Origin of the sequence: Microbacterium sp. SL75 (genome assembly GCF_026625865.1) — a bacterium.
Taxonomy (GTDB): domain Bacteria; phylum Actinomycetota; class Actinomycetes; order Actinomycetales; family Microbacteriaceae; genus Microbacterium.
In genome coordinates this window covers 1,930,471-1,987,421 of the sequence record NZ_CP113067.1, presented here as the reverse complement: position 1 = coordinate 1,987,421, position 56,951 = coordinate 1,930,471, and the positions used below count along the sequence as shown (strand labels likewise).

General features: G+C 69.9%; 51 protein-coding genes (2 of these 51 only partly in view). 22 read left to right on the top strand and 29 right to left on the bottom strand.

All coding sequences use genetic code 11. The features are described from left to right. Positions 1-1,264 carry the 3' portion of an FAD-binding oxidoreductase gene (locus OVA17_RS09330; protein ID WP_267786282.1) on the top strand. The gene continues 101 nt to the left of window position 1, outside the view, so the window shows 1,264 of its 1,365 coding nt (coding positions 102-1,365); its start codon lies off the left edge, out of view; its stop codon occupies positions 1,262-1,264. A 107-nt stretch (positions 1,265-1,371) separates the two neighbouring features. After that, positions 1,372-2,772, top strand: a complete 1,401-nt coding sequence (locus tag OVA17_RS09325; RefSeq protein WP_267786281.1) for a L,D-transpeptidase family protein — start codon at positions 1,372-1,374, stop codon at positions 2,770-2,772. A 181-nt stretch (positions 2,773-2,953) separates the two neighbouring features. Here OVA17_RS09325 and OVA17_RS09320 read toward each other — a convergent pair whose 3' ends face one another. Together OVA17_RS09320 and OVA17_RS09315 are read right to left on the bottom strand one after the other, a co-directional pair. After that, complete coding sequence (locus OVA17_RS09320) at positions 2,954-5,173, bottom strand: NADP-dependent isocitrate dehydrogenase (protein ID WP_267786280.1); 2,220 nt, start codon at positions 5,171-5,173, stop codon at positions 2,954-2,956. Between the two features lie 115 nt (positions 5,174-5,288). After that, positions 5,289-5,831, bottom strand: a complete 543-nt coding sequence (locus OVA17_RS09315; protein ID WP_267786279.1) for a hypothetical protein — start codon at positions 5,829-5,831, stop codon at positions 5,289-5,291. 106 nt (positions 5,832-5,937) lie between these two features. On the opposite strand from OVA17_RS09315, the gene OVA17_RS09310 reads away from it, so the two are divergent. Continuing rightward, positions 5,938-6,390 carry a GNAT family N-acetyltransferase gene (locus OVA17_RS09310; RefSeq protein WP_210072204.1) on the top strand — a complete coding sequence of 151 codons (453 nt, stop codon included), beginning with the start codon at positions 5,938-5,940 and terminating at the stop codon, positions 6,388-6,390. 238 nt (positions 6,391-6,628) lie between these two features. Here the strand turns inward: OVA17_RS09310 and OVA17_RS09305 are convergent, their stop codons facing one another. The 4 genes from OVA17_RS09305 to OVA17_RS09290 all read right to left on the bottom strand — a co-directional run bounded on the left by OVA17_RS09305 (position 6,629) and on the right by OVA17_RS09290 (position 12,697). Beyond that, positions 6,629-8,446 carry an ABC transporter ATP-binding protein gene (locus tag OVA17_RS09305; RefSeq protein ID WP_267786278.1) on the bottom strand — a complete coding sequence of 606 codons (1,818 nt, stop codon included), beginning with the start codon at positions 8,444-8,446 and terminating at the stop codon, positions 6,629-6,631. Beyond that, on the bottom strand, positions 8,443-10,299 hold the full coding sequence (locus OVA17_RS09300; RefSeq protein ID WP_267786277.1) for an ABC transporter ATP-binding protein: 1,857 nt from the start codon (positions 10,297-10,299) through the stop codon (positions 8,443-8,445). The genes OVA17_RS09305 and OVA17_RS09300 overlap by 4 nt, the downstream gene beginning before the upstream one ends. Before the next feature lie 296 nt (positions 10,300-10,595). Next, entirely contained in the window at positions 10,596-11,093 is a 498-nt protein-coding gene (locus OVA17_RS09295; protein ID WP_267786276.1) for a methylated-DNA--[protein]-cysteine S-methyltransferase, read from the bottom strand. After that, on the bottom strand, positions 11,090-12,697 hold the full coding sequence (locus OVA17_RS09290) for an AlkA N-terminal domain-containing protein (RefSeq protein WP_267786275.1): 1,608 nt from the start codon (positions 12,695-12,697) through the stop codon (positions 11,090-11,092). The genes OVA17_RS09295 and OVA17_RS09290 overlap by 4 nt, the downstream gene beginning before the upstream one ends. Before the next feature lie 144 nt (positions 12,698-12,841). On the opposite strand from OVA17_RS09290, the gene OVA17_RS09285 reads away from it, so the two are divergent. Continuing rightward, positions 12,842-14,269, top strand: coding sequence for a dihydrolipoyl dehydrogenase family protein (locus tag OVA17_RS09285; RefSeq protein ID WP_267786274.1), 1,428 nt, complete (start codon positions 12,842-12,844; stop codon positions 14,267-14,269). A 185-nt stretch (positions 14,270-14,454) separates the two neighbouring features. Beyond that, positions 14,455-14,976 carry a DUF1697 domain-containing protein gene (locus OVA17_RS09280; RefSeq protein ID WP_267786273.1) on the top strand — a complete coding sequence of 174 codons (522 nt, stop codon included), beginning with the start codon at positions 14,455-14,457 and terminating at the stop codon, positions 14,974-14,976. Positions 14,977-15,340: 364 nt separating this feature from the next. Here OVA17_RS09280 and purH read toward each other — a convergent pair whose 3' ends face one another. From purH to OVA17_RS09235, 9 genes are all read right to left on the bottom strand, one after another. Beyond that, entirely contained in the window at positions 15,341-16,951 is a 1,611-nt protein-coding gene (gene purH / locus OVA17_RS09275) for a bifunctional phosphoribosylaminoimidazolecarboxamide formyltransferase/IMP cyclohydrolase (protein WP_210072211.1), read from the bottom strand. 65 nt (positions 16,952-17,016) lie between these two features. Next, a complete protein-coding gene (purN, locus tag OVA17_RS09270) occupies positions 17,017-17,616 on the bottom strand; it encodes a phosphoribosylglycinamide formyltransferase (RefSeq protein WP_267786271.1) in 600 nt (199 codons plus the stop codon). Between the two features lie 141 nt (positions 17,617-17,757). Next, positions 17,758-19,359 carry a DUF6350 family protein gene (locus tag OVA17_RS09265; protein ID WP_267786270.1) on the bottom strand — a complete coding sequence of 534 codons (1,602 nt, stop codon included), beginning with the start codon at positions 19,357-19,359 and terminating at the stop codon, positions 17,758-17,760. A 40-nt stretch (positions 19,360-19,399) separates the two neighbouring features. Then, on the bottom strand, positions 19,400-20,212 hold the full coding sequence (locus tag OVA17_RS09260) for a sirohydrochlorin chelatase (protein ID WP_267786268.1): 813 nt from the start codon (positions 20,210-20,212) through the stop codon (positions 19,400-19,402). After that, the gene (locus OVA17_RS09255; protein ID WP_267786266.1) at positions 20,209-21,348 is read right to left on the bottom strand and encodes a uroporphyrinogen-III synthase; all 1,140 of its coding nucleotides are present in this window, start codon (positions 21,346-21,348) and stop codon (positions 20,209-20,211) included. Before OVA17_RS09255 ends, OVA17_RS09260 begins: the two co-directional genes overlap by 4 nt. Then, positions 21,345-22,631, bottom strand: coding sequence for a uroporphyrinogen-III C-methyltransferase (gene cobA / locus OVA17_RS09250; RefSeq protein WP_267786265.1), 1,287 nt, complete (start codon positions 22,629-22,631; stop codon positions 21,345-21,347). Before cobA ends, OVA17_RS09255 begins: the two co-directional genes overlap by 4 nt. Further along, complete coding sequence (nirD, locus tag OVA17_RS09245) at positions 22,628-23,044, bottom strand: nitrite reductase small subunit NirD (protein ID WP_267786264.1); 417 nt, start codon at positions 23,042-23,044, stop codon at positions 22,628-22,630. The genes cobA and nirD overlap by 4 nt, the downstream gene beginning before the upstream one ends. Beyond that, positions 23,041-25,620, bottom strand: coding sequence for a nitrite reductase large subunit NirB (nirB, locus tag OVA17_RS09240; RefSeq protein ID WP_267786263.1), 2,580 nt, complete (start codon positions 25,618-25,620; stop codon positions 23,041-23,043). The genes nirD and nirB overlap by 4 nt, the downstream gene beginning before the upstream one ends. Positions 25,621-25,958: 338 nt before the next feature. Continuing rightward, positions 25,959-26,396, bottom strand: a complete 438-nt coding sequence (locus OVA17_RS09235) for a nitroreductase family deazaflavin-dependent oxidoreductase (protein WP_251504785.1) — start codon at positions 26,394-26,396, stop codon at positions 25,959-25,961. A gap of 66 nt (positions 26,397-26,462) precedes the next feature. Here OVA17_RS09235 and OVA17_RS09230 point away from each other — a divergent pair, with 66 nt between their 5' ends. Next, on the top strand, positions 26,463-27,914 hold the full coding sequence (locus OVA17_RS09230; protein ID WP_267786262.1) for an NCS2 family permease: 1,452 nt from the start codon (positions 26,463-26,465) through the stop codon (positions 27,912-27,914). A gap of 433 nt (positions 27,915-28,347) precedes the next feature. On the opposite strand, the gene sucD is transcribed toward OVA17_RS09230, so the two are convergent. Together sucD and sucC are read right to left on the bottom strand one after the other, a co-directional pair. Further along, the gene (gene sucD / locus OVA17_RS09225) at positions 28,348-29,250 is read right to left on the bottom strand and encodes a succinate--CoA ligase subunit alpha (protein ID WP_056226628.1); all 903 of its coding nucleotides are present in this window, start codon (positions 29,248-29,250) and stop codon (positions 28,348-28,350) included. A gap of 17 nt (positions 29,251-29,267) precedes the next feature. Next, a complete protein-coding gene (sucC, locus tag OVA17_RS09220; protein ID WP_210072220.1) occupies positions 29,268-30,431 on the bottom strand; it encodes an ADP-forming succinate--CoA ligase subunit beta in 1,164 nt (387 codons plus the stop codon). 176 nt (positions 30,432-30,607) lie between these two features. On the opposite strand from sucC, the gene OVA17_RS09215 reads away from it, so the two are divergent. After that, positions 30,608-31,015, top strand: a complete 408-nt coding sequence (locus OVA17_RS09215) for a RidA family protein (RefSeq protein ID WP_267786260.1) — start codon at positions 30,608-30,610, stop codon at positions 31,013-31,015. Between the two features lie 9 nt (positions 31,016-31,024). Here the strand turns inward: OVA17_RS09215 and OVA17_RS09210 are convergent, their stop codons facing one another. The 5 genes from OVA17_RS09210 to OVA17_RS09190 all read right to left on the bottom strand — a co-directional run bounded on the left by OVA17_RS09210 (position 31,025) and on the right by OVA17_RS09190 (position 34,351). Next, entirely contained in the window at positions 31,025-31,432 is a 408-nt protein-coding gene (locus OVA17_RS09210) for an ASCH domain-containing protein (RefSeq protein WP_267786259.1), read from the bottom strand. After that, positions 31,429-31,944 carry a GNAT family N-acetyltransferase gene (locus OVA17_RS09205; protein WP_267786258.1) on the bottom strand — a complete coding sequence of 172 codons (516 nt, stop codon included), beginning with the start codon at positions 31,942-31,944 and terminating at the stop codon, positions 31,429-31,431. The genes OVA17_RS09210 and OVA17_RS09205 overlap by 4 nt, the downstream gene beginning before the upstream one ends. Positions 31,945-32,214: 270 nt before the next feature. Continuing rightward, complete coding sequence (locus OVA17_RS09200; protein WP_267786257.1) at positions 32,215-32,817, bottom strand: response regulator transcription factor; 603 nt, start codon at positions 32,815-32,817, stop codon at positions 32,215-32,217. Then, the gene (locus tag OVA17_RS09195; RefSeq protein ID WP_267786255.1) at positions 32,814-33,995 is read right to left on the bottom strand and encodes a sensor histidine kinase; all 1,182 of its coding nucleotides are present in this window, start codon (positions 33,993-33,995) and stop codon (positions 32,814-32,816) included. Before OVA17_RS09195 ends, OVA17_RS09200 begins: the two co-directional genes overlap by 4 nt. Before the next feature lie 74 nt (positions 33,996-34,069). Further along, positions 34,070-34,351: a hypothetical protein gene (locus OVA17_RS09190; protein WP_267786253.1), complete on the bottom strand. Its 282-nt coding sequence runs from the start codon at positions 34,349-34,351 to the stop codon at positions 34,070-34,072. Positions 34,352-34,559: 208 nt separating this feature from the next. On the opposite strand from OVA17_RS09190, the gene OVA17_RS09185 reads away from it, so the two are divergent. The 5 genes from OVA17_RS09185 to OVA17_RS09165 all read left to right on the top strand — a co-directional run bounded on the left by OVA17_RS09185 (position 34,560) and on the right by OVA17_RS09165 (position 37,118). Then, the gene (locus tag OVA17_RS09185; protein WP_267786252.1) at positions 34,560-35,060 is read left to right on the top strand and encodes a small multidrug efflux protein; all 501 of its coding nucleotides are present in this window, start codon (positions 34,560-34,562) and stop codon (positions 35,058-35,060) included. Positions 35,061-35,220: 160 nt separating this feature from the next. Then, on the top strand, positions 35,221-35,706 hold the full coding sequence (locus OVA17_RS09180; RefSeq protein ID WP_267786250.1) for a hypothetical protein: 486 nt from the start codon (positions 35,221-35,223) through the stop codon (positions 35,704-35,706). A gap of 129 nt (positions 35,707-35,835) precedes the next feature. Beyond that, the gene (locus OVA17_RS09175) at positions 35,836-36,192 is read left to right on the top strand and encodes a hypothetical protein (RefSeq protein WP_267786248.1); all 357 of its coding nucleotides are present in this window, start codon (positions 35,836-35,838) and stop codon (positions 36,190-36,192) included. Next, complete coding sequence (locus tag OVA17_RS09170; protein ID WP_267786247.1) at positions 36,189-36,431, top strand: DUF1653 domain-containing protein; 243 nt, start codon at positions 36,189-36,191, stop codon at positions 36,429-36,431. The genes OVA17_RS09175 and OVA17_RS09170 overlap by 4 nt, the downstream gene beginning before the upstream one ends. 84 nt (positions 36,432-36,515) lie before the next feature. Continuing rightward, complete coding sequence (locus tag OVA17_RS09165) at positions 36,516-37,118, top strand: hypothetical protein (protein ID WP_267786246.1); 603 nt, start codon at positions 36,516-36,518, stop codon at positions 37,116-37,118. Positions 37,119-37,161: 43 nt separating this feature from the next. Here OVA17_RS09165 and OVA17_RS09160 read toward each other — a convergent pair whose 3' ends face one another. After that, entirely contained in the window at positions 37,162-37,524 is a 363-nt protein-coding gene (locus tag OVA17_RS09160) for a VOC family protein (RefSeq protein ID WP_267786245.1), read from the bottom strand. 173 nt (positions 37,525-37,697) lie between these two features. Here OVA17_RS09160 and OVA17_RS09155 point away from each other — a divergent pair, with 173 nt between their 5' ends. Then, positions 37,698-38,099, top strand: a complete 402-nt coding sequence (locus OVA17_RS09155; protein ID WP_260979682.1) for an aldehyde dehydrogenase — start codon at positions 37,698-37,700, stop codon at positions 38,097-38,099. Between the two features lie 14 nt (positions 38,100-38,113). On the opposite strand, the gene OVA17_RS09150 is transcribed toward OVA17_RS09155, so the two are convergent. Together OVA17_RS09150 and OVA17_RS09145 are read right to left on the bottom strand one after the other, a co-directional pair. After that, on the bottom strand, positions 38,114-38,371 hold the full coding sequence (locus tag OVA17_RS09150) for a nuclease (RefSeq protein ID WP_267786241.1): 258 nt from the start codon (positions 38,369-38,371) through the stop codon (positions 38,114-38,116). 165 nt (positions 38,372-38,536) lie between these two features. Next, complete coding sequence (locus tag OVA17_RS09145) at positions 38,537-39,451, bottom strand: LysR family transcriptional regulator (RefSeq protein ID WP_267786239.1); 915 nt, start codon at positions 39,449-39,451, stop codon at positions 38,537-38,539. Between the two features lie 72 nt (positions 39,452-39,523). Between OVA17_RS09145 and OVA17_RS09140 the strand changes: the two genes are divergently transcribed. After that, entirely contained in the window at positions 39,524-40,429 is a 906-nt protein-coding gene (locus OVA17_RS09140) for a DMT family transporter (RefSeq protein ID WP_267786237.1), read from the top strand. Positions 40,430-40,440: 11 nt separating this feature from the next. On the opposite strand, the gene OVA17_RS09135 is transcribed toward OVA17_RS09140, so the two are convergent. After that, positions 40,441-40,905 carry a MarR family winged helix-turn-helix transcriptional regulator gene (locus OVA17_RS09135; RefSeq protein WP_267786235.1) on the bottom strand — a complete coding sequence of 155 codons (465 nt, stop codon included), beginning with the start codon at positions 40,903-40,905 and terminating at the stop codon, positions 40,441-40,443. Between the two features lie 45 nt (positions 40,906-40,950). Here OVA17_RS09135 and OVA17_RS09130 point away from each other — a divergent pair, with 45 nt between their 5' ends. Next, positions 40,951-42,198 (top strand): multidrug effflux MFS transporter, encoded by a 1,248-nt coding sequence (locus tag OVA17_RS09130; protein ID WP_267786234.1) that lies wholly within the window; start codon positions 40,951-40,953, stop codon positions 42,196-42,198. 150 nt (positions 42,199-42,348) lie between these two features. Here OVA17_RS09130 and OVA17_RS09125 read toward each other — a convergent pair whose 3' ends face one another. Continuing rightward, positions 42,349-42,534, bottom strand: a complete 186-nt coding sequence (locus tag OVA17_RS09125) for a hypothetical protein (RefSeq protein ID WP_267786233.1) — start codon at positions 42,532-42,534, stop codon at positions 42,349-42,351. A gap of 256 nt (positions 42,535-42,790) precedes the next feature. On the opposite strand from OVA17_RS09125, the gene OVA17_RS09120 reads away from it, so the two are divergent. The 5 genes from OVA17_RS09120 (at position 42,791) to OVA17_RS09100 (ending at position 51,189) form a co-directional block, all read left to right on the top strand. Then, positions 42,791-44,644: a hypothetical protein gene (locus OVA17_RS09120; protein ID WP_267786232.1), complete on the top strand. Its 1,854-nt coding sequence runs from the start codon at positions 42,791-42,793 to the stop codon at positions 44,642-44,644. A 281-nt stretch (positions 44,645-44,925) separates the two neighbouring features. Then, positions 44,926-46,335 (top strand): MFS transporter, encoded by a 1,410-nt coding sequence (locus OVA17_RS09115; protein ID WP_267786230.1) that lies wholly within the window; start codon positions 44,926-44,928, stop codon positions 46,333-46,335. Further along, positions 46,335-48,614 carry a molybdopterin oxidoreductase family protein gene (locus tag OVA17_RS09110; RefSeq protein ID WP_267786229.1) on the top strand — a complete coding sequence of 760 codons (2,280 nt, stop codon included), beginning with the start codon at positions 46,335-46,337 and terminating at the stop codon, positions 48,612-48,614. Before OVA17_RS09115 ends, OVA17_RS09110 begins: the two co-directional genes overlap by 1 nt. Next, positions 48,607-50,172: an FAD-dependent oxidoreductase gene (locus OVA17_RS09105; protein WP_267786228.1), complete on the top strand. Its 1,566-nt coding sequence runs from the start codon at positions 48,607-48,609 to the stop codon at positions 50,170-50,172. Before OVA17_RS09110 ends, OVA17_RS09105 begins: the two co-directional genes overlap by 8 nt. A 384-nt stretch (positions 50,173-50,556) precedes the next feature. Beyond that, positions 50,557-51,189: a LysE family translocator gene (locus tag OVA17_RS09100; protein ID WP_267786227.1), complete on the top strand. Its 633-nt coding sequence runs from the start codon at positions 50,557-50,559 to the stop codon at positions 51,187-51,189. A gap of 257 nt (positions 51,190-51,446) precedes the next feature. On the opposite strand, the gene OVA17_RS09095 is transcribed toward OVA17_RS09100, so the two are convergent. Continuing rightward, positions 51,447-52,922, bottom strand: coding sequence for an FAD-dependent oxidoreductase (locus tag OVA17_RS09095; protein ID WP_267786226.1), 1,476 nt, complete (start codon positions 52,920-52,922; stop codon positions 51,447-51,449). Between the two features lie 122 nt (positions 52,923-53,044). On the opposite strand from OVA17_RS09095, the gene OVA17_RS09090 reads away from it, so the two are divergent. Both OVA17_RS09090 and OVA17_RS09085 read left to right on the top strand, forming a co-directional pair. Continuing rightward, the gene (locus tag OVA17_RS09090) at positions 53,045-53,713 is read left to right on the top strand and encodes a TetR/AcrR family transcriptional regulator (protein ID WP_267786225.1); all 669 of its coding nucleotides are present in this window, start codon (positions 53,045-53,047) and stop codon (positions 53,711-53,713) included. Between the two features lie 406 nt (positions 53,714-54,119). After that, positions 54,120-55,361: an acyl-CoA dehydrogenase family protein gene (locus OVA17_RS09085; protein ID WP_267786224.1), complete on the top strand. Its 1,242-nt coding sequence runs from the start codon at positions 54,120-54,122 to the stop codon at positions 55,359-55,361. Between the two features lie 40 nt (positions 55,362-55,401). On the opposite strand, the gene OVA17_RS09080 is transcribed toward OVA17_RS09085, so the two are convergent. Then, positions 55,402-56,951, bottom strand: partial view of a sensor histidine kinase gene (locus OVA17_RS09080; RefSeq protein ID WP_267786223.1) — the 3' portion only. It continues 130 nt past the right edge of the window; the window shows 1,550 of its 1,680 coding nt (coding positions 131-1,680); its start codon lies off the right edge, out of view — the gene reads right to left on this strand; its stop codon occupies positions 55,402-55,404.

Here is a 56,951-nt window from a genome sequence, read left to right as displayed (position 1 = left end):
CGCGGCCGAGGGCCTCCCGCTCGCCGTCGTGCACGCGGCATCCGTCGCCGATGTCCAGGCGGTGATGCGGATCGCCACCGCCACCCGCACCCCCGTCGTCCCCCGCGGAGCCGGCACCGGACTCGCGGGCGGAGCGAACACCGGCGGCGGCGAGATCAGCCTCTCGGTGCGCGGAATGGACCGTGTGCTCGAGGTCCGCCCCGACGACCTCCTGGCCGTGGTCGAACCCGGCATCCTGAACGCCGAGCTCAACACGCGACTGGAACCGCACGGCGTGTGGTGGGCACCCGATCCGGCGAGCCGCGAGATCTCGACCGTCGGCGGCAACATCGCCACCGGCGCCGGCGGACTCCTGTGCGCCAAGTACGGCGTCGTGCGCGATGCGGTGCTCGGCGTCGACGTCGTCCTCGCCGACGGACGCCTCATGCGTTTCGGTCACCGCAGCGTCAAGGGCGTGACCGGCCTCGACCTCACCTCGCTCGTCATCGGCTCGGAGGGGACCCTCGGGGTCGTCGTGGGCGCCACTCTCAAGCTCCGCCGCCTCGTCGAGGGCGAACGCGTCACTCTCACCGCGCTGTTCGACGGTGTCCGCGCCGCCGCCGTCGCGTCCGCCGCGGTCACGGCCTCGGGAGTGCAGCCCGCGATCATGGAGTTGATGGATGCCACCAGCCTCGCCGCCGCGCATCGCCTGCTGTCCCTGCCCGCTCCTCCCGAGGGCGCCGCGCAGCTGACCATCCAGACCGACGGCCCGGTCGCCGCCGACGAGGCGGCCGAGATCGCCGAGGTTCTCCGCGAGGCGGGCGGCGCCGTCGCCGTGGCGGCGGACGCCGCCGAGGGCGAGGCGCTCCTGGCCGTCCGCCGCGCCATGCACCCCGCGATGGAGACGCTCGGCACCACCCTCATCGAAGACGTTTCGGTGCCGCGCAGCGCTCTGCCCGACATGTTCGACGAGATCGCGCGGATCGAACGGCAGTTCGGTCTGGTCATTCCCGCGGTCGCGCACGCCGGCGACGGCAACCTGCACCCGAACTTCGTGTTCGAGGGTCCCGAGGTGCCGCCGGTGGTCTGGGAGGCGGCCGAGGAACTGTTCCGCGCCGCACTCGCGCTCGGCGGAACCCTCACCGGCGAGCACGGGATCGGCGTGCTGAAGCGTCGCTGGTTGATCGACGAGCTCGGCGACGACCAGTGGGCCCTGCAGCGCGACATCGCGCGAGTGTTCGACCCGCTCGGCATCCTGAACCCGGGGAAGGTCTTCAGCGTCTGACCTCCGCCTGGTGCGCAGGCGACGTGATCAGACCGTGATATTGCTCAAGGCGTATCCGCAAGATCCGCTCGTAGCATAAGAAGACTGACTATCGGGGGGTTTGACTCATGACCGACGGCGCACCTGGCACCGACGGCGCAACCTACGCCTGGGCACCGCCCGAGCCGACGAAGCGCAAGAACCGTTCCGGCCTGTGGATCGGCATCCCCGCCGGTGCAACGGCCGTGGCTCTCATCGCCGCCTCCCTCGTGCTGATCGCGCCGGGTGCCTCGGTCGCGGGTGTGCAGATCGGTGGTCTCACCGCCGGTGCCGCGGCCCAGGCCATCTCGAACCGCCTCGCCGAGACCACGGTCACCGTCGACTCCCCCGCCGGCGCCGTCACCGTCACCGGTGCCGACCTCGGCGCGACCGTCGACGCGGCGGCCCTCGCCGACAAGGCCTTCTCCGACAACCCGATGTGGAAGCCCGCTTCGTGGTTCCCCGAGGGCACCGGGGTGCAGGTGCAGGTGAATGCCGACCAAGCCGCGACCGCACTGAAGAACCGCGCGCCCGGCACCTACCGCGCCCCCGTCGACGCGACCATCGCGTACGACGCCGGCTCGCAGGCGTACGTGACCACTCCCGCCGAAGCGGGAGAGGGCATCGACGTCGCCGCCGTGATCTCGGCGCTGCAGTCGGCTTTCGACGCCGGCCAGCCCGCCACCACCGTCGACGCCACCCTCGTCCCCGTCGATGCCCCCGTATCGACCGACGAGGCGAACGCCGCCGTGGCCACGCTCAACGGCATCCTCGACTCGGCCGGCTTCTACGTCGGCGAAGAGCGCACCGTCCCCGTCGACCGCGCGACCGCCGCATCGTGGCTCACCGTCACCCCCGACGGCAAGGGCGACTTCGCCATCTCGGCCGACGCCGCCGCGATCCAGTCCGCCGTCGCCGGCCTGCCCGGTGCGGTCGACCGCGCCCCCGTCAACGCCGACGTGATCGTCGACACCGGCGGAGAGGTCATCAAGGCGCTCACCGAGGGCCAGACCGGTCGCACGCTCGGCGACACCAGCGGTGTGGCCGCGGCCTTCGCGAAGCAGCTCGCCGAGGGCAACGGGCGTTACGCCCTCCCCGTCACCGAGACGGCCTTCGACACCACCAAGACCGAGCGCCGGATCGACGTCAACCTGAGCACGCAGACCACGACGCTCTGGCAGAACGGCCAGGTGTACCGCACGTACACGATCTCGTCGGGCGCGGGCGACCACGCCACCCACACCGGTAACTTCCGCATCGGCTGGAAGACCGCGATGCAGGACATGGGCTGCGTTCCCGGCTACGACTACTGCACCAAGGACGTCCCCTGGGTGGCCTACTTCAACGGTGACGAGGGCTTCCACGGCACCTACTGGCACAACAACTTCGGGACACCGATGAGCCACGGCTGCATCAACATGACGATCCCGCAGGCCAAGGAGCTGTACGACTGGGCCTACCGCGGTACCGAGGTCTCGGTCCACTACTGAGCCCGGGTCTTCGAGGGGGTGGATGCCATCGGCATCCGCCCCCTCTTCCGTTTCCGTGGCCCTTGCCGGCGTCTCGCGGAGCGTGGGCAACCGTGAAGTGCTGTTCGGGCTCTCGTCCGGTCTCCTCCGTAAACGCGAAAGGGGCGGATGCCATCGGCATCCGCCCCTTTCGGGTTCCGGCTCAGCGCAGGGCGTCGACCACCGCGTTCAGCGTGGCCGAGGGGCGCATGACCTTCTCGACGAGCTCCGTGTTCGGGCGGTAGTACCCGCCGATCTCGGCGTGGTGCCCCTGGACGGCGTTCAGCTCGGCGACGATCGTCTCCTCCGAGGCTTCCAGCTTCTCGGCGACCGGGGCGAACACCTCGGCGAGGGCGGCGTCCGTCGACTGCTTCGCCAGCTCCTGCGCCCAGTACAGGGCGAGGTAGAAGTGGCTTCCGCGGTTGTCGATCGTGCCGAGGGCACGGCCGGGCGACTTGTCGTTCTCGAGGAACGTGCCGGTCGCCGCGTCCAGCGTCTGCGCGAGCACGCGCGCGCGCTCGTTGCCCGTCGTGTCGGCGAGGTGCTCGAGCGAGGCCGCGAGTGCGAAGAACTCGCCCAGCGAGTCCCAGCGGAGGTAGTCCTCTTCCACGAGCTGCTGCACGTGCTTCGGGGCCGAACCGCCCGCACCGGTCTCGAACAGGCCGCCGCCCGCGAGCAGGGGGACGATCGAGAGCATCTTGGCGCTCGTACCCACCTCGAGGATCGGGAACAGGTCGGTCAGGTAGTCGCGCAGCACGTTGCCGGTGACCGAGATCGTGTCCTCGCCGCGGCGGATGCGCTCGAGCGAGTACGTCGTGGCCGCAGCGGGGGCGAGGATCTCGATCGTGAGGCCCTCGGTGTCGTGGTCGGCGAGGTACTCGTTGACCTTGGCGATGAGGTTGCGGTCGTGCGCGCGGGTCTCGTCGAGCCAGAACACGGCCGGAACCCCGGTCGCGCGCGCGCGGGTGACGGCGAGCTTCACCCAGTCGCGGACCGCGACGTCTTTGGTCTGGGTCGCGCGCCAGATGTCACCGGTGTTCACCTCGTGCTCGAGCAGCACGTCGCCGTTCGAGGCGACGACCTGCACGCGACCGGGCGCGGGGATCTCGAACGTCTTGTCGTGGCTGCCGTACTCCTCGGCGGCCTGCGCCATCAGACCGACGTTCGGCACCGAGCCGATCGTGGCGGGGTCGAGCGGACCGTTCGCAATGACGTCCTCGATGGTGGCCTGATACACACCGGCGTACGAGGAGTCGGGGATGACGGCCAGAGTGTCGTCCTCTCCCCCGTCGGCGCCCCACAGCTTGCCGCCATTGCGGATCAGCGCCGGCATGGAGGCGTCGACGATCACGTCGCTCGGCACGTGCAGGTTGGTGATGCCCTTGTCGCTGTTGACGTACGACAGGCGGGGGCCGGATGCCAGCGCATCGCGGATCTCGGAGGCGATGGCGTCGCCGCCCTCGACGTTCGACAGACCCGAGAGGATCGAGCCGAGACCGTCATTGGGGGTGAGGCCCGCGGCGGCGAGAGCATCACCGTGGCGGTCGAACACGTCGGCGAAGAACGCCTTGACGACGTGACCGAAGATGATCGGGTCGCTGACCTTCATCATCGTGGCCTTGAGGTGCACGGAATAGAGCACGTCGTCGGACTTCGCTTCGGCCAACGTGTCGGCGAGGAAAGCGTCGAGCGCCGCGGCCGAGAGGAAGGTGGCATCCACGATCTCGCCCTGGAGGACCTTCAGGCCCTCTTTGAGCGTCTTGGTGGCGCCGTCGGCCGCCACGTGCTGGATCGTGAGCACGTCGTCGTCGGCGAGGACGACCGACTTCTCGTTCGAGCGGAAGTCGTCGTGACCGAGGGTCGCGACGCGGGTCTTCGAGCCCTCGGCGAACGCCTTGTTGCGGTGCGGGTGCTTCTTCGCGTAGTTCTTCACCGCGAGCGGCGCGCGACGGTCGCTGTTGCCCTCGCGCAGCACGGGGTTCACGGCGGATCCCTTGATGCGGTCGTAGCGGGCGCGCACGTCCCTGTCTTCGACGCTCGACGCCTCGTCCGGGTAGTCCGGGATGTCGTAGCCCTGCGACTGGAGCTCGGCGATGGCCGCCTTCAGCTGCGGGATGGATGCCGAGATGTTGGGCAGCTTGATGATGTTCGCCTCGGGGAGCGTCGCGAGACCGCCCAGCTCGGCCAGCGCGTCGCCGACCTGCTGCTCGGGGGTGAGGCGCTGCGGGAAGGCCGCGAGGATGCGGCCGGCGAGCGAGATGTCGCGGGTCTCGACGTCGACACCCGCCTGCTTCGTGACGGCCTGCACGATGGGCAGGAACGACGCGGTGGCAAGTGCCGGCGCCTCGTCGGTGTACGTGTAGATGATGGTGGAATCGGGCACGTCAGATCTCTCCGTAGAGGCGGCCAGGGTTGTGTTTCAGCCTATCGCACGTGGGCAAAGTCTCTTGATATCGAGATAGTTCACGGATGATCCCCACCCCGCGGGAAGCCGCATCTCAGGCGCGGATGCCGTGTTCTCGAGCGGTCTTCGGGTGCGCCAGGGTGTCACGGGTGAGATCCGCAACGCGCATCCATCCGGGCCCGTCGACGCGGATACCGCCGGCGACGAGGGCGTCGATCGCGGCGTCCACTTCCCGCGAGATCTCGTCGGAGAGCTGGCTGCCGACCACCATCGAGACGATGATGCGCCACCGCCGGCCCTCGGGCCGCGACGTGACGACAACCACCGCCTTCAGCGAGAGGGGCCCGATGCGCGAGACGAACAACGACAGCCCGGTGTTGTCGAGGAGCGCCTCGCTCACCACGTCGCCGCGTTCCCACACGTCGAGACTCTCGCCCGTCTGCGCGGTCTTCGCCGCGCTCGCGCGTTCGGGAGCCGGATGCAGGTGCGCGCGTCGCAGCGCCTCTCGGATCGCGGCGACGGCGGCATCTTGCGCCTCCTGCGGCACATGGACGACGCACGCGCGAGCGATCTTCCATCGACCGGTCGGCCCCTCTTCGGCGCGAGGCGGGCGGTCGGGCGGGGATGCGGCAGGCATCGCCCCAGCGTAGAAGGCGGGCGCAGCGAGGGGACAGGAGGCTCCCTCGACGCATGCGGGGGCATGAGCTCTTGGGGGCGCGGTGGCGGCGCGCTAGCCTGGGCCCATGGCTGACCTGCGTCTCGTCGAACTGTCCGCCGCCACGATCGTGGCGGTGAACACCCTCTCGCTCAAGCCCGGGCAGGAGCAGTTCCTCGCTCCGGTCAGCTACGGCATCGCCGCGACCGTCAGCAACCCGCAGACCTCGTGGCAGCGCGTCGTGCTCGACGCCGACGAGGTCGTGGGCTTCGTCAGCGCCAACTTCGACCCCGAAGCACCCGAGGAGCACTTCCGCTCCGTGCTGTGGCGCATCAACGTCGACGCCGACGAGCAGGGCCGCGGCGTCGGCAGCTTCGCCATCGCCGCCGTGCTCGAAGAGGCCCGCGGTCGCGGAATGGATCACGTCGACGTCATCTACGAGCCCGGTGTCGGCGGACCCGAGGCCTTCTTCCAGCGCGTGGGCTTCGAGCCCGTCGGCGAGACGGAGTACGGCGAGATCGTCGCCCGCGTGAACGTCTGACGGCGGTCGCACCCGCTTTCGTGCGCGGCGCCACCCTTGCCGCGCGAGCGACCCCGGTGGTGGCACGCAGAACCGGAGAATCGCACCGCGATCGGATCGGCGGGGACGCGGCATCCGATGTCGGCGCGGTTCTCCGCTCACGGTCAGCACGTCTGAATCGCCGGCTCAGCCGACGGAACAGACGGCAGAAGCACCGGATGCCACGCCCCCGAGGGAACGTGGCATCCGGTGTGCGGAGTCAGACCAGAGACTCCCGCCATGCCGCGTGAAGCTGGGCGAACTTGCCCGTGCCGGCGATGAGGGCGTCGGGAGTGTCGTCCTCGATGATGCGGCCGTGCTCCATGACCAGGACGCGGTCGGCGATCGCCACCGTGGACAGGCGGTGGGCGATGATGATGGCCGTGCGGTCAGCGAGAAGCGTCTGCAGGGCGTTCTGGATCTGACGCTCGCTGGGGATGTCGAGCGAGGCGGTGGCCTCGTCGAGGATCAGCACGGCCGGGTCGGCGAGGAACGCGCGCGCGAACGAGATCAGCTGACGCTGACCCGCCGAGACGCGGCCACCGCGCTTGTTCACGTCGGTGTCATAACCGTCGGGCAGCTTCGAGATGAAGGCGTCGGCGCCCACAGCGCGGGCGGCGGCGCGGATCTCGTCCATCGTGGCGTCGGGCTTGCCGAGCGCGATGTTGTCAGCGACCGTCCCGCTGAACAGGTACGCCTCCTGTGTGACCATCACGATCGCTCGGCGGAGATCCTTCGGGTGCAGGCGACGCAGGTCGACGTCATCGAGGGTCACCGAACCCTTCGTCGGGTCGTAGAAGCGCGAGATGAGCTTGGCGAGCGTCGTCTTGCCGGCGCCGGTGGTCCCGACCAGGGCGATCGTCTGCCCCGCGGGGATGTCGAGCGTGAACTCCGGCAGGATGACGCGGCCCTCGGTGTAACCGAAGGTGACCTCGTCGAAGCGGACGTGCCCGCGGGCACTCCACAGGTCTACGGGGTCGATCGGGTCGGGAACCGTCGGCTCCTCCTCGAGTACGCCCGACACCTTCTCGAGCGCAGCCGTGGCGGATTGATAGGAGTTCAGGAAGAACGCGACCTCCTGCAGCGGCGAGAAGAAGTTGCGCACGTAGAGGACCGCCGCCGTGAGGACACCGATCTCGAGCGGCCCCGCGATCACTCGTCCACCGCCCCACAGCAGCACGACCGCCACCGAGACCGCCGCCACCGCCATGATGCCCGGCTCGAACGTTCCGAAGAGTCTGATGGAGCGCATGTTGACGTCGCGATAGTCGGCCGCGAGCTTGCCGAACTCCTGGTCGTTGCGGGGTTCTTTTCGGAACGCCTTGACGGCGCGGATGCCGGTCATGGACTCGACGAACTTCACGATCACCTGCGCGCTGATGACGCGCGACTCACGGTAGATGACCTGCGAGCGCGAGTAGAACCACCGCATGAGCAGGTACATCGGGATGCCCATGACGGTCAGGATCAGGCCCGACTGCCAGTCGATGAGGAACAGAGCGCCGAGGGTGAAAAGTCCGTAGAGGACACCCGAGACGAGCTCGTTCAGACCGCCGTCGAGCAGCTCGCGGATGGTGTCGAGATCGCTCGTCTGACGCGAGATGATGCGGCCCGACGTGTACGACTCGTGGAACTCGAGGCTGAGCTTCTGCGTGTGCAGGAAGATGCGCTTGCGGAGGTCGAGCATGACGGCCTGCGTCAGACGCGCAGCGACGACGACGTACCACCCGATCAGGACGGCGCCGCCGATCCCCGCGAGCAGGTACACGCCGACGACGCCGATGGTCGGCATCCAATCCGATCGCTCGATGACGGCCGGCAGGGCGTTGTCGATGCCGAACGCGATGAGGGCGGGACCGGCGACGCGGAGCGCCGTCGATACGACGAGCACGGCGCCGGCGAGGACGAGCTGCCAGCGCAGGGGCGAGACGAGCGAACCGAGAAGGCGCAGCGAACGCTGGCGGATGGAGCGGCTCTCGTCGCGCGTGTAGTCGGAGCGGTCCTCGCCGCTGGTCCCGGAGACGGTGGCGGTGCTCATCGGGTCGCCTCCTTTCCGGCGAAGGAATCATCGTCGATGACGGGGATCGCCCCCGTTCGCGCTTCGCGCTCAGCCTCTTCGAGGCTCGAGATCACGTAGCGGTAGTGGTCGCTCTGCCGGAGCAGGTCGGAGTGCGTGCCGACTGCGGTGATACGCCCCTCCTCCAGAAGGGCGACGCGGTCGGCGAGGGTGACCGTCGAGGGCCGGTGGGCCACGATCAGGGCGGTCGTCTCGCTGAGCACCTCGCGAAGGGCATCCTCGACGAGCGCCTCGGTGTCGACGTCGAGCGCCGAGAGAGGGTCGTCGAGAACGAGCACGGCCGGGCGGGCGGCGACGGCACGCGCAAGGGCGAGACGCTGACGCTGGCCACCGGAGAGGCTGAGCCCTTCCTCCCCGATGACGGTGTCGAGGCCGTCGGGCAGATCGTACACGAAGTGGGCCTGGGCCACCTGCAGCGCCTCGCGCAGGATCTCTTCGGCCTCGTCGGACCCGGGCGTGAGGTCCTCCCTACCAAGCAGCACGTTGTCGCGCACGGTCTGCGAGAACAGCGTGGCGTCTTCGAATGCCATGCCCACGTGCCGGCGCAGCTCCGCGAGGGTGAGATCGCGCACATCGACACCGTCGATCAGCACGCGACCGCCGGTGACGTCGTAGAGGCGGCCGGGAAGCGTCGTGAGCGTGGTCTTGCCCGAGCCGGTCAGACCGACGAGGGCCATGGTCTCGCCCGGGTGCAGCACCAGGTCGACGCCGTCGAGCAGGTCGCGCTCGGCGTCCGCGGCATCCTGGTAACGGAAGTGGGCGCTCTCGAACGCCAGCTCTCCGCGAGGCTGCGCGATGGTGCGCGGGTTCTCAGGGTCGACGATCGTGTTCTGCTCGTCGAACACCTCGAAGATGCGATCGGTCGCCGTCCGCGCGTCGAGCAGGAAAGAGAAGAGAAAGCCGATCGATTCCATCGGCCAGCGCAGCACGGTCGCCATCGCGAAGAACGCGACGAGTTCGGGCACCTGCAGCTGCCCCAGCTGGGTCAGCACGATTCCGGCGCCCAGGCAGACCGCGAAGGCGATGTCGGGAAGCAGCACAAGCCAGAACCAGATCCACCCGACCGCGCGGGCCTTGTCGATCTCGGTCTCGCGCAGCGACTCTGCCTGACGGGTGAACTTCTTCAGGGCATGTGCGCCGCGGCCGAAGGCCTTGAGGACGCGGATGCCGTGAACGCTCTCTTCCACGGAGGTGGCAAGGTCGCCCGCCTGGTCCTGGCTCTGCCGCGTGAGCGCGCCATAGCGCTTCTCGAACCGGAACCCGACGTAGATCACCGGGGCGGAGGTGACGAGGAAGAGCGCGCCGAGCACCCAGTGCCAGCGGAACAGCAGTACGGCGCCGATGGCGATCGTGAGCATGTTGACGACGAGCAGGATGACGCCGAAGGCCAGCCAACGACGGAGCATGCTGATGTCCTGCATCATGCGCGAGAGCAGCTGGCCGGACTGCCACCGGTCGTGGAAGGCGACCGGCAGGCGCTGCAGGCGCGAGTAGAACGACTGGCGCAGGTCGTACTCGACCTTGGTTGCGGGCGCGAGGACGAACCAGCGCCGCAGCCACACCATCGCGGCTTCGGCGAGGCCGAGACCGAGCACGGCGAGGGAACCCCACACCAGGGCGGTGGGGTCGAGGGAGGCGATGGGGCCGGCGACGATCTGCTCGAGCACCAGGGGGATGGCGAGCGCCAGAAGGCTGGCGATGAGCGCGGTGACGGCACCGGCGATGAGGCGCGGGAGTACCGGGCGCGCGATGGGCAGAAGCCGCGCGAGCGCGCGCGGCGTCGAAAGACGGGGCGGATGAGCGGAGGGAGTCATGATCCTCGTGGGGTCGAAGCGGGCGCCGGGATCGGGCGCAGAAAGGGGTGCCGGAGGCGCGACGAAAATCGTCAGTCGGGGCGAAGCGGTGCGTCGAAACGCGAACGCGGAGCCCTAGAGGCGTCGGCCGGGTCGTGAGACGGCGGAGGGCGCGACGACGGCCGGGGCGACGAAGGCGTCGGTCTGGTCCATGGCATCCTCCTTGTTCGATGAAGCTTCCGCGGGGGGACGGCAGCCCTCCAGAATATGTCTGAGAGAACGCTGGAAGCAAGAGTCTCTTCCCCAATTCCCGCCGGTCAGGTCGCCGATTCGCGCGACAGCAGACTCTGCTTCACTCGCGTTCCCCATGCGAAACCCCCCATGGATCCATCCGCGCGCAGGACGCGATGACAGGGAACGAAGAGCGCTACCGCGTTCCGCGCGCAGATGGACGCGGCCGCCCGCACAGCCGTCGGAGACCCGAGCGCTGTGGCGAAGCCCGTGTAGGTGAGGGGCGTCCCGGGGGTGATGGCGCGCAGCGCCTCCCACCCGGCCAGTTGCAGGCGCGTCCCCCGCTGAGAGACGACGACGGAGTCGATCGCACCGATATCGCCCGCGTAGTACGCACGAACAGCATCAGCGGCCGTCGTCGTGCCCCGACGGACGTCGGCTGGACGCTGATCCGGTCGGAGCCGCGCGAGAACGGCGTCGGTGTCATCGGTCCACCCCGACACGATCACCCGGTCGACCTCATCGGCAAGGATCGCGAACGCACCGTCGGGGGTATCGACGAACTGGAGGGTGGCGGCGGTCATGCGGGGTTCTCGCTCTCTGTGACGGAATCGGGTGAGGGGGTCAGGACGACGTCGGCGCGCATGCCCGAGGCTCGCCGACGGGTGGGGGACGCCGCGACTGCGGCCGCCGTCTCGGCCGGTGCGCGCCAGGACTGGGTCACCGGAGCGGCATACCAGTAGTGCGCCATCGCGTAGCTGCGCCAGGGCGCAGATCGCTCCGACCACGCGGTGAAGCCCGCCGGATCGGAGGGGAGCCCGAGGGCTGCCGCACCGGCGCGGGCCGCGACGTCGCCGGGAAGCAGGACATCGGGATCGCCGAGCACGCGCATGCGCACGTAATCGGCTGTCCACGGGCCGATCCCTCGCATCGCCAGCAGCCGCTCGCGCTGCTCCGCGCCGTCGTCGCCGGCGCCGAGCTCGAGGCGGCCGTCGGCCAGCGCTGCCGCCGCCTCGACGATGGCCCGCATGCGCGCCGCGGGCCCGCGAAGGACCTCGAGCCCGTGCTCGGCGATCACCGCCGGCGTGGGGAAGAGAGCGAGCGGCCTCGGGCCGATGGCGGTGGGTTCGCCGAGTTCGGCCGTCAGCCGGCCCTGCATGGTCCGGGCCGACGCCACGCTGATCTGCTGCCCGATCATGGCCCGCAACAGCATCTCGTGGGCGTCGACCGCACCGGGAACCCGCACACCGGGGATCGCCGCCACGGCGGGGGCGAGCTCGGGATGCCGGGCGAGAGCCTCGTCGATCGCGAGGGGGTCGGCGTCGAGGTCGAACAGTCGGCGAACGCGGGCGATGAGCGTGCCGAGGTCGGCCAAGGCCGACAACCGCGCGCGCAACCGGAGCCGACCGTCGTCGGCGAGGCGCACCTCGAACCACGCCGGGCCGCCCGGGAGGCGAGCGACACGCGCGAACGAGCGGTCGCCGCCCTCCTCGACGCCCGGAATCGCATGAGCCCTCATCCACCCGAAAAGGCCGACGGTGTCGATCGGCCCTCGCACCGGCAGGGCGAGGTCGATCTCGCCCGCCGCGGCCTCGACACCCGAGGTGTGGGAGCGTCGCGCACGGAGATCGCGCGGCGGCATCCCGAACACCTCGCCGATGGTCTCGGTGAACTGACGGATGCTCGAGAACCCGGAGGAGAACGCCACGTCGGCCGAGGGGAGGTCGGTCCCCACCAGCAGCGCCCGTGCGGTGTGCGCGCGCTGCGCGCGGGCGAGCGCGAGAGGCCCGGCCCCGAGCTCGGCGGTGAGGAGCCGGGTGAGGTGCCGCGACGAATAGCCGAGGCGCCGCGCGAGCCCCGGAACCCCCTCGCGGTCGACGACGCCGTCGGCGATGAGGCGCATGGCCCGCGCGGCCACGTCCTGGCGGACGTCCCACAGGGGAGAGCCGGGAGCGGCCTCGGGCAGACACCTCTTGCAGGCGCGATAGCCCGCCTCGTGCGCCGCGGCGGAGGTGGCGTAGAAGGTGACGTTCTCTTCCTTCGGCGTGCGCGCAGGACAGCTCGGACGGCAGTAGATGCGCGTCGAACGCACCGCCGTGACGAACTGCCCGTCGAAGCGGCGGTCGCGCGACTGGATCACGCGATAGCGCTCGGCGAAGCCCGCGGGCTCGGAGACGGAAGTGGTCATGGCATCCACCCTGCCATCGACCTCCGACATCGACTGGCGGAAATCGGACACGGCCGTGCGGGCCGGCTCGACCGTCCCCTCCCGGTCGTCGGGCCTGGGCGCAACCCCCGTGCGATGTCGGAGGTCGTGGGTAGCGTGAGGAACATGAGCGAACGCGAATACGACCTCATCGTCATCGGCGCCGGCCCCGTCGGCGAGAACGTGGCCGACCGTGCCGTGCAGGCCGGTCTCACCGCCGCCATCGTCGAATCCGAGCTCGTCGGCGGCGAGTGCTCGTACTGGGCGTGCATGCCCTCGAAGGCTCTTCTGCGCAGCGCCGCAGCCCTGCGCGCCGCCCGCGACGTCGACGGCGCGAAGCAGGCCGTCACCGGCGACCTCGATGTCGACGCGGTGCTCCGCCGTCGCGACACCATGACCAGCGACTACAACGACTCCGGTCAGGTCGAGTGGCTGCAGGGCGCGGGCATCGACCTCGTGCGCGGCCACGGCCGCCTGACCGGCGAGAAGCGCGTACGCGTCACCGCCGAAGACGGCGCGACGACCGACCTCCTCGCCCGGCATGCGGTCGCCGTCTGCACCGGCTCCGCTGCACTCCTCCCCGATATCCCGGGTCTCGCCGACATCGCGCCGTGGACCAGCCGCGAGGCCACCGCCGTGCAGCGAGTCCCCGGTTCTCTCGCGATCATCGGCGGCGGCGTCGTGGGCGCCGAAATGGCGACCGCGTTCCAGAGCCTCGGCACCACCGTCACCCTCATCGCCCGCTCGGGCCTTCTCGGGGGCAACGAGCCGTTCGCCGGCGAGCTCGTCGCATCCTCGCTCCGCGACCGCGGCGTCACGATCAAAGAGGGAGCGGATGCCACGTCCGCCCGCCGCGACGACGACGGGCGCGCGGTGCTCGAGCTGTCCGACGGCACCACCGTCACCGCCGACGAGGTTCTCGTCGCCGTCGGTCGTACTCCGCGCACCGGCGATCTCGGTCTGGATGCCGTGGGCCTCGACGCCGACACCTGGCTCGACGTCGACGACACCCTCCTCGTCCGCGGTTTCGACTGGCTCTACGCCGTAGGCGACGTCAACCACCGCGCCCTGCTCACCCATCAGGGCAAGTACCAGGCCCGGGCTGCGGGCGACGTGATCGCCGCTCGGGCGAAAGGCGACGAGGTCGACGACGCTCCCTGGGGCGCGCACGTCGCCACCGCCGACCACGACGCGGTCCCCCAGGTGACGTTCACCGACCCCGAGGTGGCATCCGTCGGTCTCACCGCACAGAAAGCGGAGCAGAAGGGCCTGAACGTGAAGGTGCTCGACTACGACCTCGCAAGCATCGCCGGGTCGAGCGAGCAGTCCGACGCCTACGTCGGCAAGGCCCGTGCGATCGTCGATCTCGACCGGGGTGTTCTCATCGGCGCCACCTTCGTCGGGCCCGATATCGCCGAACTGCTGCACTCCGCCACGGTTGCGATCGTCGGCGAGGTGCCGGTGAAGCGTCTGTGGCACGCGGTTCCCTCGTACCCGACCGTCAGCGAGGTCTGGTTGCGCCTGCTCGAGACGCTCGGGCGCGACTCCGCCTGAGACCGGGGCCCGCGCGAGCGCCGAGAAACGCTCGGCCCCGCCCCCGTTCGAAGCGAGGCTCCGACGTGCTCCGAGAAGCGCGCGAACGAAACCGGCTCGCTGCGCCACGGTGTCCCACTCGGCGCGGTGTTGTTGGCGGCGCTTTCGTCCTCCACGCCCGCGCTCGCACGGCGTAAGGTCGCCTCATGCCCCGCATCGTCGCCCTCCTCCGCGGCGTCGGCGGACCGACGGCACTGAAGATGCCCGCGCTGCGTGAGGTGTTGGCATCCGAGGGTCTGGGTGAGGTCGAAACGCTGCAAGTCGCCGGCAACATCGTGCTCGACGACGGCGGGCGCTCCCCCGGCGAGATTGCGGGCGTGATCCGCGGTGCCGTGCGCACGGCGTTCGGCTTCGACCTCCCGGTCATCGCGCGCACCCACGCCGAACTCGCGGATGCGCACGCTCGGAATCCGTTCGCCGGCGCGGCCGAAGGTCGGTGGGTTCAGACCGTGTTCCTCGCGGAACCTCCGGCCCCGGAGAAAAAGATCGTCGTCCCGGCGGATTACCCCGAAGAGGCGTTGCTGGATGGTCGCGAGGTGTTCGTGCGGTATCCCGAAGGAATCGGCGGCTCGAAGCTGCAGGCAGCCTGGTTCGAGAAACGCCTCGGTGTGACGGGCACCGCGCGCAACGCGAACACGGTGGCCAAGCTCGTCGCACTGAGCGCCTGACCGCGGCCGCGCACCCGACCGCAGGCGCGAGCCCCGCTCGGGGCGCACTCCGCCGTTCGGGGCGCACTCCGCCCTTCGGCGAATGACGTCCACCACCGCCGCGAAACGCGCCCCACAGCGCACATCACGCCACCCCGACCACGCATAAACGCCGTGCGCGCTCAGAAACACGAGCACCACGCGTTTCTGCGCGCGCACCGCGTTTCTGCCCGAAGCCCGCGCCGGCAACCGCCCCGCAACACGCACCGGCACCCGCCCCAAACCCCCACAACCCACCCCGCACACGCACCGACACCCGCCCCCCGCACACGCGACGACGCCGCCGCAGCCGAAGCTGCGACGGCGTCGAACGCACCGAGAGGTCTCAGTGGAAGAAGTGGCGCTCCCCGGTGAAGAACATGGTTACACCGGCGGCGCGCGCGGCGTCGATGACCTCGGCATCCCGAACCGAACCGCCGGGCTGGATGATGGCCGAGATGCCCGCGTCGATCAGCACCTGGGGGCCGTCGGCGAAGGGGAAGAACGCATCGGATGCCGCGATGGAGCCGCGCGCACGGTCACCGGCGCGCTCCACCGCGAGACGGCACGAGTCGACGCGGTTGACCTGGCCCATGCCGATGCCGACGGTGGCCGACCCCTGGGCGAGCACGATCGCGTTCGACTTCACCGCGCGGCACGACTTCCAGGCGAAGATGAGGCTCTCCATGTCTTCGTCCGCGGGACGCTCACCCGAGACGAGCTCCCAGTCCTTCGCGACCGACTCGATGTCGTCGGGGAAGCGGTCCGCGTCCTGCAGGAGAAGTCCGCCCGAGACGAGGCGCACGTCCATGCGCTCCTGCTGCCAGTCGGCGGGCAGGCGCAGCACGCGCAGGTTCTTCTTGAGCTTGAACACCTCGAGCGCCTCGGGCTCGAAATCGGGGGCGATGACGACCTCGGTGAAGATGTCGCGCAGGTTCTCTGCCATCTTGAGCGTGACCGTGCGGTTCGCGGCGATCACGCCGCCGAACGCCGACACGGGGTCGCACTCGTGCGCGCGCAGGTGCGCCGAGGCGATCGGGTCGAGGGCGTTGGGGGCCGCGACCGCGATGCCGCAGGGGTTCGCGTGCTTGATGATCGCCACGGCCGGCTTGACCATGTCGAAAGCGGCGCGCAGCGCCGCGTCGGCGTCGACGTAGTTGTTGTACGACATCTCTTTGCCCTGCAGCTGCGTGGCCTGGGCGATGCCGTGGCCGCCGACGCGCGTGTAGATCGCGGCGCGCTGGTGCGAGTTCTCGCCGTAGCGCAACGTCGACAGACGCTCGGCCTGGATCGTCAGGTGCGCGGGCAGATCGATGTCGTCGGCGAGGGTGCCCTCGGCGAACCACGTCGACACGGCGGTGTCGTAGGCGGCGGTGTGCGAGAACGCGCGGGCCGCGAGCTCGCGGCGCTGCGCAAGGGTCGTGCCGCCCTCACCCTGCAGCGCGTCGATGATGGCGGGGTACGACTCAGGCGAGACGACGATGGCGACGTTCGCGTGGTTCTTCGCCGACGCGCGCACCATGGCGGGGCCGCCGATGTCGATCTGCTCCACCACGTCGTCGCCCTGGGCACCGGATGCCACGGTCTCGACGAACGGGTAGAGGTTGACGACCACGAGCTCGAAGGGGCGGATCTCCAGCTCCTCGAGCTGCGCCTCGTGCGAGGCCAGGCGCAGGTCGGCGAGCAGTCCCGCGTGCACGCTCGGGTGCAGGGTCTTCACGCGCCCGTCGAGCGACTCGGGGAAGCCCGTGACGGCCGAGACGTCGGTGACGTCGTACCCGGCGTCGCGCAGCAGAGTCGCCGAGCCCCCGGTCGAGACGATCTCGACACCGGCGGCGGCGAGCGCTGCGCCGAGGTCGAGCAGACCGGTCTTGTCGCTCACCGACACCAGCGCGCGGCGGATCGGGACGACGTCGCGGGGGCGGTAGTCGGCGGGGTCGTGGCGGGGTCCGGCCATGGCGTTCGGCTCCTGTGTCTCGAGTCGGGTTCGGATGCACGACGGGCCGACGCCCGTCGGGCGGGTCAGGCGGTTCGGGATGCCGTGGCGGCGAGGTCGAGCTCACCCTCGGCGATGCGTCGAACGACGTCGATGAGCAGACGTCGTTCGACGGGTTTGATGCGATCGTGCAGAGAGTCCTCGTCGTCGCCGGGGAGCACCGGGATGCGCTCCTGCGCAAGGATCGGGCCAGTATCGACGCCGGAATCGACGACGATCACGCTCGCTCCGGTCTGCTCGACGCCCGCCGCGAGGGCGTCACGCACCCCGTGCGCCCCGGGGAACTCCGGCAGGTACGCGGGGTGGGTGTTGATGATGCGCGGTTCCCACGCGGCGACGAGATCGGCCGGCAGCAGCCGCATCATGCCGCTGAGCACGACGAGGTCGGGATTCCACACCGACAGCTGTGCACCCAGCTCGGCGCCCCACTCCTCACGAGAGGTGAACGCACCGAAGGGGACGAGGAAGGTCGGGATGCCGAAGTGCTCGGCGTGGGCGAAGCCGTCGGCCTCGCGATCGGCACCGACCGCGATCACACGCGCCGGAAAGCCGGGGGCCGAGGCCGCCTCGAGCAGGGCGCGGAGGTTCGAGCCGGTGCCGGAGATGAGGACGGCGACCGTGAGCACGCGCTCAGTCTACGCAGGTGCGTCCGCGCGCGCGGGCCCTCGAGAGCAGCCGGGGACCGCCGGCTCGGAGCCTGCCGTACCGGCCGAGCGGGTCGGGCCCGGGCCGAACGCCCCGGGGCGGCCGGCCCGATCGCGTGGCGGTCAGCGCCTGTCGTCGGGCTCGCCGCCGTGCTCCGACCAGGCGGCGCGGATTCGCGCACGCACCTCGTCGTCGCTGAGTTCGTCGGGTGCGCGCCCGCTCGCGCCCGCCACGGGGCTCTCGGAGACGGGCGGCGCAGGAACGGGCGGCGAAGACACGGGCGATGCTGAAGAAGGGGATGATCCCCGAGCGGTCCCCCGTACCCCCAGCGCGGTGTCGGTCGCCACGGCATCCGGATCGCGGTACGAGCTCGGCCAGACGTCGTGCGAGATGCCCGCGCCGGCGGGCAAGCCGGTCGGGGTCGGGCCGGTCCAGTGCTCGTCGCGGTCGAAGGGCGTGTGCTCGCGCGCGGAGAACGAGAAGCCCCGGTCGTCGCGCTCCTCGTACCGGTCGTCGCCCTCGTACCCGCCGAAGCGCGGGCTGAGCAGCAGGATCGCAAGCCCCACCAGCACCTCGAGGCCGAGCGTCAGGGCGAGCGGGCCCGGCTGCGGGCCCGTAGCGGCGAGGCGGCCGGGACCGATCGACCCCGACGAGACCACGGCGGCGAGCGCACCCATGCCGCCGGTGAGCGCCGCGACCGCGACGGCCAGGACCAGCCGAGGTCCCAGCGGCTCGGGGCCGGTGGTCGATGGCATCCGGGATCGCAGGATCCATCCCGTCAACGCGCCCACGGCGATCGGCAGCAGCACGAGCAGCAGCAGCCACGACGAGGTCGAATCGGACACCGCGCCCAGCACCGGGATGCCGGGGAGCGCACCGACCTGCGTCGCGGCCGGGGTGACCGCGGTGTCGGCACCGAGGGCGAAGCCCGGCCCGGCGGCGAACGACGTGGCCCAGAGCACGAGCGTGGGGAGGTAGAAGAGCTGACCGAGGGCGATGACGGTCGCGCCGATACCGTCGGCGTTACTGGCCTGGTACAGCCCGATCACCTGCGAAGCGCGGGCGATGAGACCCGCCAGCACGACCACCGCGCCCACCGAGACGAGTCCCAGAGTGGTGATCGCCAGTCCCCGCAGCGCGAGCGCGGGAACGGGCGCCCAGGCGCTCGGCATCCGCTCGATCCATCCGCGCACGGCATCGACCGGCCCGTCGTCGCCCACGCGCCAGGCGCCCACGACGGCGCCGATGAGCGAGGGCACGAGGAAGATCAGCGTCGGCAGCAGGATGGCGAGCCAGGTTTCGGATGCCACGAGCGAAGCCTGTGAGGTGAGCGCGATGCCCGCCGAGAGAGCCGCGAAGACCAACGAGCCCGAGAGCCACCCGGTGAGACCGGCGCCCGCCTCTGCGGCGCGAGAGCCGGAACGAGCGGCGAAGAGGCCGGTGAAGGCCGCGAAGGCCAGGGGGGCGAGAGACAGCGTGAAAGTCGCGAACGTCGGGTCGATGCCGGTCGCGGCGAGGTAGGCGTCGGGCAGGGTGATGGTCACCGGCACGAGGTGGCCGAGGTGCCAGATCGCGGCCGACGCGGGCCACAGAGCGCTCCAGTCGGGGTTGCCGACGCCGAACACCCACAGCAGCGTGAGCGGTGCGAGCACGACGGCGATGCCACCGGCGGTCGCCAGGACGGCGTCGAGGGCGGCGAGGAGAGCGATGAGGAGGCGATGCATGGGCGAGAGGAACCCTACCCGCGCCGCCTCAGCCCGCCCCTCAGGCGCGGCGGCGAGCGCCCGAGACGAGCCTGCGCAACGCGGTGAGCCAGGCGCGCGAGGCCGTGTCGGGCTCGGCGGGCGCGTCCGCCGGCGCGTCCGAGGAGCGCGGATCTGCCCCGGCGGCCCCGGCGACCGGGGCGACGCGCGCACCGCGCCATCGCTCCCACACCACCGCCGCCAGGCGCGGGTCCGCACCGATCGGGGCGGTGGTCAGGTCGGCCTGCGCCTTCTCGATCAAGCGCGAGAAGTGCCCCGGTGCGAGGACGTAGCTCGCGGCGACGGTGCGTCGGCCGTCCGCGCGTGCTGCGGCCACGGCATCCGGGATGCGGGGATCGGATGCCGCGGCGTAGGCCGTCACGACGGGGCCGGTGACACCGGCATCCGCCATCAGCTCCGCCATGCGTTCGACGTCCATCACGGCGCCCGGGCGGGTGGAGCCGGCCGCGGCGAGCACGACGGTGTCGTCGGGACCCGCCCCGGCGGCGCGGACGCGGTCGGCGAGGATCTCGGCCAGCACCGGGTGGGGCCCGAGAGCGGGGGCGACGGGCAGTCCGTCGGCGGCCTCCACCAGGTCGACCTCGGTGTGGTAGCCGGTCGACAGCAACAGGGGCACGATCACGATGTCGTCCGTGCGCTCGCGAGCTTCGGCCACGACGTCGGTGACGGAGGGACCGTGCACGTCGACGTACGCCTCGAGCACGTCGACGCCGGCGGGAGCGGTGGCGCGCAGCACCTCGAGCAGTTCGCGCACGACGACGCGGCCCTCTTCGAACCTCGTGCCGTGGGCGCAGGCGATCAGTACGGCGGTCATGCGTCCTCCTCGTCGATCACGTCGAGCCGGTATCCGCGTTTGTAGACGGTGCGGATCAGGTCGAGCCCGCCGAGCGCGTCGCGGGTGCGGGCCACGGCGACCTCGACGGCGTGCCCGCTCGCCTCCGAGCTCGACAGCGCGGCGATCAGATCGGCGCGCGAGACCACCGCCCCCGGCGCGCGCCCGAGCGCGCGCAGGATCTCGACGCCGGTGCGCGGCAGAGGTGTGAACTCCCCGTCGAGCACGATCCCCGATGAGCGGATGCCGAGGCGCCCGACCGTCGTGGGGATCAGCACCGCGTCGGCTCCGCCGTAGTGCGTCACTACGGCGCGCACGAGCGCCCCGAGACGTCCGCGGTCGGGGATGAGCGGGGTGATGCCCGCCTCGAGGAGGGGACCGGCGGTGATCGGCCCGACGGCCGCGACGAGGACGTGCCCGCGGGCGGCTCGGGAGGCCACTCCGTCGAGCGCCTCGGCCCGTTCGGCCGCGAGGATCCACTCGCGCGCAGCGGGAGCGGAGGTGAAGAGCACCGCGTCGATCTCTCCGCGTGCGACCTGCTGGGTAGACGCGGCGACGACCTCGGGATCGGGCGGCGGCCCCCAGCGGTAGATCGTGAGGCTGGTCACGCGGGCTCCGGCCGCTTCGAACGCCTCGTCGAGGCCGTCGGCCCCCGAGCCGTGGTGCTGCACCGCGATGTGCAGTCCGTCGATCCCCTCGGCCACGAGGAAGTCGCGCAGCTCGGCGGCCGTCTCGCTCTCGGCGACCCAGTCGGCCTCGAAACCGGCCTGCTGGATCGCGCCGCGCGCCTTCGGGCCACGGGCGACGATCCGTGCGCCGTCGAGCACGGGAGCGAGCGCATCGTGCAGGCCCGCCTCGTCGGCTGTCTCCAGCCACGCGCGGAACCCCACACCCGTCGTCGCCACGACGACGTCGGGAGGGTCGGCGACGAGCGAGCGCGTCTGCGCGATCAGCTCGTCGTCGTCGACATGCGGGATGATCGTGAGCGCCGGCGCGACGCGCACGCGCGCCCCGTGTCGCTCGAGCGCGGCCGACAGCTCCCCCGACCGTCGGTCGACGGGGAGCAGCACGGTGCACCCCTGGAGCACCGTGCTGATCGTCCGCGCGGGTGTCGTCACCCGATGCCCTCCGGGTGCGCCGCGACCCGGACCGGAGCGTGAGCGGGCTGGAGCGATACCGCAGCCGCCGCGGGCGACGCGGCCGGCAGCAGAAGATCGGCCCGGGCGACCTCGCCGAACACCAGCACCGCGGGATTCGCGAGGCGGTGCGTCTCGGCATCCTGGATCGCCGTACCGAGCGTGGTGCGGATCGTGCGCTGAGCGGGTGTGTGGCCGTTCTCGACGAACGCGACGGGGCGCGTCTCGGGAGCGCCGGCGGCGCGGGCCGCGGCCACGAACCGCGGCAGGGCGCTCACGCCCATCAGCGCGACGACCGTGGCGCTGTCGTCGCGCAGGGCGGCGAGGGTCGCATCGCTCGGGGTTTCCTGACCGTTCACGACATGCAGGGTACCGGCGACGCCGCGGTGCGTCACGGGCACTCCCGCGGCCGAGGGCACGGCGATCGCGCTCGAGATGCCGGGAACGACCTCGACCGCGATGCCGGCCTCGCGGCACGCGATGACCTCCTCACCGCCGCGGCCGTACACGAACGGATCGCCGCCCTTGAGTCGCACGACCCGCAGGCCCTTCGCCGCTCGATCGACGAGGAGGGCGTTGATCTCGTGCTGCGGCACCGGGTGATGCTGCGGGCGCTTGCCGACGTCGATCAGCTCGACGTCGTCGCCGAGCTCGGCGAGTACGCCGGTGGGTCCGAGCCGGTCGTGCACCACGACGTCGGCCTCGGCCAGCAGAGCGCGGGCGCGCACCGTCAGCAGGTCGATCGGGCCGGGACCGCCGCCGACGAGTGCCACGCTCCCCACGAGCGGGCGGCGTCGGCGGCGGAGCGGAAGGGCGCCTTCGGCGAGGCGCTGTGCGATCGCGTCGCGCACGGCGACGCTGCGGCGAGGGTCGGCACCGGCGGTGGAGACCACGCCCACCATGACGTCGCCGCTCGTGGTCTCGGCGGCCAGGCGCGCGGTGCCCTTGCCGCCGTGACGCGCGTTGACGCACCAGACGCGGCGGGCTTTGGCCGCCGCGACGACGGCGGCGTCGACGGATGCCGCCCCCGTGGCCGTGTGGCAGAACCAGGCCTCGTCGAGATCGGTGTCGGCGAATCCTCTGTCGATCCACTCGATCTCACCCGCGGCGGCGAGCGCGGCGAGCCCCGGCGTCGCGACGGGGGCGATCACCCGTACCCGGGCGCCGGCGGCACGCAGCCGCGCGATGCGCTTCTCGGCGACGGAGCCGCCGCCCACGCACACGACGAGCTTGTCGGTGAGGTCGAGGCCTGCGAGAGCGATCATCGGGGGTCCCCTTCGAGCTTCACGAATACATCCCCTTCGGCGACCGCGACCGGGTGCACGGCCACCGTCAGCGGGTCCTTGCCCTGCGTGTCGAGACAGGTTCCCGTGCGCAGGTCGAACACCTGCTTGTACATGGGCGAGGCGACGGTGGGCACTCCTCCGCGGTCGCCGACGATCCCACGCGAGAGCACCGCCGCCCCGCTGAACGGATCGATCTGGTCGGTCGCGAAGATCCGGCCGTCGAACGTCCGGAACAGCGCGACCTGCCGGTCGCCGAGGAGCGCCGCGGCCCCGCGCTCCACGAGCAGATCGTCGACGCGGCAGACGCGGATCCACCCGTCGCCCTGTGCCGACGCCGAGCCCGTCGTCGCGGCCGGGGTCCCGGCATCCGGAGTCGTCTCCATCAGAGTCATGAGCGCACCGCCAGCGTCGTTCCGCCGATGAGCACGGCGCCCGACGCGCGTTCTTCGGCCGTGGCGGGTCGGGCCTGACCGCGCTCGGCGACGTAGGCAAGCGAGGGGTCGGCCTTGTCGGGAGCATTGACGAAGCTCTGGAAGCGCTTGAGCTTCTCGGGGTCGGCGAGGGTGGCGGCCCACTCGTCTTCGTAGGCGTCGATGTGGGATGCCATGGCCCGGTCGAGGTCGTCGGCGATGCCGAGGGTGTCGTCGAACACGACGCCCTTCAGCGCCTCGAGACCGCCCTCGTACTCCGCCGCCCACGGGGCGGTGCGCTGCAGCCGGTCGGCGGTGCGGATGTAGAACATGAGGAATCGGTCGATCGCCCGCAGCAGCCCGTCGTCGTCGAGCCCCTCGGCGAAGAGCACCGCGTGACGCGGGGTGAAGCCGCCGTTGCCGCCGACGTACATGTTCCAGCCGGCCTCGGTCGCGATCACCCCGATGTCTTTGCCGCGCGCCTCGGCGCACTCGCGGGCGCATCCCGAGACGCCGAACTTGATCTTGTGCGGCGAGCGCAGGCCGCGGTAGCGCAGCTCGAGCTGCACGGCCATCCCCACCGAATCCTGCACGCCGTAGCGGCACCAGGTCGATCCGACGCACGACTTCACCGTGCGCAGCGACTTGCCGTACGCGTGGCCCGACTCGAACCCGGCGTCGACGAGGCGCTTCCAGATGTCGGGAAGCTGGTCGAGGCGGGCACCGAACATGTCGATGCGCTGCCCGCCGGTGATCTTCGTGTAGAGCCCGAAGTCGCGGGCGACCTCGCCGATCACGACCAGGCCTTCGGGCGTGATCTCGCCGCCCGGAATGCGCGGGACGACGCTGTAACTGCCGTCGCGCTGGATGTTGGCCATCACGTGGTCGTTGGTGTCCTGCATCGTCGCCAGCTCGCCGTCGAGCACGTGCCCCGAGTACAGGCTCGCGAGGATGCTCGCCAGAGCCGGCTTGCAGATGTCGCAGCCGCGCCCGGTGCCGAAACGCTCGACGATCGAGGTGAAGGTGCGCAGCCCCGAGACCCGGACCGCGTCGAACAGCTGCGCCCGGGTGAACGAGAAGTGCTCGCACAGTCCGTTCGAGACTTCTTTTCCGGATGCCGCCAGCTCCGTCGCCACGAGCTTCTTCACGAGCGTGAAGCACGAGCCGCACGCCGCCCCGGCCTTGGTGCACGCCTTGACCTCGGCGGCATCCGCGCACTGGTGCTCGGTGACGGCCTCGCGCACGGTTCCGGCGGTGACGCCGTTGCACGAGCACACGATCGCGTCGGCGGGCAGGTCGCCCTGCGGGGCCGGGGCGAGGCCTTCGGGCATGAGGTAGGCCGCCGGATCGCCGCCGAGCGCTCGACCGACGAGCGGGCGCAGCGCGGTGTACGCCGAGGCGTCGCCGACCAGGATGCCGCCGAGCAGCGTCTGCGCGTCGTCGCTCAGCACGAGCTTCTTGTAGACGCCCGATACCGGGTCGGCGTAGGTGACGTCGAGCGCGTTCGGCGTCTCGGCGAATGCGTCGCCGAAGCTCGCGACCTCGACGCCCGAGAGCTTGAGCTTGGCCGAGGTGTCGAAGCCGGGGAAGGCGGCCGCGCCGCCCAGCAGGCGGGTCGCGGCGACCTCGGCCATCGCGTACCCGGGGGCGACCAGACCGATGCACTGCCCGTCGAAGCTCGCGACCTCGCCGATCGCCATGATCGCGGGGTCCGAGGTGTCGCAGCCCTCGTCGATCACGACCCCGCCGCGGGCGTCGACGCGCAGCTCGGCCGCACGGGCGAGCTCGTCGCGGGGCCGCACGCCGACCGTGAAGACCACGATGTCGACGGCCTCCCACGTGCCGTCGCGCAGCTCGAGGCCGCATACGGCGCCGGTCTTGTCGGCATCCACCCGGGTCGTCACCGAGCTCGTGCGCACCTCGATGCCGCGCGCTTCGATGAGCCGCTGCAGGGTGCGCGCCCCGCCCAGGTCGAGCTGGGCAGACATCAGGCGCTCGTTCGACTGCAGCACGAACGGCGAGACGCCCTCGGCCTGCAGCGCCCCCGCGGCCTCGAGCCCGAGGAGACCGCCGCCGACGACCGCGCCGCGCAGGGGCCGTCCGAGCTGGGCCGAGCGCTCCGCGACCCAGGCGCGCATGCCGGCGACGTCGTCGAGCGTGCGGTAGACGAAGCACCCCTGGTGGTCGAAGCCGTCCAGGGCCAGGCGGGCGGCGAACGAGCCGGTCGCCAGCACGAGACGGTCGTACGCGTGCGTCGAGCCGCCCGCCGTGGTGACGGTGCGTGCCGCGCGGTCGATCTTCGTGACGCGCGCGTCGGTCTTCACCCGCACCCGCTCGTGATCGAGAACCGCGGGGTCGAGGGCGAGGTCGTCGGGGGTCTTTCCGCTGAAGATGCCGGTGAGACCGACGCGGTCGTACGGCCCGCGGGCTTCATCGCCCAGCACCGTGACGGACCAGCGGCCCTCGGTGTCGCGGCTGGTGAGGCTCTCGACGAAGCGGTGGGCCACCATTCCCGCACCCACGACCACGACGGACCCGGATGGGGCGGGGTGGAGCATGCCGTCACAGTACGCGGCGGAGTTTGCCGCGGCGTCAGCGGCGTGTTTCGTTCCGGTTGCGGGGTTCGAGCGGGCCATGCCCCGACGCTAGGCAGCCGAGGTTTCCCCCGCCCTCGCGCCCGCGTTACCCCCGGCGAACGTTTCTCTCACGCGGGCGCGGGGGTGGTGTGAGCTTTCGCCCGCGGCATCCGTCTCCGACTCTCCCGCGCCCGTGCGGCGAGCGTCGTTCCGCTCCCCCGCTGAATGTCCAAAACACCCGGACAGATTTTTTCGACGTCCGGGTGTTTTGGACATTCGATGCCGGTCGACCGGGTGGCGACGGGCGCCACGGACCGGTGTCAGTCCACCGGCTCGAGCACGAACAGCTCGATACGCCGGTCGGTCTTCTTCTGGTACTCGTCGTAGTCGGGCCAGACCTCGGTCGCGTAGCCCCACCACTCCTCGCGCTCGGCGCCCTCGGCCTGGTGCGCGTCGTACTCCTTCTTCACGTCGCCGTCCTGCAGGGCCACGCGGGGGTTCTTCACCAGGTTGTAGAACCACGCGGGGTGCTCGGGAGCCCCACCCTTGGATGCCACGACCGCGTACTTTCCGTCGTGCTCGACGCGCATGAGGGCGGTCTTGCGCAGCCCGCCGGTTTTGGCCCCGACGGTGGTGAGGACGATGATGGGTACGCCCCGCATGTCGGCGGACTCCTTGCCCCCCGTGGCTTCGAAGGTTTCCGCCTGCTGACGGGCCCATTCGCTGGTGCTGGGTAGATACTCGCCTGAGAGTGACATAGCTCACACGATACGTCGGCGTCTTCCCCTCCGGTCTAGCCCCTCCCCCTTTTTCCTGGAGCCTTCATGAGCGCTTCCGCTCCCGAGACCACGGCCGTCCCCGAACCGAAGAACGGCCTCGACCGCTTCTTCGAGATCACCGCCCGCGGCTCGACCGTCGGCGGAGAGATCCGCGGCGGCGTCGTCACCTTCGTCACGATGGCGTACATCGTCATCCTGAACCCGATCATCCTCTCGGGCACGCCCGACGTCGCCGGCAACGCTCTCGGCTTCTCGCAGGTCGCCGCCGTCACGGCGCTCACCGCGGGTGTCATGACGATGTTGTTCGGTCTGGTCACGCGCCTGCCGTTCGCGTTCGCCGCGGGCCTCGGGATCAACTCCTTCCTCGCGGTCGGCATCGTCGGGCAGGTCACCTGGCCCGAGGCGATGGGCCTCGTCGTCATCAACGGCCTCATCATCGTGCTGTTGGCGGTCACGGGCCTTCGCCGCATGATCTTCGAGGCGGTGCCCCTCGCCTTGAAGACCGCGATCACGGTCGGTATCGGCCTGTTCATCGCCTTCATCGGCTTCGTCGACAGTGGCCTGGTCACCTCGACCGGGCTCAGCTCGCCCCCGGTCGGCCTCGGTGTCGGCGGCTCGATCACGACGATCCCCACCGCGCTGTTCGTGCTGACCCTCGTCATCACCGCCGTGCTGCTGGTGCGCAAGGTCAAAGCCGCGCTGCTGATCGGTCTGCTCTCGGGCACCGTGATCGCGGTCATCGTTCAGGCCGTCACGGGCCTCGGCGCGAAGGCCGACGGCAACCCCGGCGGCTGGGGCCTGAGCGTTCCGACGCTCCCCGCGCAGTGGGTCAGCCTCCCCGACCTGTCGCTGGTCGGCCAGGTCGACCTGGTCGGCTCTTTCGGTCGCATCGGCGTGCTGGCGGCCCTCATGCTCGTCTTCACCCTCGTCTTCACGAACTTCTTCGACGCGATGGGCACGATGACCGGCCTCTCCCGCGAGGCGGGCCTCGCCGCCCCCGACGGCACCTTCCCGCGACTGCGCTCGGCGCTGGTGATCGAGGGCATCGGCGCGGTGGCGGGCGGCGCGACCTCGTCGTCGTCGAACACCGTGTTCATCGAGTCGGGCTCCGGCATCGGCGAGGGCGCCCGCACCGGGCTCGCCAACGTCGTCACCGGCGCGCTGTTCCTGCTCGCGATGTTCTTCACCCCGCTGACGAGCATCGTCCCCACCGAGATCGCCGCCGCGGCCCTGGTCATCGTCGGTGCGCTGATGATGGCGCAGATCCGCCACGTCGACCTCAGCGACATGTCGGTGCTCATCCCCGTCTTCCTCACCGTCACCGTGATGCCCCTGACGTACTCGATCGCCAACGGCATCGGCGCGGGCTTCGTCAGCTGGGTGCTGATCCAGTCACTGTCGGGTCGCGCGCGTCGCATCAGCCCGCTGCTGTGGATCGTCGCCGCTGGCTTCGTGGTCTTCTTCGCCCGGGGTCCGGTCGAGGCCCTGCTCGGCTGACGCCGGTGCGATCAAGGGGCCCGGATGCCACGGCATCCGGGCCCCTTCTCTGTCGCGGTGCTCCGCACGGCGCGCAACTTCTCTGTCGCGGTGCTCCGCACGGCGCGCAATGCGGCCCCGGCGGCGCCGCCCCGCTGTCATATCACGTGACCTCGCGCGGGAAGCCCAGGCCCGGCCGCCGAGATCACGTGACCTCGCGCGGCAAGCCCGGGCCCGGCCGCCGAGATCACGTGATCGGGACGAGCGCACACGCCGGGGCGTGTGTTCTCGGCGGAGTCACGTGATCTCGCGCCCCGTCGTCGCACGCACGCAACCCAGCCGCGCGCGAGGCCAGCCGCACCCCGCAGCCGCACCCCGCAGCCGCACCCCGCCCCCGCCGGACATGCGAAAGGGCCCGGATGCCATGGCATCCGGGCCCCGAAGAGAGTGCTGCTTACAGGCTCTCGATGATCTCGCGCATCAGGGCGGCGGCCTCGGACGGCGTCTTGCCGACCTTGACTCCGGCAGCCTCGAGGGCCTCCTTCTTCGCCTGGGCGGTACCGGCGGAGCCGGAGACGATGGCGCCGGCGTGGCCCATGGTCTTGCCCTCGGGAGCGGTGAAGCCGGCGACGTAGCCGACGACCGGCTTGGTGACGTTGGCCTTGATGAAATCGGCGGCGCGCTCTTCGGCGTCTCCACCGATCTCACCGATCATGACGATGGCCTTGGTCTCGGGGTCGGCCTCGAACGCCGCGAGGGCGTCGATGTGCGTGGTACCGATGACGGGGTCGCCGCCGATGCCGATGGCGGTCGAGAAGCCGAGGTCGCGCAGCTCGAACATCATCTGGTACGTCAGGGTGCCCGACTTCGACACGAGGCCGATGGGGCCCTTGCCGGTGATGTTCGCGGGCGTGATGCCCACGAGCGCTTCGCCGGGCGTGATGATGCCGGGGCAGTTCGGACCGATGATGCGGGTCTTCTCGCCCTTGGCCTTCGAGTACGCCCACGCCTCGGCGGTGTCGCCGACGGGCACACCCTCGGTGATCACGACGAGGAGGGGGATCTCGGCGTCGATGGCCTCGACCATCGCGTCCTTCGTGAAGGCCGGGGGCACGAACGCGATCGACACGTCGGCACCGGTCTCGCGGATGGCCTCTTCGACCGAGGCGAAGACGGGGAGCTCGACGTCGTTGCCGGACGCGTCCTTGTGCGAGACCGTGGTGCCGGCCTTGCGGGCGTTCACGCCACCAACGACCTGGGTGCCGGCCTTGAGCATGAGGGCGGTGTGCTTGGTGCCCTCGCCGCCGGTGATGCCCTGGACGATGACCTTGGAATCCTTGTTGAGGTAGATCGACATGTTTCTGTCCCTATCCCTTACGCGTTGGCCAGTTCGGCGGCCTTGTCGGCGCCCTCGTCCATACCGGCGGCGAGGGTGACGAGCGGGTGGTTGGCGGCGGCGAGGATCTGACGACCCTCTTCGACCTGGTTGCCGTCGAGGCGGACAACGAGCGGCTTGGTCGCGGCGTCGCCGAGGATCTCGAGAGCCTTGACGATGCCCTCGGCCACGGCGACGCACGAGGTGATGCCGCCGAAGACGTTGACGAAGACGCTCTTGACCTGCTCGTCGCCGAGGATGACGTCGAGACCGGCGGCCATGACGGTCGCCGAAGCGCCGCCGCCGATGTCGAGGAAGTTGGCGGGCTTGACGCCGTTGTGCTTCTCACCGGCGTACGCGACGACGTCGAGGGTCGACATGACCAGACCCGCGCCGTTGCCGATGATGCCGACCTGGCCGTCGAGCTTGACGTAGTTGAGGTCGTGCTGCTTGGCCTTGGCCTCGAGCGGGTCGGCCGCGTCCTTGTCTTCCAGCGCCTCGTGGTCGGGGTGGCGGAAGCCGGCGTTCTCGTCGAGCGAGACCTTGCCGTCGAGGGCGATGATGTCGCCGTCTTCGCTCTGGATGAGCGGGTTCACCTCGACGAGGGTGGCGTCCTCGCCCTTGTAGACGTTGAAGAGCTTGACGAAGACGTCGGCGACCTTGGGAGCCAGCTCGTCGTCGAACTTCGCGGCCTTGGCGATCTCGAGGGCCTTCTCGGGCGTGATGCCCTCGATCGGGTCGACCTCGATGCGCGCGAGCGCCTCGGGACGCTCGACGGCGAGCTCTTCGATCTCCATGCCGCCCTCGACGCTCGAGAGCGAGAGGTAGGAGCGGTTGGCACGGTCGAGCAGCACCGAGAAGTAGAACTCCTTGGCGATGCGGGCGCCCGCTGCGACCATGACGCGCTTGACGACGTGGCCCTTGATGTCGAGGCCGAGGATGGCCTGGGCCGCCTCGAACGCCTCGTCGGGGGTCTTCGCGACCTTCACGCCGCCGGCCTTGCCGCGGCCTCCGGTCTTGACCTGAGCCTTGACGACGACAACGCCACCGAGCTTCTCAGCGGCCGCCTTCGCCTCCTCAGGGGTGTCGGCGATGATGCCGGCGAGTACCGGCACCTCGTACTTTTCGAACAGGTCACGTGCCTGGTACTCGTAGAGATCCACGGACAATCCTTCGCTGGGCGATCGGTGGTGGGAGGAGGCGAACTCTCTCGATATCAAGAGATCTTCGCCAGTCGACAACCCTACTAGACGGGGCTGAAGACCCCCGACCGGCGAAGAGAGGCATGCGCCTAGTCTGGCGATGACCCCCGACATTCGCCTCGCCGTCAGGAGCCCCCATGCCCTCTGCCGTCACCCTCATCCGCGCCGCCGCCCTGTCGGACGCCGCCGAGTACGCCTACGCCGCCACCGCTCCGGCCGACGCCCGCCTGATCTTCCTCGCCGGATCGTGTCCGCTGAACACCGACGGCTCGACCGCCGGCGTCGGCGACTACGCCGCGCAGGCCGCGAGCTGCATCGACAACATGACAGGCGCGCTGCGCGCAGCCGGCGCGGAGCTCACCGACGTGATCAGCACCCGCGTGCTGGTGGCGTCGACCCGTCAGGCCGATCTCGTCACCGCGTGGGAGGTCGTGCGCGACGCCTTCGGCGACCACGACGTGCCGAGCACGCTGATGGGCGTCACCGTCCTCGGCTACGACGATCAGCTGGTCGAGATCGAAGCGGTCGCCGCGGTCGCCGACTGACCGCGAGGCTCACCCCACGACCGCGAACCGCTCCAACACCACCGACGTGTCGTCGTCGACGACGAAGGCACTCCCGAGCTCTTCACGCATGGCATCCGAGGTCCAGAACCGCACGTGACCGCGGCGCCAATCCGCGACGGACGCGTACCCCTCGCCCTCGTCGAGCGCATGGGCGAGCGAGACGTCCCGCAGAGCGACGATCTCTACTGCGGTCGTCTCGATGACGCACACCGGCTCACCGGCCGAGTCGACCACGGCGCCCCGATCCCCGACCGCCGGCAACGGCTCCCCCGCGACGAGATACTCCCGCACGAGCGAGCTGGTCGCCGTCTTCTCCCCCGCGCGGATCGCCGCGACGATCCGGTCGCGTCCCGCCCCGGTGAACATGAACTCGATCGGGGGCAGGTCGCCGGTCATACCGGCATCCGCTTCTCGAACCGGAACATGCGGTCGGGGCCGGGGTGATCCCCCTCGCTCCCGGCCTGGGGGCGGTGCCCCGGGTGGAAGAACTCCACGATCTGGAAGCCGCAGCGGTTGACGTAGAAGTGGATGTTGCGCTGGTCGAAGTACGGCGTCTCGGTCTCCCACACCTCGGTATCGGCGTAGCGCGCCTCGATCGCCCGCCACGCGGACGCACCGATCCCGCCACCGTGGTGACCGGCGTCGATGAAGAAGAGTTCGAGGCTGCGGCGCCCGTCATCCGGTGCTGTCACGGCGGCCCCGCCGATGACCAGGTCGTCGCGCACGATCTGAAGGGTCTCGGTGCCGGGTGCGTCCAGCACCCTGTCCATCTCGTCCGCCTGGGGAATCGGCTGCTCCCCCGGCTTCAGCCCGGCATCGCGCAAGCCCGCAGCAAAGGCCGTCTCCATCCGCGTCAGCCACGCGGGGCGGTCGGCCGCCTCGAGCTCCACCAAGCGAACCTCGCCCATCAGATCCATCCTCTCTCGCACGAGTGCGTCGTCGCACGGTTCCGACCCGCGCGTCCCCGCTGTCGACCATCGACGATACGGGGTCGCGTGCCGCTCCCGTCACGGCGCGGCTGCCCCTTCCGCCCTGCGCCGGACGGTCGCACCCCACCCGTCCATCGCCTCGGAAGCGCGTTCTGCTGGCCCGCCGAGCCGACGCTGCATCCGCGCGAAGACGAGGCAGAAGCGATCGTCGCCTCCGCACGAGACCCGCGCGGGCTCGACGGTCGTCGGCTAGATCCAGCCCCGCTCGCGCGCGTGGATCGTCGCCTGCTGCCGGCTCGCCAGCCCGAGCTTGCCCAGCACCGACGAGACGTGGTTGCGCACCGTCCCCGCCGACAGATGGAGGGATGCCGCGATCTCGGCCACCGTCTGCCCTCGCGCTCCCGCGCGCAGCACGTCGAGCTCCCGGTCGGTGAGCGGACTCCGCTCGTCGCTCAGCGCATCGGCCGCGATCTCGGGGTCGACGTACCGGCGCCCCGCCGCGACCTCGCGGATCACCGCCGCCACGTCATCCGCCGGCCGCGACTTCGGCAAGAAGCCGCTGACTCCCGCGCCCAGAGCCCGCCGGAGCACCCCCGGGCGCGCGTGCCGCGTGACGATCACGCAGCGCGAGGGCACGCTCCGCAGGATCTTCGCGGCCGTGTCGACGCCGTCGAGCCCGGTCATCTCGAGGTCGAGCAGGCAGACGTCCGGCCTCAGCCGCTGCGCCTCGGTCACGGCGCTCTCGCCATCGCGGCATTCGGCGACGACCTCGAGGTCGTCCTCCAACCGCAAAAGAGCTGCGAGCGCGGTACGGATCATGTCTTCGTCGTCGGCGATGAGTACGCGGATCATGCCGTCACCTCCTCGGGCACGCGAACGGTGATGCGGAATCGGTCGCCGAGGCGGGTGGCATCCATCGTCCCTCCTACCGGGCCGACGCGCTCGACGATCCCCGACAGTCCCGCCCCATCTCCGACCGGAGACGCGGTACCCCGCGAGTCGTTCTCGACGACCAGCACCCACGATCCCTCGTGACGGGAAAGGGAGAGGGATGCCGACACCCCGCCGCCGTGCTTCAGCACATTCGTCGTGGTCTCGCGGACCACCGGCCCGAGCACGTCGGCGGGCGCGCGTCCGGCCTCGGTATCCACCAGCAGGTCGACGGTCAGGCCCGCGGCGCGCAGCAGATCGGCGGCGTTGGCGAGTTCGTCGGGCAGGGGCACGCCGCGGAATCGCGAGGCCAGATCGCGCGTGCCGCGCCGCGCCTCGTCGACGCTCACGCGAGCCGCGCGGACCTGCTCGGCAGCGGCATCCGGATCCCGCCCCATCATCTTCTCGGCGAGTTCGAGTTGCAGCGCGATGACCTGCAGGTGGTGGCCCTGCAGATCGTGAAGGTCGCCAGCGAGACGTAAGCGCTCTTGCGCTGCGGCAAGGCGCCCCTCGGCGCGGCGGGCGCGGTCGAGCTCGCGCACGATGTCCCACCACCAGAGCGAGGTCGCCGTCAGCGGCGCGAGCATCGTGACGAACAGCGGCAGCGCGAAGGTCAGCGAGACGTAGCCGTCGGGGTTGAGGCGCGTCGCCTCGATCACCCACGAAGCGACCACCACGACGAGCATGAGAGCGACGAGTCGCCCCCGGATGCCGCCCCGCCACCTCACCGTGCACAGCGCCTGCGCGACGAGAGCCGCAGCGACGAGCAGCGACCCGGCCCCGACACCGAACAGCACCGCCGACGCGATCCCCAGAAGCACGGGCGTCCAGACCAGCCGCCTTGCGGAGTCGTCTGCGTCGTCGAACGGCTCGCGCCGGTAGTGGATGAGAAGGAGGACTCCGGATGCCACGGAGCCTGCCGCCCCGACCAGGGCGAGGACGACGTCGAGCGGCGTCCCCCGCATCACCACGACGAACGCCCAGAGGAAGACCGCGAAGACGTGCAGGAACATCACCGACGCGGCCGTGTACCACCAGGTGACGCGGACGTCGCGGGCGTACGTGGCCGCGGGGCTACGGACAGGTGCGGGAGCGCTCACCCCCGCCACAGTACGGGCATGACATTCGTCACGGGCGGGGCCGGGATTCGTCCCCCGGTGCGCGCCCGCGCGCGTCAGCGGTAACTGTCGGGGAGCTCCGGCGGCACGCGATCGCGGTTCTGGGCCGTCTCGATCGAGGACGACTCCTGCTTCAGGTGCATCGAGGTCGAGGGCGTCCAGCCGTAGAACGCCGACTCGACCGCACCCGCATCGATGACGGGGCGAATCGCCTGCCGCACCGCGTCCTTCCGCCGACCCGAGCGACGCCGACCGAGCGCGACGCCGAGACGCACGAGCAGCCCCACCGCGATGACCGCCCAGAAGAGGTATTCGATCCAGACAAGGCCATAGGGCACGGGTCCTCCTTCGGATCGGCCGCGGTCTTCCGCGGGGCTTGAGACGATACGCGACGTACGCGGCGCCGGGAACCCTGACATTCATCACGGGTGGGCCGTTGCATCCTCACGCTTGGTCGTGACACCACGGCACTGCCGCGAGGACTCGCACGCCGATGGGATGGAATCACCGCGGTAGACGCCGCGCCCTCATCACCTAGGAGTCCCCGTGTCGAACCCCGTCTCCGACCTCGTCCTCGGCTTCCAGGGTCTCGTCGCCGACGTGCCCGACCTCGTCCAACCGCTCATCGTCGCCCTCGCCGGGGCCGTACCGTTCATCGAGGGTGAGGGTGCTGCGGCGATCGGCATCCTGGGCGGTATCCATCCGGTCGTCGCCGCATGTGCCGCCGCGATCGGCAACTTCCTCTGCGTGGCCGTCGTGGTGCTCGCGTCGTCGCGCGTGCGCACCGCCGTGACCGGCCGCCGAGGGGCGGTCGTGAAGCCCCCGACGGCCCGGCGCGAGAAGTTCGAGAAGGCGTACCACCGCTACGGGACCCCCGGGGTGAGCCTGCTCGGTCCCCTGCTGCTGCCGACGCAGTTCACCGCCGCCGCCCTGACTTCGACAGGCGTGCCCCCGATGCGCGTGCTCGCCTGGCAGGCCGCCGCGATCGTGCTGTGGACGACGGTGGTGACGCTGATCATCACGGGGGTGATTCGAGCTGTGGCGTGAGGAGTGCACCGGACCGGGATGCCGCGGCTGGACGCCAGCACTTCGTTCTTCACCCGGTCAGCGAGGTCATAGAGAAGACCTCGGTCCGCGCCACCTTTGCCCGAGGCCCGCATGCCTGGATAGAGGAGACCCCGCCCGCATGTGAGAGGACACCATCCCGATGCCAGAGCAGACCGTCATCCTGACCCTCGGACAGCCGATCTACGCGCAAGCCCTCTACTACACGGCCATGTTCTCGCAGAAGCCGTTCCGCGAAGCACTGCTGGTCTACCGCCACGGTGGGACCTACACGATCCTCTCCCCCGGTGAGGATCATCACGGGTGCTGGGTGTCGGCCACGGCCCCACTCGATCCGCCACGTCACGTGGCGTTCATGTCGTGGCCGTCGGCCGACTGGGACCACGACATCGCCGCGCACACCCTGACGTTCGCGCCCGATACGGGGGCCTTCACGCAGGAGCTGCGACTGCCGGGCGAGGCGGTTCCGCGCGCTCAGCACGGATTCGCCGTCGCGGTTCCCTCTGCCGAGTCGATCGACCCGAGTATCGGGTGGGAGGCCCTCCGGGAGCAGCACGAGGCGAGCTTCCGTGCCCTGCACGATCTCGCTGGCGTGCAGCGGTCCGGCAGCCGACACGACCGAACCTGACGCAGAGCTGGGCGGTCGGCGCCCGTCTCGTCATCCTCGACCTCACACGCTGACCGCGCCGTTCTGATCGCCGCGAGTGGGCGCATGAGAGCAGACGTCGCGCGAGGCCCGGACAGCTAGTCTCGACACATGACCTGCGCCGCTCGTCCCACCTACACAGAGATCCACGAGTGGGTCACGGAGTACGAGAAGCACGATCGCGTTGCCCACGCCACTGTGCACGTCCTCCGCCAGGACGACCCCGAGCACCTTGAGTCCGGGATGGTTGCCATCCACCTCAACCACGGGCCCGCGTCGATCTCGCTGAACGTCGACTGCGAGCGGAAGTGGACGGCATCCCTCTCCGAACGCTCCGGCGAGTTCCCGCTCTCGGGCAGCCACCTCATCGCCCTCGGCGAAGAACTCTTCACGACCGGCAAGCTCTGCGAGTACCTCCAGTCGCGCACCGACGGCACGGTCGGCACGGCTCCTGCCGAGCTCTCATGACGTCCGACGGCAGCGACCCGGCCGATATCGAACCCGGCATCTACGAGCACTTCAAAGGCCAGCGCTACGAGGTGCTCGGTACCGCGAAGCACTCCGAGACCGAGGAGGTTTTCGTCTCCTACCGCGCGCTCTATGGCGATCACTCGTACTGGGTGCGCCCGATCGAGATGTTCACCGAGCACGTGGAACGCGACGGCTACTCAGGCCCGCGGTTCCGGCGCGTCGGCCCGTCGAGCTGAGGCGACGCGAACCCGCCACCAGGCAAAGCGGGGCGTTTCTTCAAGGCTCCGGCGACCGCGCCACTCCCGTGCGAGAGTGACGGCGTGAAACTGTATTCCGACTTCGCCGTGCAGCGCGCGCGTCAGGTGACCGCCGACATCATCGCGCTCGCGCTCATCGCGCTGAGCGTCGTCACGGGGATCGCCGTCTTCTCGGCCGTCGACCAGCTCGCGCAGTTCGGCCGCCAGCTACAGACCACCGGCGTGGATTTCCGCACGTCGATGACCGACGCCGGCACCCGCCTCGGAGGAGTCCCCTTCATCGGCGAGGGCATCAGCAGCCCGTTCACCACGGCGAGTTCCGCGGGCGACACTCTCGCGGCCGTCGGGCAGACGCAGCAAGATCTCGTCCGGCAGGCGGCCATCGCCCTCGGTGTGGGAGTAGCGGCCCTGCCGATCCTCATCGTTCTGCTGGTCTGGATCATCCCGCGCCTGCGCTTCGTCTCGCGCGCGACGCGCACCCGCGCTCTGATGCGCGCAGGCCTCACCACCGACCTTCTGGCGCTCCGGGCACTCACCCATCAGAAAGTGGGCGCGGTGACCAAGGTTGATCCCGACGCGGTGAGCGCCTGGCGCCGAGGCGACCCCGTCGTCTTGCAACGCCTCGCCGGGCTGGAGCTGAAGTCGGTCGGCATCCGGGCGCGTTGACGTCAGGGGGTGAGCGTCCGAGAAATCCCGCCGGACGCCGTGCTTACTTCTCCATTGCTAACAAGACGTGAAACCCGTCCGGGTCGGCGAAGGCGAGAGCATTCGTCCGCCAGTAGGGGTTTGACGGCAATACCTCTCGTCCGGCAAGACGAGCCGCGATCCGCTGGCGTTCGAGGTCATCGTCGAAGTACAGAACGAGTATCGTCTCGGCATCCGGCATCGGCGCCGAATGACCGCCGCCGGTGGTGAACTCCAGATGCGCGCCCGTTCCGGGAAGGTCGAGAAACACCCCGTCGTATCCCGCGTGATCGCGAAAGCCGCCGAGTACGCGGAGCCCGACCCCGTCGCGATAGAACCGGACGATTTCCTCGAGTCGGTCAGTATGCCGCGCGAAACGAACCTTCATTCGAACCATGTTCGCAGCAGAGACGCATCGACGCGCCACCGCATTCTCGCCGACATGATCAACTCGCCCAGAGCCCTGTCGCATCGCGACCTGTCGCGCGTACCATCGCCGGTACGCCGGAGTCCCTCCGCGGCATCCGGTCCCTCCGTCACAACGAGCACTCGGGAGAAGCAATGGACACGATGGCCATGATGAAGTCGATGGACATGGGCGAGATGACCATGGACATGGATGCCATGCAGGAATGCATGCAGTCGCTCAACGCGTGCGCGATGGCCGCGGCGATGTGCGCCGGCAGCGACATGATGCACGGCGCCGAGATGGCCACGTGCTGCGCCATGTGCTCGAACATGGTCGAGATGGCTCAGGCGACGATGCACATGATGATGCGTCCGGCCGGGATGAACATGGACGTGATGAGCGCCATGATGACCGCCTGCATGACCATGGGCAAGGCGTGCGCCGCCGAGTGCCGCGCGCACGGCGACATGGACGAGATGTGCCGCTACTGCGCCATGGCCTGCGACGACATGGTCATGAAGTGCGAGGCCATGATGGCCTCGATGACCGCCTGAGTTCTCTTCTCGAACTACTCGGCGCGCGCGGTCGTGACGACCGTCGCCGCGCTGAGCAGTTCTGCGACCGGGTGGTACGCGACCGGCTCCCCCGACGTGATGTCGACCGCCGGACCGATGACACGAAGCCGTACCGTCGCGCCGCTCAGCAGCGCAACGGTCACGGTCGCGCCGTCGACACGGGCCACGAGGCCGTCCGACCAGGCAGCGGGGTTCGAGGCTGCCATGCAGCGCTGGATCGGGTGGACTGTCGACGAGATCGTGCGGGACATGGCTTCACCTGCCTTCGAGGGGTTTCGGTGAGACGAAGCTACGGGATGCCGGCAGCCCAGGAGCCGGGAGCGTAGCGGGGCGTAACACCTCGCCGTGCGGTTCGTCGCGAGACAGCGAGAAGACGGGCCGCACATCCTCGAGACGGTGCCCGACGGTCTCGCGCCTCAGCCCTCGACGCGGGGAGCGGCCGTCGCCATCTGATGCCTGAGCCCGTCGAGGACGGCGCGGACGTTGACGCCGTCGCGGCGCGCAGAACGCACGGTCGCGGCGATCTCGCGAAAGGCGGTCTCGTCGACGAGCCGCACCGCGACGGTGCCGGCAGGAAGGCTCCCCCGCCCGAGGCGCGGGAGAGCTGCGATGGCCAGCCCCTGCTCGACGAAAGCGAGGAGGGACTGAAACTCCGCTGCCTCGTAGACGGTCCCGGAGCCTCGGTCGAGTCCCGTCGTCGAGTCGAGCCACCGTCGGTAGGGATCGTCGTCGGAGGTCACCGCCCAGTTCTCATCGACGAGGTCGAGCCATCTCAGGCTGGTGCGGCCGGCGAGCGGGTGGTCACGCGCGAGGATGATGTCGACGGCATCGTGTCCGAGGACGATCCGGTCCAGGCCGGGGTCGGTGCGACTGGCCGACGCGTCGCCCCACGACTTGACGATGGCCACATCGGCGAGACCGAGACGCACGTGCCGGATTCCCTCCGCGGGCTCGCGCTCGACTGGCTCGATGCGAAGAGCAGGGTGAGCGTCACGCAGGGCGGAGATGAGGGGAACGACCAGCCCCCTCAGCGCCGTCGGGAAAGCCGCGATGCGCAGAAGCCCGGACGGGCGAGCGGATGCCGCGACCTCGGCCAGATCGTCCAGTCGCAGCACGGCGGGTCGCCCCTCGTCGACGAGCCGGCGAGCGAGCTCGGTGAGGACGACGCCGCGCCCCACCCTCTCCAGTAGCGGCGCGCCGACGGAGTGCTCCAGGCGTTGCACGCGCTGGGTCACGTTCGACGGTGTGTAGTGCAGGAGCCCGGCCGCTGCGGTCACCGACCCGGTGTCCGCCACCGCGATCAGGGCGCGAAGCCCCTGCACGTCAATCATTCACTGATCCTAAATCCTAAGTACGAAGAATGCTCGATTGTGCTTCAGTGTCAACGCCGCAAGCATCGAGGGGTGACCCAGACGACGCCCCTCGCCACCGGCATCCGCTCGCCCCGCAACCCGCGCACACGCGCGAGTGTGCTGTTGGCGCTCGCGATGGCCGGGTGGGGAACGATCGGGCTGTTCAGCATCCAGGCGGGCACCGACGCGATCACGACCACCGCGTGGCGCTGCGTTTTCGCCGCGGCAACACTGCTGGTGCTGTCGCTCGCGACGCGGTCGTTCCGCACGTCGGTGTGGACGCGGCGCGCGGTCGCGTTGACCGTTCTCGGCGGTCTCGCGCTGGTGGCGAACTGGGCGTTCCTCTTCTTCTCGTTCAGTCAGACGACGATCACCATCACGACCGTCGCGTATCACCTGGAGCCGTTCTTCCTCGTCGCACTCGGCGCCCTCGCCGCCCGCAAAGTCCCACGGCGCCGCGACATGGCGTGGCTTCTCGTCGCCTTCTGCGGGCTCCTGCTCGCGACGCAGTTCATTGGGCTCAACGGCATCCAACCGCTCGACACGGCCCAGCTGCTCGGCGTCGGCGCAGCGCTCGCCGCCGGAGCGCTCTACGCCGTCGCCACCTTCGCCGCACAGCACACCCGCGGCATCCGCCCCTACCCGATGACGCTCATCCAGTGCGTGGTGGGTGCCGCGATCCTGCTCCCGTTCGCGCGAGCGCTGGACTGGAGCGACCCCTCGTGGGGGTGGATCGCGGTGATGGGCATCGTGCACACCGGCCTGCTGTACTCGATCCTCTACAGCACCGCCCGCGTGCTCTCGACCATCACGATCGCGGCCCTGTCGTTCGTGAACCCGGCCGTGGCCGTGCTCGTCGACGTGATGGTCTACGGGCACCTGCCCGATGCCCTGCAACTCCTCGGGATCGCGATCATCACCGGCGCGACGTTGGCGATGACGGTCCGCAATCGCTGACGGGCCGGCCCTCAGCGGGACGCCGGAGGAAGGTCGTCACCGTGGCGGAGTCCCCCCTCTATGCGGGCGAGCAGGGCAGCCGCCGCCTGCACTCCGGCTTCATCGCCGCCGAGCGCCTCTCGCAAGCGGTCCGCCCAATACGCATGAAGCTTCTGCACGCTTTTCTCCGCCAGAGCGGTGGGATGCAGACGCGTCACTCGAGCGTCATCCGGGGCGGTCTGACGCTCGATCAGGCCCTTCGCAACCAGCGAGCGCAGCGCGACGCTGCAGTTGCTGCGCTGCAACGCCGTCGCTTTGGCGACGGCGCTCGGTGAGGCGCCGGGATTGTGGTGCACCCATCTCATGACCAGGGCTTCCGTGCCGGTGAGCGTCACGATGTCGGGCGCCTGAGGAGCCTTCGGATCGATCTCGCGCGCGACGCGCATCACGACGTCGGCGAGCTCTGCGAGAGCACCGTCAGAGACCGAGGGGGGCACGGCTCGACTGTAACAGCCGCACTAATCGGTTATGCTTTCATAACCATGACGATCGACACCGGTTCCCTCCGCACCCAGGCGGCATCCCTTTCCCCTCAGTCGAAGGGCATCACGACGCCGCTTCTGCTGGTGCTCGGGCTTCTGAGCGCCGTCGCCCCTTTCGCCACCGACCTCTACCTGCCAGCATTCCCGCAGATGACCGTCGAGCTGGCGACCTCGGCCACGACCGTGCAGCTCACACTGACGGCGTTCCTCATCGGCGTGACCGCCGGGCAGCTCGTCTTCGGCCCGCTCTCCGACCGCTTCGGTCGCGTCCCGCCGCTCGTCGTCGGTGCCGCCCTCTGCGTGCTCGCGAGCGCCGTCGCGGTGTTCGCCCCCAACGTCGCCGTCCTCGTCGCCGCGCGTCTGTTCCAGGGCCTCGGCGGGGCCGCGGGAATGGTCATCGGTCGCGCGGTCATCTCCGACCTGGCGACCGGCAAGGCCGCCGCGCGCGCCTTCTCGCTCATGATGATCGTCGGCGGCGTCGCCCCGGTCGTGGCCCCGCTCCTCGGGGGCCTGCTCACCGGACCGATCGGCTGGCGCGGCCTGCTGACGATCGTTCTGGGACTGTCGGTCGCCATGCTCGTCGCCGTGCTCGCGGTGGTGCGCGAGACGCATCTGCGCGCCCGCCGCGACATGCTGCGCGCCGAGCGGGTGGCATCCGGGTCTCCCCTTCGGGCACTCCGGTCGCGAACCTTCATCGGCTACACGGCGGTATTCGCCTTCGGCTTCGCGGTGATGATGGCGTACATCTCGGCGTCTCCGTTCCTGTACCAGAACATGCTCGGACTCGACACGGTCGCCTACGGCCTGCTCTTCGGCCTGAACGCGCTGGCGCTGGTGGTCGTGAGCGCCCTGTCACCCAAGCTCACCGCCACCCGTTCGGTCGAGAGCGTCTTGACGCTCGGGATCGCGCTGGTAACCGCATCTGCCGTCGCCTTCGCCCTGCTCGTCTTCTTCGGCGCGCCGGCTTTCTGGCTCACGGTGCCGCTGTTCACGGCCGTCGGGTCGCTGGGTCTGGTGTTCGGAAACGCCACCGCCCTGGCACTCAGCGCCGTCCCCCAGATCGCCGGAAGCGCCTCGGCCGTACTCGGAGCATTGCAGTTCGGCCTCGCCGCGGTGGTCTCGCCGCTGGTGAGCTTGGGCGGAGAGGGCACCGCCGCACCGCTGGCTGTCGTCATGGTCGTCGCCGCCGCGATTGCGGCCGTAGCCCTCGCGGTCACGCGGCGCTCAAGGGCGGGCGCGCCGGCCTGACCGTAGGCGAGGCGTGCGCCGCCGAGTGCCGCGCGCACGGCGACATGAACGAGAGGTGCCGCTACTGCGCCATGGCCTGCGACGGCCTCGATGACCGCCTGAGTTCTCTCTTTACGCGCGGCCGCTGACGTGTCGTCGGCGGCCGCTCGGCTATGCGGTGCGCGCGGTCGTGAGAACCGCCGACGCGCTGAGCAGCTCGGCGACCGGGTGGTACGCCACCGGCTCCCCCACCGCAATGTCGACCGCCGGGCCGACGATACGCAGCTGCACCGTCGCGTCGTTCAGGAGCGCGAGCGTCGCGGTTGAGCCGTCCGCGTCGATGACGAGGCCGCCCAATCACGCAGACGGGTCGAAGCTGCCATGCAGCACTGGATCGGGTGGACTGTCGACGAGATCGTGCGGGACATGGCGTCGCCTGTCTTCAGAGGAGTTAGTGAGATGAAGCGACGGGATGCCGCGGGTTGCTTCGTGATTGCTCGTTAGACGACGTAGCGGCGGGCGATTCCCACCCGCTGACATCGAGCGGCCCACTGTCACTTTGCGTCAGCGAAACCTCCCGATGATGAGCTCCGATACGGGCGACAATGGAGTCATGGTGGATGCAGAGCTGCTCGGCGTGGGCGCCGTCACACGACTGATCGCACATTGCCCTCGACTCAAAGCGCAGATCGACGACAATGATAAGACTCCAATAACAGATGGTCATATTGACCTGTACGAAGACAACCATCAGACGAACGCAACGCTCGCGGGTCGAGTGACGGTGCAAGTTAAAGGTCGAGCGCACCGGAATAAGAAGATCTTCAAGAAACCGTCCACCACCTTCCCTGTGAGCCGAGACGTTCTGCGCTTCCTCCGAAACGATGGCGGCGGCGTATACTTCTATGTTGCAATAAACGCAGAAACGCGTGCCGAACGAGTATTCTACGCGGTTCTCAATCCATTCAAGCTCGACAGGCTTCTTGGCGCAATGAAGGCCGACCAAAAAGAAAAGAGCATTTCCCTGCGCCCTTTTCCTGAGAGCCCTCAGGAGATAGAAAGAGTTATTTGGTACGCACTTCAGACTAAATCGCAGGATATGCGCCTCGGGTTTGATGACTCTCTTCTGACCGAAGAGTCGCGCCTCACAATCCACTCGCTCGACGGACTCGACCTCTCCCGCCCAGCGAATCTAAATCTCAACGAGGCCGACTTCGCCGTATTCCTCCACACACCCGGCGGCCTGACAATCCCTGTCGACATGGACCTCACAGTCCTACCAGAAGAATACATTGAGCATGAGCGAGAATTGAGTATCCGGTGCGGTCGAATTCAGTTCGACAGCGCACGCGTGATCAAACTTGATGAAAATCAACTAAAACTCACACTGCTTCCCGGCTTGACAATTACTTTGAGAGGAGAAGATCGGGTTCTAAACGCAACTCTCGAACTTCGCTCATCAGGCGCCCTTCTTGACGACATCCGGGGGCTGGAATTTTTCATTTCCGCAAGTCAAGGCGAGCCTTTACTCTTGGGGGGCAGGGAGCTCCCACCAGCCGAGCGATCGGCCGAACAAATAGACGCACTACTCGCGCAACACAAGAGACTATCTGATATTTCAGACTTGCTGCGGATCCTCCACATCCCAGTTGAACTAGTAGACCTTTCAACCATGTCAGATTCCGAGTTGAGGACATTGATCCTTGTGCACAGGGCGCTAACCACTGAGACGGAGCTATACGCGGCGGGTGGGGGGCCAGGGCGCTTCGATTTGAAAGTAGGATCCTTCACCGCGGCCTTAATGGTCTTTCCCGGAAAATCCGAGAATCATTGGCGATTCTTCGACATCTTCGACCCCGCTAACCGGGAAAAGTTCGTATTATTCACCAGCGATGAGGCAGGGAAGGCCTCCGAGATAGACGGCACAGTCTACGAGGGCGTGAAGGCCGAAGACCTGGCCGTTGTGTTAAATCTGCGCTTGGGCGGCGTTGTGAGCGCCTACGCAAGTCTCACAGACAGAAAAGGTGCATATGTTCTCGCAAATCGCAAGGTGCTACACCTGATTGAGGCCGCAGAGCATCCTCAAACCCCGCAACGCACCGAACTACTGCAAGCCGCCGAACTTTTGAATGAGTGGCTTATTGAGAGCGAAGGAGCAGAGGCAACTCATCTCGTCAATAGGTGGCTGATATCCGCTCGCCAGTCCGGACTGTCAAGCGAAACTCGCGCGGAGATTCACTCGTTCCGGAAGCGCGCACTCCGGGACATCAAGCAGAACTCAGAGTTGCTGGATGCCTGCCTCGCCGTTCTGTTGGGGGACGGCGATGACATCCTCGCAGCAATACGCGAACTAAGCCCCGATCAGTATGAGCAATTGCACTCGTGGCCCATTTGGGAGTTGGCGGACCAGGGAATACGCACCGACGTCGAGGACGAGCGACGACCGTTTGAGTCAATGGCTGATTAGGTGCAGGCTGACATTATTCATGGCCACCCGTGGCAGGTCCGCCTCTACGATTTGTCCAGGCCGACTAGCTGGTCGCATGTCAGCTCCCGGGGGCGGGGCAGATCGTCAATGTAACGCCCACGTAAACTCCCCCTCTCCCCCACCCCCACCGCGGGTGAGACAACCGTTACCTCCCCGCCCCTCCCGACGCGGTCGCGGGTAATGCTCCCTCCCTACGCTGGCGGCACGTCCCGCCCATGCGGGTCGCTGCACCTCCCCCGCATCGCCCACCGGAGGACCCCGTGACCGTCACCGACCCGCGCCCCGAAACAACCCCGGCGCAGCCCACCACCCGAGCCGAAGCCGCGAGCGCGGAAGCCGCAGCACAGCTCGTCCACCGCCCCGGCCGCTGGATCGACAACTGGAACCCCGAGAACGCCACACAGTGGGCCAACGAGGGCAAGGCCATCGCCTCCCGCAACCTGCGGTGGTCGATCTTCGCCGAGTTCCTGGGCTTCGTCGTCTGGCAGCTGTGGTCGGTCGTCGTCGTCTCGCTGCCGGCCGCCGGCTTCCAGTTGTCGACGGGTGAAATCTTCTGGCTCATCTCCATGCCGAGCCTCGTCGGCGCGACGCTGCGCATCCCCTACACGTTCATGGTTCCCCGCTTCGGTGGCCGCAACTGGACGATCGTCTCGGCGGCCCTGCTGCTCATCCCGAGCATCGGCCTCGCCATCGCGGTCAGCAACCCCGCAACCCCCTTCGGCTTGCTGCTGCTCATCGCCGCGTTCGCTGGCTTCGGCGGCGGCAACTTCGCCAGTTCGATGGCGAACATCACGTTCTTCTACCCGGCGGCGCAGAAGGGCTACGCCCTCGGGCTCAACGCCGCCGGCGGAAACCTCGGCGCCTCGGTCGCGCAGTTCGTCGTCCCCATCGTCATCACGGTCGGCGCCGCCGCGACCCTCAACCTGCCGCTCGCGGGTCTTATCTGGGTGCCGCTCATCATCGTCGCGATGGTCGGCGCCTACCTCCGCATGGACAACCTCTCGAGCGCGAAGGCCGACATCACGGCATCCCTCGCCGCTCTGAAAGAGCCGCACCTGTGGATCATGGCCGTCCTTTACGTCGGCACCTTCGGCTCGTTCATCGGCTTCGCCGGTGTCTTCCCGAAGCTGCTCGCCGACACGTTCCCCGACTTCAAGGGCTTCGCGATCGGCACCGCTACCGTCACCCTCGCGTTCCTGGGCGCGCTCGTCGGCTCGCTCGCCCGCCCCTACGGCGGCAAGCTCGCCGACCGCTTCGGCGGCACCGTCATCACGATGGGCGCATTCACGGTGATGGGTCTCGGCATCCTGGGCGTCATCCTCACCCTGCCGATGCAGAACTTCGCCATCTTCCTGCTCTGCTTCCTGGTGCTGTTCGCCGCCGCCGGTATGGGTAACGGCTCGACCTACCGCATGATCCCGACCATCTTCGCCCTGCGCTCGGACAGCGGTATCGGCGCGCAGCGCAAGGCGGCCGCGGCCCTCGGTCTCATCTCGGCGATCGGCGCGTACGGCGGGTTCTTCATTCCGCAGCTGCTCGGCTTCTCGAAGACCACGTTCGGCTCGTACACTCCCGCCCTCGGCTGGTTCGCCCTCGCGTACGTCGCCTTCCTCGCTCTCACCGCCGGGATCTACCTGCGCATGTCGAAGAAGAGCGGAACCCGCATCTGATGTCCGTGAGCTCCGCCGACACCCACTGCCCCTACTGCGCGCTGCAGTGCGCCATGACCGTGACCCACGAGGGGTCCACCACGGTCGCCGGCCGCGACTTCCCCACCAACCGGGGAGGGCTCTGCGCCAAGGGCTGGACGTCGGCGGAGCTTCTGGCATCCCCCCACAGACTCCGGATGCCGCTGCTCCGGCAACCCGACGGCACCCTCGCCGAAACCACCTGGGCTGAGGCTCTGGATGCCGTCGCAGCAGCATTCCGCGACACGAAGGCCACCCACGGACCCGACGCCAACGCCATCTTCGGCGGCGGCGGACTCACCAACGAGAAGGCGTACCAGCTCGGCAAGTTCGCCCGCGTCGCGCTCGGCACCTCGCGCATCGACTACAACGGCCGGTTCTGCATGTCGTCGGCGGCAGCGGCATCCAATCGCGCATTCGGCATGGATCGGGGGCTGCCTTTCCCGGTCACCGACCTCGAGGACGCCTCGACCATCCTGCTGCTCGGCTCGAACGTCGCCGCGACCATGCCGCCGTTCCTCGCACACCTCACCGGGGCCCGCGCCGCGGGCGGCCTGATCGTCGTCGACCCGCGCCGCTCGGCCACCGCGCGACTCACCGAAGACGGCGCCGGCACCCACCTGCAGCCCGCACCCGGAACCGACCTGCCCCTGCTGCTCGGCCTCACGCACATCGCCTTCGCCGAGGGTCTCGCCGACCGTGCCTATGGTGAGGAGCGCACGACGGGCTTCGACGCGGTGCGGCGATCCGTCTCCGCGTGGTGGCCGGAGCGAACGGCATCCACCACCGGTGTTCCCGTCGCCGAGCTGCGGGCCACCGTGCGGCGCCTCGCCGCGGGCCGCGCCTACATCCTCACCGGACGCGGCGTCGAGCAGCACGTCGACGGCACCGCCACCGCGACCGCCGCGATCAACCTCGCGCTCGTGCTGGGCCTGGTCGGCCGCGAGGGCTCGGGCTACGGCACCCTCACCGGCCAGGGCAACGGCCAGGGCGGACGCGAGCACGGCCAGAAGGCCGACCAGCTGCCCGGCTACCGCTCCATCCGCGACCCCGAGGCCCGCCGGCACGTCGCCGGGGTGTGGGGCGTCGATCCGGATGAGCTTCCGGATGCCGGGATCCCGGCCACCGCCCTGCTCGCCGAGCTCGGCGGGCCGGTGAAGACGCTGCTGGTCGCCGGATCGAACGTCGTCGTCTCGGCTCCCGACGTCGAGGCCGTGCGGGCGGGGCTCGACGCCCTCGACACCCTGATCGTCTGCGACTTCTTCCTCAGCGAGACCGCGGAGCTCGCCGACATCGTGCTGCCCGTGCTGCAGTGGGCCGAAGAGGAAGGGACCATGACCTCGCTCGAGGGCCGCGTCATTCGCCGCCGCCGAGCGCTGCCGGGGCCCGAAGGTGCCCGCAGCGAGCTGTGGATCCTGGCCGAGATCGCGCGGCGCCTGGGCGCGGCATCCACCTGGTCGGTGAATCCGTCCGAGGTGTTCGACGAGCTCGCCCGCGCGTCGGAGGGCGGCGTCGCCGACTACTCCGGCCTCTCGCACGCCCTGCTCGACACCGGCGTCGAGGCGTACTGGCCGTATCGCTCTTCGAGCACTCCCCGTCCGTTCGCGGAGCGCTTCGCCCACTCCGACGGGCGGGCGCGCCTGGTGCCGGTGGATGCAACTCCCCCGGCGCCGACCGACCGCGGCGGCGAGCTGACCCTCACCACCGGCCGCTACCTGCAGCAGTACCAGTCGGGCACCCAGACCCGCCGCGTCGCCGAGCTGAACGGCGCCCGCCCCGAGGCGCGGCTCGAGATCCACCCCGCGACGGCGTCGCGGCTCGGCATCCGCGAGGGTGCGCTGGTCGCCGTGTCGAACGAGCGGGGCGAGGTACGGGCACGGGCAACGGTGACCACCGACATCCGCCACGACACCGTCTTCTTGCCGTTCCACTACACCGGCGACGAGTGCGCCAACCGTCTCACCGAAGCCATCGTCGACCCGACCTCGGCCATGCCCGAGTTCAAGCGCACGCGGGTGCGGGTGCAGGCGATCCCGGATGCCACGACCCCGCCGATCTCTCACGCCACGGCCTCGCCGGTCGTCGTGGCGGAGCACCCGGGTGTGGGGCCCGTGCTCGTCGGGGTCGCGAGAGGTTCGGCGCCGAGCGCTCCGCCGTCGGGCGCCCTGTCGCCGAGAACAGCGTCGTCACGCACACCGTCGTCGCGCACAGCGTCGTCGCGCACACCGTCTTCGCGCACCGAGGAGGAGACCCGTGTCTGAGCGTGTGGTGCTGGTGGGCTACGGCCCCGTCGGGGCGCGGCTGGTCGAGGGGCTCCTGCCCGCGGTGCGCGAGGGGCGGATCGACCTGACCGTCGTCGGCGCCGAGCCGCACGACGTGTACAACCGCGTGCTGCTCGCCGAGTACGCCGTCGGCCGCACCGACCGCGACGGGCTCGACATGGGCGACCGCCGCGTCGCTGAAGAAGCGGGAGTGCACTTCGCGCTCGGGACGACGGTGGTCGGCATCGACCGCGACCTCGGGGTGGTGCGCCTGCATGACGGCATCCGTGTTCCCTACGACCGGCTCGTGCTCGCCACCGGGGCCCGAGCGAACGTGCCGACGCTCGCCGGGCTCGAGCGGGCGCAGCGGCACCGATCCGCGCGGCCGGCCGACCATTCTGCTCTGGATCAGGGCACTGCGCCACTTCCCCGCGGTGTCGTGGCCCTGCGCGACCTCGTCGACGCCGAGCACGTGCGCGCGGCGGTCTCGGCCGGTCAGCGCATCGTCGTGCTCGGCGCGGGAGTGCTCGGCATGGAACTCGCCCTCGCCGCCGCCGAAGCGGGGGCCGAGGTGGTCGTGGCGTACCACTCCGCCGCGCCGATGAACCGGACGCTGGATGAGAACGGCGGACGCGTGCTCGCCGCCGCGGCGAGCGCCGTGGGCGTCGAGATGCTGCACCACGCGCGTGCCGAGAGCATCGTGCAGCGCTACGACGACCACGGTCAGGCCTGGTTCGACGGACTCGTGTGCGCCGACGGCAAGGTGCTCGCGGGCGACCTGCTGGTGTTGTCGTGCGGCGTCGGGGCACGGACGGAGCTCGCATCGCTCTGCGGTCTCGCCACCTCGGCCGGCGTGCTCGTCGACGCAGCGTCGCGCTCGTGGACCGACCCGAACGTCTTCGCCATCGGCGACTGCGCGCACGTCGCCGACCCCGCCGAAGCCGGTGCCGACGGCCGCGTGCCGGGCGGTCCGAGCGGACTCGTCGGACCCGGTTGGCGGCAGGCCGACAGGCTCGCGGCGTTGCTGTCGTCGGGAGTCGAGGAACCTGTCGCCATCGAACGCCCCGGCGTCGTCATGCTCAAGGCCGAGGGAATCGACGTCGTCGCCGGAGGCGCGGTCGACGCCGACCCCTTCACACACGCTCCCGGATGCCACGGCCCCCAGGTCACGCTCTGGGCCGACCCCGCGCGCGGCGCGTACGTGAAGCTCGTCACCGTCGAGGGTGTGCTGACCGGCTTCGTCGCGGTCGGGATGCCGCGGACCGGGGCCGAACTCACGCTCCTCTTCGAGCGCGGGTCGGAGCTGCCCGCCGACCGATCGTCGCTCCTGCGCCTCGACGCACCGGACGCCGGGATGGCAGTGGTGGCCGACCCCTTCGCCGCCGACGCGACGGTGTGCTGGTGCAACGGCGTGAGCGCCGGGGCGATCCGCGAGGCGGCCGCGGCGGGCGAACCCACGGTCGCGTGCGTGAAGGCCGCGACCCGCGCCGGCACCGGCTGCGGCGGCTGCGTGGGGCGGATCACCGAGCTGCTGGCCCGCGAGGCCGTGCCGGCGTGAGGCCGCGGCCACCACGTCCGGCGGCCTCGGCGGCGGCGGGTCACGGCGGCGGCCGGGCCGAACTCCTGAGAAACCGCGTGATCACCCCCCTCTGAACGCGTCCGCGGCCACCGGCATCCTGAATCTCAGGAGTTCGGCCCGCCGCGACGCGCGCACCACCTGCCCAGACGCGGGTACAAATTCTGGCCTCGGCGCGCCGCCCCGCCGCCTGCCGACACCGGACCCGGCTGAGGCGAGGCGAAGCCGCCGGGCCAAACTCCTGAGAAACCGGGCGATCACCCCGCCCTGCGCGCGTTCACCGCCACCGGCATCCCGAATTTCAGGAGTTTCGCCCGCTGCCACGCGCGATACCGTCCCGAAACGCGACGGCAGTACAGTCCCCGCATGCCTCCGATCGAGAACCTCGTGGCCTTCGTCGCCGCGTCGGTCGTCATCATCGTCATCCCGGGTCCGAGCGTGCTCTTCGTGATCGGACGATCCATCGCGCTCGGCCGCCGCGCGGGGGTGCTCAGTGTCGTCGGAAACGCGCTGGGCACCGTGCCCGCCGTCATCGCGGTGGCCTTCGGCGTCGGGGCGATCGTCGCGTCGTCGATCGTCGCGTTCACGGTGCTCAAGATCGTCGGGGCGATCTACCTCGTGTGGCTCGGCATCCAGGCCATCCGTCATCGCCACGCTCACGTCGCCGGGGCGAGCCGCGCGCCGTCGTCGTCGTGGACCCTGCTGCGTCAGGGTTTCGTCGTCGGGCTGACCAACCCCAAGACGATCGCCTTCTTCGTCGCGGTGCTGCCGCAGTTCGTCGATCCGCACGCGGGGGCGGTGTGGCTGCAACTGCTCGTTCTCGGCCTGATGTTCCAGATCATGGCGCTCACCTGCGACAGCGTGTGGGCCCTGGCCGCCGGCACCGCCCGCGAGTGGTTCGCCCGCTCACCCAAGCGCATCTCGACCCTGTCGGGCACGGGCGGGGTCATGATGATCGGCCTCGGCGGCGCGCTCGCGCTGTCGGGCGCGAAGAGTTGACCGGCCCGAAGAGCTGACTCGGGCGGTCGTCCAGGTGGCGGCCGTCGAGGTAGCGGCCGTCGAGGTGGCGGCCGTCCAGGTAGCGGCCGTCGAGACGGCAACTCGCTGACAACTCCGCGTCAGCCTGCAACCGGTTTGTCAGTGAGATGCAGTCTCGGCGCGGCCGAGCCGAGCCCCGCCAGGCCCGACGACCTCAGCGCACACCCAGATCTGGGGATGCCGCGCCCTCGAGCCGAGCCCCGCCAGGCCCGACGACCTCAGCGCACACCCAGATCTGCGGATGCCGCGCCCTCGAGCCGCGTCCCGTCCGGGGCGTAGCGCGAGCCGTCGACGGGGCTGTCCCACGAGCGCTCCGCGTCGTTCCAGGTGAGCGGGGCCGGGGCCACCACCGCGCGCGTGCGCCCCTCGATCGTCGACACCGCCGCGGTCCGCAGCCCCTGCCGCGACACCACCCCGGCTCCCTCGGCCGGTCGCTTGACCGGTGCGGGCGCCGCCGCGGCGAAGGCGCCCGCTGCCACGCCCACCCGACGTGCGGCTTCGCCGACGCCCCGGCCGAGGTCGGCGGGAACCGTCATGCGCGTGCCGATCGTGCGCATCCACTGCGGCCGGTCGCTGCGCGAGACGCCGCGGATCTCGTCGGTCAACCGCATCGCGGCGGCGGGGGCGTTGGTCAGGCCCCACCCGGCGTATCCGGTGGCGAAGCGGAGGCGTCCGAGGCCCCTCGGCATCCCTCCGACGAAGGGCACGAGGTTGTGCGACTGGTAGTCCTGGCCCGACCAGCGGGCGATCTCCGCGCCCACCGGGAGCGTGCGGCGTGCCCAGGCGGCGAGCCCCTCGGCGAGCGCGACCTCCGAGGGCGCCGAGCCGACCGGGTGCCGTGCCCCGGTCACCAGCAGAACGCCGCGCCCGAACGACGACGGTGCCGCCACGATGCTGCGCCCGTCGGCGCCGACCTCGCTCCACATGCCGCCGGGGGCCTCGGCATCCCCCTCCATCTCGAAGGCGATCGCCCACGAACGCAGCGCCCGGGTCTTCAGGTCGTACAGGCCGCGACGGGCGATGGGCGTACCGGTGGCGAGAACGACGGTGTCGCCGAAGATCGTGCCGTGATCGGTGTCGGCGCGACCGGCGGGCAGAGCGTGCACGTCGGTCACGCGGACGCCCGTGTGCAGCGTCGCCCCAGCCGCCAGGGCCGCCTCGGCGAGGGAGCGCGAGAGCGCGACGGGGTCGAGGGCGAGCTGGTCGTCGAGGGCCAGGGCACGCACAGCGGTGCGGCCGCCGAGGTCTGCGGGGCCGTCTTCGCGCACGGGGAGTCCCGCTTCGCGCGCTGCATCGCGTACCGCGTCGAGAGCGGTGTCGCTGGCGAGACCCCGTCCGAAGGTGAAGGCGGTGCGCCGATCGGCGGCGGCGCCGGCGCGCTCGGCGAGCCACTCCTGCCCCGCGCGGTTCGCGTCGACATACGCCTTCACGAGTCCGGCCGGGTGGTGGGCGCGGAGCGCCGCGAGGGTCGTCCCCTGCAGAAGGGATGCCATACCCACCGACGCCCCGGTCGCGCCCTGCCCCACGTCGCCTGCGTCGACCACCGCGACATCGACCCCCGCCTCGGCGAGCATCACGGCGGTCGAGAGGCCGGTGATCCCGGCGCCGACGATGAGCACGTCGTGCAGGGCGTCGGGTTCGAACGGCGTCCCGTCGACAGGCGTCTGGTCGCGGTGCCACAGGGAGGAGGTCATGCGTTCATCCCATCGCGCGCGCGAGGGTCTCGGTATGCGGTTGCCACCGTCGCCCCGATCATCTACGCGACGCCCGCGTAACCCGACCCCGCGCGCGGGCGGCCCGCGGATAGGCTCGGGGCGTGACCGACAGCGCCGCCCCTTCGAGCCGCACCGCCGTCGTGTCCGCGGCTATCGACCTCTTCGTCGAGCACGGCTACGACCAGACCTCGGTCGAGCAGATCGCGCAGGCGGCCGGGGTGTCGCGGTCGACGTTCTTCCGGCAGTTCGGCGGCAAAGAAGACGTCGTGTTCGCCGACCACGAGGTGCTTCTCGCCGAGACGCGCGCTTATCTCGCCCAGCCGCACGACGATCCGTGGGCGGCCGTGTGCGAGGCGTCGGTGCGCGTGTTCCGGCACTTCGCCGCCGACCCCGAGGTCGCCCGACGCCGCTACGCCATCGTGCGGCAGATCCCGGGCCTTCGCGACCGCGAGATCGTCACGGTGTTCCGCTACGAACGCCTCTTCGATGAGTACCTGCGCGAAGCGCTCCCCGGTCTCGACCCCCTGGATGCCGTCGGCTTCGCGGCCTCGGTCACGGCGGTGCACAATCACGTGCTGCGCCGATTGATGCGGGGGGCTCGGGTGCCGGCATCCATTCTCCGTCGCGCTCTCGACGACGTGCTGCGCCGCTACGGCGTGCACCCCGACGGCGATGACGCGGCCGGCGACGACCTGATCGTCGCGGCCTTCCCCCGTCGCATGCCCGCCGCGGAAATCACGCGGCGCCTGCGCGGGGCGCTGGGCGACTGACGCGCGGGCTTCGCGGGGGCCGTCCCTCGCGTGCCCGCCCGCCCGCCCGCCCCACCCGTTGAGTGTCCAAAACACTCGGACGTTGCGAAAAATCGTCCGGGTGTCGTGGACACTCAACGTCCAATCACGCACCGCCATCGCGGGGCTCGACGTCGAATGACGCACCGCCATCGCGGGGCGGGGCCCCTGCGTTGAGTGTCCAAAACACCCGGACATTTTGAAAAACCTTCCGGGTGTCGTGGACACTCGACGTCGAAGCGGGCCCGGTCATCGCGGGGCGCGCGACACGGCGCCGCTCGCACCCGGGCGCCCACCCGAGCATCCGCCCGAGCATCCGTCCGAGCGTTCGCCGCGAGTCTCTCCCGGCACGTGACACCCAGTATCAACATGCGCGATACTGGGACCCATGACCATCGACGCCGATGCCCGCGCGCTCCCCGGAGAGCGCGTCGCCCGCTACGACCTGCTGGGCCGCCGCGACACCGACTACTACGCGGTGTTCGCCGACATCCCCGACGCCGACCGCGCGATCTGGGACACCGCCAAGGCTTTCGCCGACGAGGTCGGCACGCGCATGCAGGGCGAATGGGATGCCGCGAGCTACCCGATCGACCTCGTCCGGCGCATGGGCGAGCTCCAGCTGTTCACCGACGGCATCGAGCACGACGAGCTGCCCTACACCTCGCCGCTGGCCGCGGGCCTGGTCAACATGGAGATCTCGCGCCACGACGGCTCGCTCGCCACGGCCCTCGCCGTGCAGGGCGGACTCGCGCTGCGGACGCTCGCGCTCTACGGCTCGCCCGAGCAGCAGCAGCGCTGGCTGAAGCCCCTCGCCGACGGCACCGTGCTCGGCGCCTTCGCCCTGACCGAGCCCGACCACGGCTCCGACTCCGTCTCTCTCGAGACCACCGCCACCCGTACCGACGAGGGCTGGTCGCTCAGCGGAACGAAGAAGTGGATCGGCAACGGCGCCTCCGGCGGCATCACCTTCGTCTGGGCGCGCGTCGAGAACGAGGGCGGCGCCGACCACGGCAACGTGCGCTGCTTCCTCGTCGAGCAGGACACCCCGGGCTACACGGGCACCGTCATCACCGGAAAGGTGTCGCTGCGCGGCATCCACCAGGCTCACATCGCGATGGACGAGGTGCGTCTTCCCGCGGATGCCGTGCTGCCCGGCACACACACCTTCAAAGACGCATCAGTGGTTCTGTTCGCCACGCGATCGGGCGTCGCCTGGTCGGCGCTCGGCCACGCGACCGCCTGCTACGAGATCGCCCGGACATATGCCACCGAACGCATGCAGTTCGGCAAGCCCCTCGCCAAGTTCCAGATGGTGCAGGAGCGGCTCGCGCAGATGCTCGACGAACTCACCGCGATGCAGCTCTACTGCCGCCGCCTGGCCGACCTCGAGTCCAGCGGAGGCCTGCGTCCCACCCAGGCGTCGCTCGCGAAGTATCACAACACCCGGGCGGCCCGCCGGGTCGCCGCGATCGCTCGCGACCTGCTGGGTGGCAACGGCATCCTGCTCGAGAGCGGCGTCATGCAGCACATGGCCGACATCGAGGCCATCCACACGTACGAGGGCACCGAGAGCGTCCAGGCCCTCCTGCTCGGCCGCGACATCACCGGAATGAGCGCGTTCGTCTGAGCCCGGATGCCGACACCCCGGCGCCCGCGCGCCCAGGGGGCTACGCGGATGCCACCGCCTCCGCTGCGGGAGCCGGGCTCGTGCCGGAGCGCGTCGGCAACACCACCGTCACCGTCGTCCCCAGCCCGGGGGCGCTCTCTATCGCGATCTCACCGCCGTGGGCGTCGACGATCTTCTTCACGATGGACATGCCGACGCCGATTCCCTGGATGGCGTCGTCTCGCACGACCTGAGCCCGATAGAAGCGGTCGAACACGCGCCGTCGAACGTCGGCGGTCATCCCAATCCCGGTATCGGCCACCGAGATCGACAGTTCCTCGTCGCTTCGTCGCCGCGCGCTGACCGTGACGAGTCCCCCGCGCCCGGTGAACTTCGTCGCGTTGCCCACGAGATTTTCGACCACCTGCGCCAAACGGGTCGGATCCGCCTCGATGAGAAGATCGGCGGACACGTCGGTCCGCAACTCGATACCGGCGCGTCCGGCCAACACGGTGAACGGTTCGACCGCGCGCCCGATGATGGATGCGACGTCGACCTCCCGGACCTCGAGCTGCACCTGCGAATCGGCCACCGTCAGCAATTCGCTGACACGATCGAGCAAGGTGTCGGTGTTGCGCAGGATCGTCGCCAGCCACGAGTCGATCCCGAGCCTCTTCGCGTCTTCCCCCAGGACGTCGACGATCTCTTCCGTGTAGCCGATGATCGATGTGAGCGGAGTACGCAGCTCATGCGACACCGTCGTCAAGAACTCCTCGCGCACCTCGATCGCCTCTACCAGCTCGGTCACGTCGTATGCGGCGATCACCGTGCCGAGGAGGGTGCCGTCGTCTCGGTGCACGCGGCGCGACGATGCCATGATGGCGATCTGGCTGCCCGGGCGGCCGAGCCATTCGATGTGATTCGCGATGATCTCGCCCCGCAGGGCACGCGGAATGATCTGGCGCTCGAGCGGGATCCTCGTCTTCCTGTCGGCCATCAATGCGTCGGGTCCTGCATACGGGGGAACGTCGAGACGGAATCCGACGACATCGACCATCTTCGCGGCGGTCGCATTGGCGAGCACGAGCTCGTTTCGCGCGTTGTAGTACGCCACGGCTCCGCTGACGGTGTCGAACACAGAACGCAGGAGCAATTCCGCCTCGTGCGACTGCTCCAAAGCGGTGCGAAGCCTCGCCGTCGCTTCCTCCGACATTCGACGCCGCATTTCGAAGTTCCGCGAACCCAGATGGATCGCGACCGATAACCCGGTCGCGATGAAGGGGAGGGTCAGAACATTCACGAGCGCGAGGAGAGTCGTCACGGGTCGTCCGCCGAGAAGAAAGGGAAGACCGGCGATGACGATGCCGGACACGAGGATCAGCGCGAGTCCGGGCCACCCGAACCGGTACGCGATCCACGCGAAGGGGACGAGGGACAGCAGTCCCACGGACGGCAGGTACGGCAGGAGGGCGGTGCGCACGAACGCGATGCTGACGATGTCGAGCACGGGGATGACGACGATCCACCCCGTGTGCATCCACGTCTGCCGCGGCGAGAGGAACAGGACCGAGGCAACCGCCGCCACCACCAAGCCCAGCCACAACTCCGCCG

What these genes read in the sequence shown, in the direction of transcription:
- OVA17_RS09325 (WP_267786281.1), top strand. Translation starts at nt 1,372, where the DNA reads ATGACCGACGGCGCACCTGGCACCGACGGCGCAACCTACGCCTGGGCA.
- OVA17_RS09315 (WP_267786279.1), bottom strand. Translation starts at nt 5,831, where the DNA reads ATGCCTGCCGCATCCCCGCCCGACCGCCCGCCTCGCGCCGAAGAGGGG.
- OVA17_RS09310 (WP_210072204.1), top strand. Translation starts at nt 5,938, where the DNA reads ATGGCTGACCTGCGTCTCGTCGAACTGTCCGCCGCCACGATCGTGGCG.
- OVA17_RS09305 (WP_267786278.1), bottom strand. Translation starts at nt 8,446, where the DNA reads ATGAGCACCGCCACCGTCTCCGGGACCAGCGGCGAGGACCGCTCCGAC.
- OVA17_RS09300 (WP_267786277.1), bottom strand. Translation starts at nt 10,299, where the DNA reads ATGACTCCCTCCGCTCATCCGCCCCGTCTTTCGACGCCGCGCGCGCTC.
- OVA17_RS09295 (WP_267786276.1), bottom strand. Translation starts at nt 11,093, where the DNA reads ATGACCGCCGCCACCCTCCAGTTCGTCGATACCCCCGACGGTGCGTTC.
- OVA17_RS09290 (WP_267786275.1), bottom strand. Translation starts at nt 12,697, where the DNA reads ATGACCACTTCCGTCTCCGAGCCCGCGGGCTTCGCCGAGCGCTATCGC.
- OVA17_RS09285 (WP_267786274.1), top strand. Translation starts at nt 12,842, where the DNA reads ATGAGCGAACGCGAATACGACCTCATCGTCATCGGCGCCGGCCCCGTC.
- OVA17_RS09280 (WP_267786273.1), top strand. Translation starts at nt 14,455, where the DNA reads ATGCCCCGCATCGTCGCCCTCCTCCGCGGCGTCGGCGGACCGACGGCA.
- purH (WP_210072211.1), bottom strand. Translation starts at nt 16,951, where the DNA reads ATGGCCGGACCCCGCCACGACCCCGCCGACTACCGCCCCCGCGACGTC.
- OVA17_RS09265 (WP_267786270.1), bottom strand. Translation starts at nt 19,359, where the DNA reads ATGCATCGCCTCCTCATCGCTCTCCTCGCCGCCCTCGACGCCGTCCTG.
- OVA17_RS09260 (WP_267786268.1), bottom strand. Translation starts at nt 20,212, where the DNA reads ATGACCGCCGTACTGATCGCCTGCGCCCACGGCACGAGGTTCGAAGAG.
- cobA (WP_267786265.1), bottom strand. Translation starts at nt 22,631, where the DNA reads ATGATCGCTCTCGCAGGCCTCGACCTCACCGACAAGCTCGTCGTGTGC.
- nirD (WP_267786264.1), bottom strand. Translation starts at nt 23,044, where the DNA reads ATGACTCTGATGGAGACGACTCCGGATGCCGGGACCCCGGCCGCGACG.
- nirB (WP_267786263.1), bottom strand. Translation starts at nt 25,620, where the DNA reads ATGCTCCACCCCGCCCCATCCGGGTCCGTCGTGGTCGTGGGTGCGGGA.
- OVA17_RS09235 (WP_251504785.1), bottom strand. Translation starts at nt 26,396, where the DNA reads ATGTCACTCTCAGGCGAGTATCTACCCAGCACCAGCGAATGGGCCCGT.
- OVA17_RS09230 (WP_267786262.1), top strand. Translation starts at nt 26,463, where the DNA reads ATGAGCGCTTCCGCTCCCGAGACCACGGCCGTCCCCGAACCGAAGAAC.
- sucD (WP_056226628.1), bottom strand. Translation starts at nt 29,250, where the DNA reads ATGTCGATCTACCTCAACAAGGATTCCAAGGTCATCGTCCAGGGCATC.
- OVA17_RS09215 (WP_267786260.1), top strand. Translation starts at nt 30,608, where the DNA reads ATGCCCTCTGCCGTCACCCTCATCCGCGCCGCCGCCCTGTCGGACGCC.
- OVA17_RS09210 (WP_267786259.1), bottom strand. Translation starts at nt 31,432, where the DNA reads ATGACCGGCGACCTGCCCCCGATCGAGTTCATGTTCACCGGGGCGGGA.
- OVA17_RS09205 (WP_267786258.1), bottom strand. Translation starts at nt 31,944, where the DNA reads ATGGGCGAGGTTCGCTTGGTGGAGCTCGAGGCGGCCGACCGCCCCGCG.
- OVA17_RS09200 (WP_267786257.1), bottom strand. Translation starts at nt 32,817, where the DNA reads ATGATCCGCGTACTCATCGCCGACGACGAAGACATGATCCGTACCGCG.
- OVA17_RS09180 (WP_267786250.1), top strand. Translation starts at nt 35,221, where the DNA reads ATGCCAGAGCAGACCGTCATCCTGACCCTCGGACAGCCGATCTACGCG.
- OVA17_RS09175 (WP_267786248.1), top strand. Translation starts at nt 35,836, where the DNA reads ATGACCTGCGCCGCTCGTCCCACCTACACAGAGATCCACGAGTGGGTC.
- OVA17_RS09170 (WP_267786247.1), top strand. Translation starts at nt 36,189, where the DNA reads ATGACGTCCGACGGCAGCGACCCGGCCGATATCGAACCCGGCATCTAC.
- OVA17_RS09160 (WP_267786245.1), bottom strand. Translation starts at nt 37,524, where the DNA reads ATGAAGGTTCGTTTCGCGCGGCATACTGACCGACTCGAGGAAATCGTC.
- OVA17_RS09155 (WP_260979682.1), top strand. Translation starts at nt 37,698, where the DNA reads ATGGACACGATGGCCATGATGAAGTCGATGGACATGGGCGAGATGACC.
- OVA17_RS09150 (WP_267786241.1), bottom strand. Translation starts at nt 38,371, where the DNA reads ATGTCCCGCACGATCTCGTCGACAGTCCACCCGATCCAGCGCTGCATG.
- OVA17_RS09145 (WP_267786239.1), bottom strand. Translation starts at nt 39,451, where the DNA reads ATGATTGACGTGCAGGGGCTTCGCGCCCTGATCGCGGTGGCGGACACC.
- OVA17_RS09130 (WP_267786234.1), top strand. Translation starts at nt 40,951, where the DNA reads ATGACGATCGACACCGGTTCCCTCCGCACCCAGGCGGCATCCCTTTCC.
- OVA17_RS09120 (WP_267786232.1), top strand. Translation starts at nt 42,791, where the DNA reads ATGGTGGATGCAGAGCTGCTCGGCGTGGGCGCCGTCACACGACTGATC.
- OVA17_RS09110 (WP_267786229.1), top strand. Translation starts at nt 46,335, where the DNA reads ATGTCCGTGAGCTCCGCCGACACCCACTGCCCCTACTGCGCGCTGCAG.
- OVA17_RS09100 (WP_267786227.1), top strand. Translation starts at nt 50,557, where the DNA reads ATGCCTCCGATCGAGAACCTCGTGGCCTTCGTCGCCGCGTCGGTCGTC.
- OVA17_RS09095 (WP_267786226.1), bottom strand. Translation starts at nt 52,922, where the DNA reads ATGACCTCCTCCCTGTGGCACCGCGACCAGACGCCTGTCGACGGGACG.
- OVA17_RS09085 (WP_267786224.1), top strand. Translation starts at nt 54,120, where the DNA reads ATGACCATCGACGCCGATGCCCGCGCGCTCCCCGGAGAGCGCGTCGCC.